The organism is Agrobacterium sp. MS2, assembly GCF_003261015.1.
Taxonomy (GTDB): Bacteria; Pseudomonadota; Alphaproteobacteria; order Rhizobiales; family Rhizobiaceae; genus Agrobacterium; species Agrobacterium pusense.
Window position 1 is genome coordinate 624,723 of sequence record NZ_QLNF01000086.1, and the last position, 56,572, is coordinate 681,294.

Here is a 56,572-nt window from a genome sequence, read left to right on the forward strand (position 1 = left end):
GATAACGCGGCGGAAGCGTTGGAAAGGGCTTGCGCCAAGATCGGCAGCGGCATGCACCAGCTGTACCGGGATCTTTTCTATGGCTGAATAAAGTGGGAGCAGCATATAGAGCGCCAGGAGGTAGATAACGCCGAAGCTCAGCGAGAAGGACGTGTAGAGCATCGGGATGGGCCGATCGATGATGCCGATCTCGCGCAACAGGACGTTGACGGCTCCCCGATTGGCCAGAAGCATGATGACCGAGAAGGTCCGGATCAGTTCTCCGGCCCAGAATGGGATGAGCAGGAGCAGCAGCGCCCGCATACGCTGCTTCGGCTGAAGCACCTTCGCCACGTAATAGGCAACCGGATAAACGATAACTAGGGTCGACACGGTAACAACGGCGGCAAATACGAGGCTGCGTATGAAGGGCAGCACGTAAATCGAATCCGAGAAGAACAGGGCATAGTTGGCGAGCGTATAGCGCGTGGCCTCGTTCGGTTGAGGCGGATAGTTGTCCGTGAAGCTGATATTGGCCATTTGCAGGATCGGCCCGACATGCAGGACGAAAAGCCATATCACGGGTATCCCGGCAAGGAGTGCGAGGCGCGCATGGCGACTGTCTGCCAGCCGGCCTATGGTGGTTCGGTAAAGGGCTGAGCCTGTCACCTTGCCAATCCATCCGGAATAATGCGCCGGGGCTGGCGCGCCTTCCTCTCGCAGTTCAGTCATTGTCGTGTTCACCATGATCGTTCCCAGCTCTGGACAAGCTTTTTATTGGGGTCCTGCGAACCCGGCCGAGGTCGGGTTCGCATCGCAGCCGTAACTCAGGCAGCCTTGATTTCGGCAGCTGCCTTGTCGATCATCGCGTTCTTCATGGCCCGGTTGACCGAGCTGAAGAACTTGATGCGCTCCATCTGGTCCTGTGGAAGCGCCATGGCGGCCCGTTCGCGGTCGTTGAGCAGCTTGTCGACGCCATCAAAGGCCGAGGCGAAGCCCGACTGCCGAACCATGGCAGCCCCGATTTCCGGCGAGGCGAGGATAGCGTCCAGGAAGGTATAGGCAGCGTCCGCATTCGGACCGTTCTTCACCACGTTGAAGGAGTAGAGGAACCCGTAGGTGCCTTCCTTCGGAACGGACAGCTCGATGGGGTGACCGTCCATGATCAGCTTGGACGTCGGACCGGACCAGGCCTGCGCGACATAGATGTCCTCGTTCAGGAACATCTGCTGCACCTCGGAGCCCGCATCGTAGTATTTGCGAACCTTGTCCTTTTGGCTGATCAGGAAGTCGCGCGCCTTGTTGGTGGCTTCCTGGGCAACGGCTTCCTTGCCTTCATAGGTGACATAATCGCCGTCATTGCCCTGATAGAGCATGGTCAGCGAAAGGAAGTCCGAAATGATGTAGGATGTCAGGCCCTTGTATTCATCGTCGAACATCATGCCCCAGCTATCGGAAGGCTTGGTGTACTCCGTGTTACGGGCCAGACCTTCAAAGCCCGCCAAAAGCGGAACGCCGTAGGTGGAGCCGTTGATGGTGAGCTGCGGCGCACCCTTGTAAGCCGCCGCCAGCTTGTCCCAGTTTTTCAGTCGGCTGGTATCAAGCGGCGAAAGGAGGTTGGAACCGATGAACTGGGAGAGCCGGTGGCCGGTCACCGTCACGATATCGGTCGATGGTGTGGCGCCTTCGGCCGTCAGAATGTTATATTGCTTGCCCTGATCGTCCGTCAGACGGATGCGGATCTCGATCCCCGTGTCCTTCTGAAACTGGTCGATGAAAGACTGCGGCACGAACTTGTCATATGTCGTGATATTGACGACCTTGCCCTGCGCGTGGGCGGAGCGCATCAGGCTGGGCGCCGCCAGGATGCCAGAGCCGGCAGCGAGCAGCTTGAGGGTGGAACGACGGGTCGCTTTAAACTCTTTCATGGCAATCTCCTTGTTTTTGTTTGACCGGTTTGATGGGCAGAGCACTTGCATTTTTAGGGAACGTCTCCTTCGACGGTTCCCCCATAGGTGACATCCGCAACACGTCCTGATGCGCCAGGATCGTGAGCGGTGAAATCGGGCATGCGTGCGGAAGCAACACGGATGATGAGCTGGATCAGCTCCTGGGCAGTGGCCGACAGCGGGCGCGCTGTTGCCGAGAAGATTCCCCAGAGGAACGGGATGTCGACGTCGAGCGGTCGCACAGTCACGCCCGCGGTCAGGGGACCGTAAGCGGTTGCCGGTTCGACAATCGCAATCCCCATCCCGGTCGACGCGATCTGCACCGCACTCATCGCCGCGCTCGTCGCTATGATCCGTCGTGCGCGAACATTTGCCTCCTGCAGAGCCTTGTCCACCCGGCGACGCAGACGGAACGGATTAGCAAGCGTAATGACTGTCTGGCCGGCCAGGTCGGCCACGGAAATGACATCCTTGGCGGCCAGCGGATCGTGAACGGACAGAACGGCTGCACAGCGGCCCTGAAAATATCCGTGCGCTTCGAGGCCGGGCTGTTCGGCCGGGAGCGACGTCACACAGAAATCGGCGGTACGCCCCAGCACCGCCTGAACGGCGGCTTCGGCAGGCATGCTTCTTAAAAAGACCGTATGCGGAAGAAGGGCTTCCGGTAGTTCGGCGAGAGCAAGCGGCACCATACCCGTGGCAAAAGCAGGCGTAGCGGCGATCTCGACCGGTTCGGGCTCCTTGAGACTGATCCTTTGCGCTCGATTGCGCAGATGCTCGATGCCGCTGATGAAGCGTTCCGCTTCAGAATGAAAAGCAATCCCCTTGTCACTCGGCATTATGCGCGGGCCATTGCGACCAAACAGCGGAAATCCAAGCGACGTTTCAAGGTCCTGAATAAGACGTGTGACCTGGGATTGCGAACGGTCAAGCAGGCGCGCAGCACCGGTGATGCTGCCTGCGGACATAACCGCAAGAAATGCCTCCAGTTCGCGTATCTCCATCGCTATCATGCATCCTTTGCATTATGACAAATTTAATGTGCATTAAACGCATGATGTCTGCTAGTGACAAAAGAGAATTTTTCGTTTGGGACGCGGAAGATGAAAAAGATGGCTTGCTGACTTCGAACTGTGCAGAAAATTAAGCCTCGGGACGTGGCTTTTGGTCGTGCAGCACATGCATTTACTGGAAGGAGCCAGAATTTGCTGAGGGCGTAGGCAGGCGCGCAGATAAATGAGGCAGGGGAACCGCAAACACAGCTCTGGCGCGCCAGAAAAAATGATGCATTTGCGCAACGATCGGCAGGCAATGTACAGAACCGGTTTGTGTTCTACGCGAAAGATAGAGACCAGAGGGTGGCGCCATGTCCACTCCTACAACCGAAAGGACAGATGACATGCGGATAGCCATTCTCGGTGCGGGTTCGATTGCTTATGGCATGGCGGCTTTCCTCGCCAATGCGGGGCATCATCCGTGCCTATCGTCGCCCTCCGGCCGCAGTGCCAAGCCGTTGTCGGAAGGCGAACCGCTCATCGCTACCGGTGCGTTGGACTTCGTCGGTCCGGTCGAGGTCGCGGCAACCTGCGAGACCGCCATTGCGGATGCAGATGCGGTCATCATCGCAATGCCCGCAAACGGTCATCGTGCCGCCATCGACGCGGCGCTGCCGCATTTGCGGTCGGGACTGACCGTCATCATCAGCTCCCATAGCTCCTTTGGAGCGCTCTATCTGTCGAAGCGGCTTTCCGAACGACAACTCCGTCTGCCGATCATTGCTTGGGGGACCACGCTTCTGACGGCCCGCCGCCAAACCGACGGGCGCAGCGTCGTCGTCAACACCATCCGCCAGAAGGTGGACTTTGCCACCCTGCCGAAGTCGGCAGCCGCTGAGGGTCGGAGCCTGTGCACTGAACTCTTCGGTGATCGCTTCGTCGAACGTGACGGTTTGCTTGCCATCGCGCTCTCAAACCTCAATCCTCAAAATCATCTCGGGATCGCATTGCTCAATCTAACAAGGATGGAAAAGGCGGAGAGTTGGGGACAGGGCGAACATGTCACACCGGCGGTCGGTCAGTTGATTGAGGCGCTCGACGCCGAGCGACTGTCAATTGCCGAGAGCTTCGGCCTGGAGGTCAAAACAGTTCGCGAACACTTTTCTCTCTCCTTCCACGTGCCCCTCGCCTCTGTTTCCGAAATGAACCAGCAGATGCATCGTGAAGGACGAGGCGGAATGGGCCCTTCCTCCATCGAAAGCCGCTACATTTTCGAAGATGTGCCGTTCGGTCTACTCCCAACCGTGCTTCTCGGCCGCATAGTCAACCGGCCTGCGATCCTGCACGAGGCAGGCGTTCGCATCTTTACCGCATCGGTCGCACACAATCTGGAGGCAGACAATGACCTGCTGCCGGAGCTTTCACTTGATCATCTCGGTCCGAGCGAGCTGCGGGAGCTTTGCGAGAGCGGATTTTAACGGAGCAGAGGAGCCGCCCGTGATCCCGAGCGGCAGGAGCCGAGGGCCTTTCAGCGAGCCTTTGGCAATCCGCAGATCCTGAGAGAGATCGGCTTCCTGCAACGGCGGGCTGGCACGCGAGCCGCAGTCCTGGATCGATTACATGAGCAGCTGGGCAGGCTCAGTCATCGTTACGGCATAGCTAAGTGAGCGCTTTCCGTCATGGCTGTAATTGGCCCGACGCGGATGTTGCCGGTTATTCACGAGGCCACAACTCTATTGCGTCCTTGTGCCTTGGCGAGCAGAAGGGCCGCATCCGCCCGTGCCAGCAGCGTGTCCAGCGGCCCGGCCTCGGGCGAGGTTGCCACACCCACGGAAATTGTTACGGTTCCAAGAAGTTTCCCGGCATGGGAGATGGCTGTAGCACTTACTGCTGTTCTGACTTTTTCGGCCAAGCCAGCAGCGTCGCCCTTGAGCATCCCCGGCAAGAGCGCGGTAAATTCCTCTCCCCCATAACGGTAAGCCTCACCGTGATCGCCCAGCGTGTCACGAAGCGTTCGGCCCACATACTGCATGACCTTGTCGCCGGCATCATGACCATATTCGTCATTAAAACGCTTGAAGTGGTCGATATCGATCATCAGGCAGGCAAGTGGTGTCTTTAATTCGTCGCTTGCGAAACGTTGCACCCTTTCATCCAGATGCCGGCGATTGAACAACCCGGTCAGAGGGTCTTCGATAGCCATCAGCGTCAACTTCTCACGCAGCTGCAGATTGGCGATGGCAAGCCCGACATTTTCGGCAATCAGTTCGAGATAAAGCCGTGACGCATCGAGGTGCAGCGCCTGCCCTTCTTTTTCTTCCAGGTAAAAAAGCCCGATCATGTCGCCTTGCGCGGTCAACGGGACGCAAAGAGCGATAGCATCCGGATCATCCAGATGCTGACACGGCACATCGGTGTCGGAGAACCCGTTGGCGTGCGCCCGCCCGCGGCGCATCCCCCAGCACGCAGACGCAGGAAAACTGTCTCCGGCATTGTCAGGCGCTAGCCACTCCGAACTGCGGTTGAGGATATTCTTGCTTTCGTTCAGGATATAAAGGCCGCCGGCAATGCCGGGAAAGATTTGCGGCGCAAAGCGCGCGACGATGCTGGCGAGCTCGCCCTGGTTCTGGCAGGCCTGCAGGCGGTGCATCATCTGCAGGATGAGGTCCTTGGTCTGTTGGTCTGCCCGTCGTTCCGCGTCGAGCCGATCGCGCTCGATGCCGCTCGCCCGGAAGATTTCAATCGCGGTGTTCATCTCGCCGATCTCGTCCCGGCGACTGTCGGGCAGCACCTCGACGGAATAATCCTGCTTTGCAAGCCGGTCGATGATCCCGCTCATTCGCACCAACGGCATGGCGATCCGGCGTCTCAGGATGAAATAGAGCACCGCCAGGAATAGCCCCCCCGTCAGCCCCAGCATGATCTTGGCGATGACGCTCCACCAGTCGCTACGCGCTCGCGCCGCGGCCAACTGCGATCCGGTTCTTGCGGCTGTCAAATCCCGAAAATGCGCGACAGTCGCCAGAAGATCCTCTTGCAGTCTTTCATGCTCGGGGCCGAACAACGTGGACTGGGCAGCGCTCTTCTCACCGCGCTGAAATGCTTCGACCGCCGCGATCTCGAACTTGTCGAGTGCGTCCGCATCCGTTTCGATCTTTCGCAGCGCATCGACCTCGGCCTTCGGCAGCACTTTCGACAAGAGCTGGTCAACTGCGGCTTCCCGGCTTCGCTCGCTTCCATCTTCGGCCCGGAACGCGTTGAGATGACGTTCTTCGCCACGCATAACAAACAGCCTGGCCTCGTCGGACCGGACCTCTGCGCCAAGTGCGAGGTCTTCCGCCAGACTATCCAGCGTCAGATGCTCTTCCACCGCGACACGCTCTTCGACGGCGCTGCGAGACGACATGATGAAGGCCGCACCAGACAAAGCCGTCAAGACGACTGTCACTCCGTAAGCCCAGTTGGTGATCGCGCTTATTCTCATTCTCTAATACTACACACTGCTGCTTGCGGGAGGATTAAGACGCCGGTTGCGATTGCATGGTGCCTGCTCGACATTGCCGGCGCCGGCAGGCCCAGAGTTCAGCAAGCTGGCCGAAGTTGACTGGACAGTCAACGAGGGCAGCGCATGAATAGTTTGAACCTTTACAGGAGCGCCCACGGAGATCACTCATTCCGTCCGTGCGGAGATCGAGGTTCCAAATGATGCCTGGCATTTGCCGAAGCATTAGTCACACTGAACAATTGCGGCTATGTTATTGTGGCAGATCACGGGAGGCGGCCTTCGAGGGCCGGTGATTGATGGGTTTTACGGACCACGTTAAGGAAATCGAGCGGGTCGGACAGGGAACCAACACGGGCCGCGACGCCGTTGTCCTGGAGTCCTGGCGGCGCTGTCTGGACGCCTACCAGCTCGATCCGGCGCAGGCGCGCGAGGCAGTGATCGTTTCGGAAACACGGCTGCGGGAACACCGTCAGCAGGCGGAAGATCTGGTACACATCGCCCGCTCCGGCCTGGAGCGGCTCTATCGGCAGGTTGCCGAACAGAATTACGTGTTGCTGTTGTCGGATCGGCTTGGTGTCACCGTTGAATTCCTGGGTGACCCCTCCTTCAACAACAATCTGCGCAAAGCGGGGCTCTATCTCGGTTCCGAGTGGTCCGAGCCCCGGGCCGGCACCTGCGCGGTGGGCGCCTGCATTGCCACGGGCGAGGCCCTGACGATCCACCAGACCGACCATTTTGACATCACCCACACACCCCTGTCCTGCACGGCAGCCCCAATCTATGATACGCAAGGATCATTAGCGGCCGTTCTCGACATTTCACTCCTCAGTTCGCCAATCCTGAAAGCCAGCCAGAACATGGCGCGTCATCTCGTCTCGTCGACGGTGCGGCGGATTGAGCTTGCCAATCTCATGGCAAACAGCCGTCACGATCTGGTCCTGCGCTTTGCGGGAGCGCCGGAGTTTCTCGACGTCGATCCGGAAGCGGCGATATCCGTAGACGGTGCGGGGCGCATCACCGGCATGACCCACGGCGGCGCCCGGCTTCTTGCCGCGTCGCGCGGTCTCGACTGGCGCACGCCCGGGCTTCTGATCGGCCAGCCTGTTACGGACTTCTTTCATGCGGGGCTCGACGAGTTAGCCTCGCTGACCCGCGCCAGCCTGCCCCAGGAACGGCGGATCGCCGTTCGAGACGGCTCGCTGCTCTTTGCCCATGCCATAGAACCGCAGCAACGCACAGGCAACGTGCCCTCTGCCCGCACTTCCGGCCGATCGCCGGCGATCAACAGGCTCGGCGGCAATGTGCCGGCGATCGACGACCTCAGGCGCAAGGTAGTCAAACTTGCACCCAGCAGACTGCCGATATTGCTGCAGGGAGAGACCGGGACGGGCAAGGAATATCTCGCCCGCATCATTCATGAGATGAGCGGGCTTTCTGGCCGCTTCGTGGCAGTCAATTGCGCCGCCATTCCGGAGCAGCTGATCGAGAGTGAACTTTTCGGTTACGTCCCGGGGGCTTTTACCGGGGCACTGGCCAAGGGGAAAAAGGGGTTGATCGAGGAGGCCGAGGGCGGAACGCTCTTCCTCGACGAGATCGGCGACATGTCCTATGCCGCCCAGAGCCGGTTGCTCAGGGTTCTCGCCGAGGGCGAGGTGCTCCCCGTCGGCGGCTCGGTCGCGCGCAAGGTGGGTTTCCGTGTCGTCTCCGCTTCGCATCGATCGCTGGCCAACATGGTCGCGGCAGGCGGGTTCCGCGAAGACCTCTATTATCGGCTCAACGCCGCCGTCCTGTCGCTACAGCCGCTCCATGAACGCGAGGATCTGCCTTGGCTCCTCGAGCAGCTGCTCCATAAACACAATACGAAGGACGGCCGCCTGACGTTATCGGGCGCAGCGAGGCTGCTGCTTCTCAACCATCGCTGGCCAGGCAATATCCGCGAACTCGACAATGCCATCGCCTTTGCCGCAGCACTGTGCGACGATGGTGTGATCGAGATCACGGACCTGCCGGATCATTTGTCGCAGCCTGCCAGCGTGCGCGTCGGCGAAAGCGTCGAAGCAGACCTGCGTGCCGTCCTCACGAGTTGCAAGGGCAACGTCTCCGAAGCCGCCCGCCGTCTTGGTATCGATCGCACAACGCTCCATCGCCGGATGAGACGGTTCGGTATAGAGCGTCCGCACTGAGCCATTCATTGCGGCATCCGCCACACCTGTTGCGCCACAGCTGTGGCGCAATCGTCATCACCCTCCTTGAAAACGCTGTGATTTCCAGCCCTCTCGACGGTCGGCTCGGCTGGCACGGCGGTTGCTCCTCCTGATGGCATGAAAAGCAGCCTTAAGGAGGAAACATGCGCGCCCTCAGATTTCACGCCGCAAAGGACTTGCGGCTCGAGGACATCCCCGAGCCGAGACAGGCGGGACCGGGCCAGGTCATCGTCCGCAACCGCTTCGTCGGAATTTGCGGAACGGATCTTCACGAATACAGCTATGGCCCGATCTTCATCCCGACCGAGCCGCATCCGTTTACCGGCGCCCACGGCCCGCAGGTCCTCGGCCACGAGTTCGGCGGCGTTGTCGAAGCCATCGGTGAAGGCGTGACCTCGGTCGCCATCGGCGACCGCGTCTCGATCCAGCCTCTCGTCATGCCGCGCTCCGGCGACTACTTCGCCGACCGCGGCCTTTTCCATCTCAGCCCGCAACTCGCACTCGTGGGTCTCAGCTGGAATGGCGGAGGCATGGCTGAAGCCGCGCTGGTTCACGAATATAATGTCCAGAAGATCCCAGACGAGATGACCGATGAAGAGGCCGCACTCGTCGAGCCGACGGCGGTTGCCGTCTATGCCTGCGACCGTGGCGGCGTCACCGCCGGTAACAGCGTTCTCGTTACGGGTGCCGGCCCGATCGGCATGCTGACGCTGCTGGCGGCCCGAGCGGCCGGTGCCACCAAGCTGTTCGTCTCGGACCTGAACGATGCCCGCCTCGAGCTTGCCAAGAAAGTCCTGCCCGACCTTGTCGCCATCAATCCGAAGCGCGAAAAGGTTGGCGACGTCGTCCGCGCCCAGACCGAGGGCCAGGTGGGATGCGACGTTGCGATCGAATGCGTCGGCAACGAACACGCCCTGAAGGCATGCGTGGATGCTGTGCGCAAGCAGGGCGTCGTCGTTCAGACAGGCCTGCATCCGCATGAGAATCCGATCGACTGGTTTCAGGTCACGTTCCGCGATCTCGAGGTCAAAGGCTCGTGGGCCTATCCGACCCATTACTGGCCGCGTGTCATCAGCCTGATCTCATCCGGCCTCCTGCCGGCGACGAAGATTGTCACCAAGCGCGTCACGCTTGAAACGGCCGTGAAAGAGGGCTTCGACGCCCTCCTCGATCCGGCTGGCACCCACCTGAAGATCCTGATCGATCTCTCAAAATAAGCGTCTCGGCCAAGGCCTGAAGGGAGAGGAGCCCTGAAGGCGGCGGTTTGGAGGCTTTGACGGAACGCCCGGCAGCGGCGTTCCGTGACCCTCACCAAGCAATCATGGAGGAGAATAAATGCTCGATATCAGCCCCGGAACCAAGATCGACACGGCCCTTGCGAAGCTCGAAGGAGCGCTGGCGAAAGGCGACGTGGACGCCGCCGCCAACCTGTTTCAGGCGGATTGCTACTGGCGAGATCTGGTGACCTTTACCTGGAACCTGAAGACCCTCGAAGGCCGCGAGCAGGTCCGCGACATGCTTTCCAGCCAGCTTGCCGCAACCAAACCGTCCAACTTTGTGCAGGACACCAGGGAGGCCGCCTCCGAAGCGGGCGGCGTTACCGAAGGCTGGTTCGAATTCGAAACGGGGGTTGCCCGCGGCTATGGCCATATCCGTTTGAAGGATGGTCTGATCTGGACCCTCTTGACCACCATGACCGAACTGAAGGGCCATGAGGAGCCGAAGGGCTTCCGCCGCCCGATGGGGGCGGAGCACGGCCATGACAGAAACCGCACGACCTGGAAGGAAAAGCGCGAAAGCGAGGCGGTGGAACTCGGTTACACGTCCCAGCCCTATGTCGTCATCATCGGTGGCGGCCAAGGCGGCATCGCGCTCGGCGCACGCCTTCGCCAGCTCGGCGTTCCGACGATCATCATAGAGAAGAACGAGCGGCCCGGTGACAGCTGGCGCAAGCGCTACAAGTCACTCTGCCTGCACGACCCTGTGTGGTACGATCACCTTCCTTACATTCCCTTCCCGGAAAACTGGCCGGTATTCACCCCAAAAGACAAGGTGGGCGACTGGCTGGAAATGTACACCAAGGTGATGGAACTGAATTACTGGGGCTCCACGACCTGCAAATCCGCCCAATACGACGAGAAGACCGGCGAATGGACCGTCGTCGTCGATCGCGACGGCAGAGAGGTCGTCCTCAAGCCGAAGCAGCTCGTGCTGGCAACCGGCATGTCGGGCAAGGCCAATGTGCCGAAATTCCCCGGTCAGGACATCTTCAAGGGCGAGCAGCAGCATTCTTCCCAGCATCCGGGTCCGGATGCCTATGCCGGAAAGAAGGTGGTCGTCATCGGCTCCAACAACTCGGCCCACGATATCTGCGCAGCGCTCTGGGAAGCCGGCGCCGATGTCACCATGCTGCAGCGCTCGTCGACCCATATCGTCAAGTCGGACTCGCTGATGGAGATCGGCCTTGGCGATCTTTATTCCGAGCGGGCGGTTCAGGGCGGCATGACGACGCGCAAGGCCGATCTGATCTTTGCGTCGCTGCCCTACCGGATCATGCATGAGTTCCAGATCCCGATCTACAACAGGATTCGGGAAAGGGATGCCGAGTTCTACCAGGCGCTCGAAAAGGCCGGTTTCATGCTCGACTTCGGCGACGACGATTCGGGCCTGTTCATGAAATACCTGCGGAGGGGATCAGGATATTACATCGACGTGGGGGCCTGCGATCTGGTCATCGACGGTTCGATCAAACTGAAGTCTGGCGTCGACGTCTCACATCTGACAGAGAACGCAGTCGTCCTGAAGGATGGGACGGAGCTGCCGGCTGACCTCGTGGTCTACGCCACCGGCTACGGTTCAATGAACGGCTGGGCCGCCGATCTCATCTCGCGCGACGTGGCGGACAAGGTCGGAAAATGCTGGGGCCTCGGCTCCAACACCACCAAGGATCCAGGCCCCTGGGAAGGCGAGCAGCGCAACATGTGGAAACCGACACAGCAGGAAGCCCTGTGGTTTCACGGCGGCAACCTGCATCAGTCACGCCATTATTCCCAATATCTGTCACTGCAGTTGAAAGCCCGCCAGGTGGGCATCAAGACACCCATATACGGAATGACCAAGCCGCATCACCTGGCCTAAGCACAAAAAGAGCGTCGGCTTTACCGGCGCTCTTTCTGTAAGCATCCTCCGTTGTTGAGTTAAAATGGCCGGCCCCATCCTTCACGCTTGAAGAAATTGCCCGCCATGCAAACGTATCAAGGGCGACAATCTATTCGCGCGTCGCAAACAAGGAAGAACTCATCGAAGCGGTAATCCGGCCTCACGATCACCGGCGGGCAGTTTCGAGCGTCCGAGTCACTGTCGATCAAGGAAGCTTTGATCGCTTTCGGCACGCGCCTGGTTGCGGTTTATGGATACTGCAGAAGCCATTCCCGAAGTCGAGTGAGCAGCTCAGCCGGACACGTGTGGTGCGTAAGGCCGACGTTGCACAAACGAAATGAGCGACAGTCGCCTCATCGATCCGGAAAAGCCTTTGCACTCCTCGCCGGGCCGGCTGGACGTCAGGTTTCCCTGAGGTCGCCAATCAGTGTCGGCACCAGCTCTCCGACCGTTGGATGGATTGGCACCGCCCAGCGCAGTTCTTCAGTTGTGGCACCCAGGTTGATGGCGTCGAGCACGCCATAGACCGCCTCGTCACCTCCGACCCCCAGGAAAGCGGCACCGAGTATCCGGTCGGTTTCGGCGTCGGCGACGAGTTTCATGAGGCCAAGCGTTTCACCTTTCTCAACGGCCCGGCCGACGCGGCTCATCGGTCGGGTCGAGACCTTGATCCGGTGACCGGCCTCCTTCGCCTGACGCTCCGTCATACCAACACGTCCGAGCGGCGGATCAATGTAGAGGCCGTAACCGAGGGTACGGTCTGACACTTTTCGGTTGCCGCCATCAAGGAGGTTTGCCGCGACGATCTCGAAATCATTGTAGGACGTATGCGTGAATGCGCCTCGTCCGTTGCAGTCACCAAGGGCCCAAATGCCTTCTGCGGTGGTCTGCAAGCGCTCATCCACCGTGATGAAGCCGCGTTGATCAGTCTCGATGCCAGCAAGATCGAGACCGAGATCATCGGTGTTCGGCCGCCGTCCGAGGGCGACCAGGACATGGCTCCCACTGACTTCGCCCTGATCGGTCCGCACGACGACGCCCACATCTTCCTTGGTGAAGGACAGGAGTTTGCGGTTCAAAAGAACCTTGATGCCATCCCTACTCAGAATCTCCGCAATGGCTTGCGAGATATCGGTATCCTCCCTGGGCGCCAGTTGCTGCCCACGCTCAATGACCGTCACCTCGGCGCCGAAGCGCCGATACATCTGGGCGAATTCCAGTCCGATGTAACTGCCGCCAAGAACAATCAGATGTTTCGGCAATTTCTCGAGCGCGATCACCGACGTGCTCGAGAGGTATGGCACGTCCTCAAGGCCAGGAATGTCTGGGATGTGTGGCCGCGCGCCGACGTTTATAAAGATCTGCGGCGCGGTATAGTCTGTCCCGTCCACGGACACGGCCCTCGCACCGACGAATTTGGCCTGGCCGTGGATCACATCCATCGTCTCGAGACTGTCAAACCAGGATGCCAAACCGTTTCTCGCATCAAGGGTCACCTTCCTGGCGCGGGCCGCTACGGCCGGCATGTTCACTATCGGCTCACCGCTGATGGTGACGCCGAATTCGGATGCGCGCCGCGCAACCTCCGCGGTCTTGGCGCTGGCGACCAATGCCTTGGTCGGCATGCACCCGGCGTTGACACAGGTGCCGCCAAGATATTTGCGTTCGATCAGGACCACCTTGCGGCCCATCGCCGCCATGCGGGCGGCAAGGAATGGTCCGGCCTGACCGGCCCCGATGAAGATCGCGTCATACTCCCTCATGACACGGACACCACGACGATCAGTGCGAGCAGGATGGCGACCGCATCCTCGATCAGGGCGGCGGGAAGGTCGCGGCCGAAATGCCTGGCGAGATAAGCGCGGCCGGTTGCACCGCCGAAGGTTCCGACGACAGCGCCGATGACCCCCGCGAGAAGCCCGGGAACCACCATTCCTGCAGTTGCGGCGACCGTCGCACCGCTGAGAGCGCCCATTATAACCCTTGCTCCGAATTGAACGGGTACCTTGCGTGAGGGCGTGCCGGGAAGCTGGTCGGCAATCAGTTCCACGATGGCAAGCACAGTCAAAATCGCCGCAGCCCAGAGCGAGCCCATGAAGGAGAGAACGCTTGGAGAAATATCGAACCACCCGAGATAAGCGCCCCAGGAGACTGCGGCCGGGGCAGTCATGGTGCGCAGACCGGCGACAAGCCCTATCAGCATTGCGAGAAGAATGAGCATTCAGATCCCCCTAAGCTAAGTCGGCATGCCGCGGCGCCCGGCTGATGCGCAGTTGACAGTTCCCTTGCCCGTCCGAGCCGTCCTCGGTCGACACCTCCGAAGGAAAGCCGGAAGATCGGCCGCGACGGCGTCCCGGATTGATCCTCAACTTGCCGTTACCTACCGGACAGATCGCAACCGTACCATGGCGCGCCAGTTTGGTCGACAGGGCCGCTGCGTGGTGCCGTGAGCCAGCGCCCCGTCGTTTCCGTTGTTTGAGGTCCTGCAAATTTGTTGAAAGGGGGCACGCTATCTGCTTTCGGCAGGCCCTTAATTTTTTCCCGAAGAACAGTGCCGCCCCGGGCACGGGCACGTCTTACAGTAATCCAGTCCGTCGATCAGATATCGGATACAACAGACGCGGCGGAGCCGCTCCGGCTGGCCATCGCTTCCAGGGTAAAGGATAGGTCTGAAAAGCGGGTTACGTGAGCCATCTGCCATCTGAGGCAGTTCAAGCAATGCCAGTGCATCCGCGACGCCTGCACCAGGGCAATCATTAACCACGGCGTAACCGCGGGCGATACCTTCGAACAGGTTGCCCGCATTTGACCAAAGGACGTTGCGAGACAGCCCGCTCACCTCGGACACAGCTCGGATAATTGCTTCGATATTGCCCCTGATCAGAAAATCGAAACGGTCCTCTGCGGACTTCGCTCGGACCGGGTGGCCGAAATCAGTCAGGCCGAGCGAAACGACCTCCCCTTCACCGCTTATTTCGATGCTCAAGTCCGCCGGCGTCAGAGTTACCCGCCAATCCAGTAACATGGCTGCGGTGGCAATCGGTCTCATCACCCTCGCGAAGTACCGCTTTGACCACTCCCCGGCAACAGCGGCAATGGGCGCGTTCGCCCCGTGGCGGCGACCGTAACTGTTGAGGACAGCCAAAAGACAATCGGGCTCCAGCAATTCAGTGAAAGCCAGATCAGTGGGCCGCCTGCGCCGGAAGCAATCCCGCCACTGCGAATGTGCCGACTGCCGCAGCAATTCGCCAAGAACCTCCGACCTTCGCATACGCTCCTGCAGCCTAAACGAGCCGGGTGACAATCTGGCGAGCCAGATGCTGCAGTGAGGCCGTGGAGCCGAATGGCCAGGATGGCATGCCGGTCAAACGGACATTTCCTTGCGCTACGACCGGCAACATGGGCCAGAGCGAAGCATTGAGAAGATCAGCCGGAACGGTCTCGCCAAGGATGAACAAGGTGCTGTCGCTCCCAAGGGAGGCAAGTCCTTCAAGATCGATTGTCGTAAAACCGAAAGGTTGCGCTGACATTTCAATGCCATCGGCAAAGCCGATCTTCCTGAGAAGGCCGGAAATTGCGGCGTTGGGCGCAAAGACGCGCAACCGCGGGACGCCAGGCAACGGTTGCGCCACGACCAGCTTGCGGCCTGCCACCTGCCCGGCATGGCGCGATTTCAGGTTTTCGATCTCATCATCAAAACGTCCGAGGAGCCTTGCGACGTCATCCGATCGCGAAAGCGCTGCGCCCGCCTGACGGGCGCTCTGACAGACGCTCGCCAGCATGTCACCTCCATTTTCCTGATCATCGATCAGATGAACCGGAGCGATCTCACCGAGCGCATGAGCAATGGACGCGTGCCGATACCGCGACGTCAAGATGAGGTCAGGCAGCAGTTTGCGGACCGCCTCAAGGCTGGGCTGCTGTCGTCGTCCGACGTCGACGGCATCGGAGAGGCCTTCATTTGCGACATCGACCCATGTTCTGTACCCGGAGATTTCCGCGCATCCAGCCGGCGATATTCCAAGGGAAAGCGCAATCTCGGTAGCAGTCCAATCGAGCGTGACCAGGCGTGAGGGTCCTGAAGCGGCAAGCGACCCTGGCGCCGCGATCAAAGCCACCGCGCCACTCAAGAACGATCGTCTGCCTATACCCGCTACCACTTCACGCTCACTGTTCCGACAACGGTCAAACCCTGCCCGTAATAGCACTGCGTGGTGGTGTTGCAACCGGCGACGTAGGTCTTGTCTCCGAGATTGTAGCCGTTGAGCTGGAACGAATAGCGATCATGTTCGTAACGGGCAAAGGCATCGACCAGCGTATAACCGGGAACGAAGAATGAGTTCGCGGTATCCCCGGCAGTCTTGCCGATGCGTCGGACACCACCACCGACTGTCAGCTTGCCGTTCCAGCTGTCCGGCATCGGCAGATCATAACTCACGAACAGCGACTGCTGCTGCTTTGGAACGGTATACGGCATTTTCCCGATCTGGGTGGGCGTCTGGCTCTCGGTTACCACAGGATCCTGCCAGCTCGCCGCCGCAGTAACATTGAGACTGTCCCAAAGGGTGGCGTTGGCCTCCAGTTCGATCCCGCGGACGCGCACCTCGTCAGTCTGGTAATAAACGCCTGCAACACGGTTGACGACATTCTGCTGCGTCGCCTCGAAGCCGGAAAGAGTAAGGCTGAAGTCCTCGCCCTGTGGCGCAAATTTCACGCCGATTTCCTTCAGCTCGCCCTTGGTTGGCTTCAGCGGCGTTGGCGCCAATGTCAGCACCGGAGAGAAGGACGTGGAATAAAGCGCGTAGGGCACAAGGCCGTTATCAAGGACATAAGCGGCACCGACCCTGCCGGTGAAGGCTCTATCGTCCTGCCGGTATCGGGTGGTAAGACCGCTGGCAAGCGTGGTGCTGTCGGAATCGTTGCTGACATGGTCCTGGCGGCCGCCAACCGTCAGTCGAAGCCCGCCGAGTTCCATTTGATCCTGGAGATAAAAACCGACCTGACGCTGCGTCTGATCAAGACGTGTCGTCAGTGCTGCCGGCTGTACGCCAATGCCGTAGACCGGATTGAACAGGTCGAGTGTGGGGCCACTGCGTGATCCTGTCCTGTTCACAAGGTTTTGCCACTGCACGTCGATACCGCCGAGAAGCGTATGGCTGATTGGCCCACTGTCGAACTTGTACTCAAGATTGGTATCCAGCGCCACGGCGTTGAGCGTTGGCTGCGCATTGTAAACGAGGCGTGAAAGCGTGCGCTGGTTGGCGGAAAGGCCGTTGCCGAAAAGGTTTTGATAATTGACGTCCAGATATGAGTACCGGAAATTCTGGCGTAGAACGAGATCGTCGTTAATTGCGTGTTCGAGACTATATCCAATATAGGCCGTTTCCTTGTCGTAAATCGCCAACGAGGGATCGCCGTCCGAAAAGCTGCGCGGTATCGTCAAACCGAGACTATTGGGATAGATGCTCCCGAGTGCTGGAATAAGCGAGGGCACCTGGCCGGCGTCATCCTTCATATAGGCGCCATAGACCGTGAGACTGGTATCTTCATCCGGCGACCACCTGACTGTCGGGCTGATGGCGAAACGGTCGTTCTTGCCGAAATCGTTCATTGTTTCGCTGTCGCGGATAATGCCTTCCAGGCGATAGGTAAGATTTGAATCCGCACCGACAGGGCCCGTGACGTCAAACCCTGCTTCCTTCTGATTATAACTTCCGAAGCGCGCGTAGACTTCTCCGCCAGCGGTCTCTGACGGATCCTTGCTGATCATGTTGACGACGCCGCCGACATTCGTTTGTCCAAAAAGCGCCGAACTTGGTCCGCGCAGCACTTCCACGCGATTAAGGAAGTAGGGTTCCACTCGAAAGCCGGCATAGCCACCGGTCTGGTTTGCAATCTGCGGCACGCGCAAGCCGTCGAGATAGAGATCCGCGCTAAAGCCGCGGATGCTGAAGTAATCCGAACGGGGGTCGTTACCGTAGCGTTGGCCGTTGACGTTCGCGCTATAGAGCAGGCTGTCCGCCACCGTCTGCACGGCTCGATCCGTCATCGCGCCACGGGTAATCACGGAGACGGATTGCGGCGTCTCGGCAATCGCCGTCGTCGTCTTGGTGGCCGAAGCCGATTGCGTCGCAACGTAGCCACGCTGTTCGACACGCGCCCCTTTGGCCGCCGTCTTTCCCTGTACGACGATTGGCTCGAGCACGGTGGACCCATTTGCCTCCTGCGCCTCAACCCTTCCCGGCTGGAGGACAAGCGCTCCCAACGCAACGCCTGACACGAGAAACAGGAGCTGCTGTCTGGTGACGTGGCAGGTTGATGTGCGAAGGCGAAGGTGGGTGTTCTGCATTCGAGGACCTGTGATAGGAATACTGCGTAAAGGCTACTCCGGACTGTCCGCAGTGATTTTCTTTTCCCGCACGCTTGGCCGTTTAACTAGACTTTTTTTATCAGCATTGTCAGGTCAAAATCGAGCTCTTGCGGGCCATTTTGTGGCCCGATACTGTTAAATGATATTATTCTGCTCCATCGGGCCAATTTTTCCTTTTGAAATACGGACGCGACGCGACTATGGCTCTTCCCGTTGGATGCGGCGGCAAGGCCCCGTGAGGAATCCCATTGCCTGGAAACACGATGAAACAGCCGCAAAGGGCAGCCGATCTTCAAAATGTGCCGCGGCCTGTCGCTGCCATGGCGCGGACCTACGAGCAAAGCGTCGATTTTGGCTGGCACAGCCATCGCCGAGGGCAATTGCTCCAGATCATCGACGGCTTCATGACCGCCCGCACCCCCGACACCTCATTCATCATCCCCTGTGGTTACGGTTTGCTGATAACGCCCGAGATACCACATGCCGTCCATTCACACGGGCGGGTTTCCATGCAGTCGGTCTATATCGAGCCGGACCCGGGGATCGCCATGCCGTGGGAGCCGCCACGTGTCATCTCGACCTCGACGCTCCTTTCGGCCACGGTTGGCGCGTTCCTGAAGGAACCAACCCTTTATGACGAAAATGGGCGCGGCGGACATCTGGCAGCTCTGATACTCGAAGAAATTGCCAATGCGGAGGAAGGCCCGTTTGCGCTTCCAATGCCAAGTGACAAGCGATTGCAGCGGCTGTGTCGGGATCTTTCCGAAACCCCATCGCTCGATCTTGATATTGACCGCTGGGCAGACAATCTCGGCATGAGCCGGCGCACCATGACCCGGAAATTCCGAATCCAGACGGGCATGAGTTTCGCCGAATGGCGGCGTCGCTTGCGCATGGCGCATGTCATGCGCCGGCAGGCGGAGGGAGCGCGCCTGGAAGAGGCGGCCGCAGACGTCGGTTATCGCAGCCTGTCCTCTCTGCGCAAAGCCATGCGCGAGGCTGCAGGATGACGGGGCTCGCAAGCAAACAGAAGACGCAGACAATCGCCGCTCAGGCGATTGGTCTCAGCGTCATCTATGATCAGGCTCAAGCGCTTCGGCAGGTCGATTCAATCGCATTCGAAGGCCGTATTACCGTCATATGCGGCGCGAACGGTTCCGGGAAAAGCACGCTGCTCAAATGCCTCGCCGGGCTCGAACAACCGACGGAGGGAGAGGTCCACCTGGCCGGGCAGCAACTCAACGCTTTGTCACGGCGCACCGTCGCCCGTCAGGTTGCCGTCATGAGCCAGACGCCGGAGGTTCCGATCGGTCTGAGCGTCGAGGAACTCGTTGAACAAGGCCGTTATCCTCATCGCCCCTGGCTGGGACGCCTGTCGACACGGGACCGCAGAATTATCGAAAGCGCCATCTTTCGCGTCGGCCTCCAGGACTTACGTGCGCGTCAACTCACGACCCTCTCCGGCGGTGAAAGGCAGCGCGCCTGGCTGGCCATGGCTCTGGCGCAGGAACCGCGTGTCCTCTTTCTTGATGAACCCACGAGCTTTCTCGACATCAGACATCAGGCCGAGCTGCTGACACTCCTGCGCAAACTCAACTCGGTGGAAGGGCTCACGATCATCGCGGTGCTTCACGATCTCAATCAGGTTATGGATGTCGCCGATCACGTCGTCCTGATGCAGAAGGGTCAGGTTCTCGCGGCTGGGCCGACACACCAGGTGCTTCGGGCTGACCTGCTGCGGCAGGCCTTTGAGTGTGACGTCGATCTCGTTCCACATCCCGACGGAAGCGGGCGAACCTATTGCATGGTCGACTGGGTCGGCACCGGCAATCGGCAAAACCGCCCGGCTTCGGCTCAACCATGACTTTGTCTCGCCTCGCCCTTCATCGATTGGCTCCATCCCTTGTCTGGCCCGTTGGCGTGATTCTTTTGCTGCTCCTGGCGGCGCTGGAACTCAGAGTGGGGAGCAGTCTGGTCGGCTGGAGGGACGTGTTTCTTTTTCCGACAGCCCCGGAAACACTCGCGCAGGCAATTCTGGAAACGACCCGGGCGCCCCGTATGGTCGCAGCAATATCAACTGGCGCCGCCCTCGCGCTGGCAGGTTCGGTTCTCCAGACCGTCTTGCGAAACCCTTTGGCGGCTCCGGATATACTGTCCGTTACCAGCGGCGCGCAGCTTTTCCTCGTCGTCTCGACCTTGTTGCTTCCCTTGGCTCTGCCACCCATCATCGCAACAAGCGCAGGCGGTCTGGCCGGCGCAGCTGCATGTCTCGCGCTGGCAGGCGGCTTTCAAGCCGCGCCCGGCCGGCTGGCTCTTTCGGGTATCGCCGTATCACTTTGTTTTTCCGCCATATCATCGGCCATCGTGCTTCTCGCCGACGAACGGGCGTCCGGTCTGTTGCTCTGGTCCTCCGGTATCCTGGACCAGACCGGATGGGCCAGGGTCACCACGGCGATCCCCTTGGTGTTACTTTCTTTCCTGATGCTGATGGTGATGGCGCGCGCCCTTGACTTGCTGGGACTGGGAGATCAGGCCTCGGCCAGTCTCGGGGTGACGCGGGCCGTCACACTTTTCGGTCTGCTCGTCGGCGTTCTTCTCTGCGGCGCCGCCGTTACCCTCGCAGGGCCGATTGGCTTCATCGGCCTTGCAGTCCCGAATGTTTTGCGCGCATTGGGTATAATGCGGCATCATCGCCATCTGCCGCTTTCGATGGTTTGGGGAGCAAACACCCTGCTCGTCGCAGATATCGTCACGCAGTCCCTCGCGCGCAATGGCACGAGCATACCCACAGGCGTTACGGTTGCCTGCCTTGGTGGACCGGCCATGCTGCTCCTGCTCCGGAAGGCAAAGATCGGGGGAGAGCGCCGAATCGGCTTGCCCGTAGGGATAGCGCCCCCGCCCCTGCCCCTTGCCGCGGCAGCGCTTGCCGCCTTGGGCCTGATAGTCATCGCGGCAAGTCTCGCGACAGGCGACGGGCTGTCACTGACGATTGCCGAGGTGACGGGAAACCTCGACCTGCGCGCGCCTCGCCTTCTTGTGGCACTTGGCTGTGGTGCATTGCTGGCTGCTGCCGGCACCGTCCTTCAGGCGGTGACACGCAATCCGCTGTGCGGGCCGGAGACGCTGGGCCTTACACAGGGAGCAGCGCTGTTTAGCCTCGTCGCGCTCCTGTTGGGATTTGCACCCGCAACGCCAACTTTCCAGGCGGTCGCTCTGGCCGGGGCCATTACCGTGCTCTTGCTGCTCCGGTTGCTGGCGCCGAAATATTCTCCCGAGAAATTCGTTCTGGCCGGTGTCGCAATCGCAGCAAGCCTGGGCGCGGCCGCAACGATCATCGTCGTGGAGGCTCGCCTGCAAACGGCGCAGGCACTTTCATGGCTCATCGGCTCGACGCACGCCCGTGGCTACGCCGACGCAGTCGTATTGATGCCATGGGTCTTCGCCCTGTCGGCCACCGGCCTGTTGTTCAGCCGTCATCTTGATGCGTTTTTGCTTGGGGACGAAAAAGCCCGCTCACTGGGCCTCGCGACGGGAAATGCGAGCAAATACGCGATGCTCTATGCCGCCGTCGCGGTGGCAATCGCCGTTTCTTCCATCGGAGCCGTCAGTTTCGTTGGCTTGCTCGCGCCCCACGCGGCTCGGCTCCTTGCCGGAGCGCGCCATGCCAAAAGCCTTCCTGTCGCGATGGCGCTCGGCGCTGTGATGCTCGCTTTCGCCGACACGATCGGTCGCAGCATTATCGCGCCACTTGAACTTCCGGCGGGCATCATCACCGCTATTATCGGTGCGCCCGCCTTTATGCTGCTGCTCCGTTCCGGATTGAGGTCGCGGTCCTGATCGAATGGAAGAGGGCAACTCTATGGTCTCGGGTGTTCGACTGCGGGGCGGTAAAATCCGGCGGCAATGCCCATCGCCTACACAGCAAGGGGCGGACGAAATCGATAGCCTCATGCGGTGAAAAACGAGATGAGCTCATGCGCCAGTTCCGCTGGAGCCTCTTCTGCCATGTGATGTCCGCTGTCTATTCCCAGACCCGAAACGGGAAGGGTTGACCAGGGCTGCCATACCGACAGGACATCTCCGTACAACATTTCCAGATCGTCCTGCAGCGACCGAAGGACATGGAGTGGGCATGTCAGCTTTCTTCCGCAACTTCGATCATCAAGATCGTGGAGATGGTCTATGTGCATACCCGCGCGATAATCACCCAGCATGCCCTGAACAGTCCTGGGGTCTTCGACGGACGAGCGGAAGTCCGCGAAGTTTTCTTTTCCCATCGAAGCCTCGCTCCCGCCATACCATGCCAAGGGATCGGCAAGGATGGCCCGCTCGGGTTTGTCGTGTTGAGCAAAAAAGAACCAGTGCCACCATTGCTGTGCAAAGCGAAGATTGCATCGCTCCAGCGCTTCGAGGATCGGAACACCGTCGAGGATCGCGAGCTTCTCAACTCTTGCCGGGTGGTCCATCGCGGTGCGAAATGCCGTGTAACTTCCACGGTCGTGGCCGGCCAGAAAGAACCGGTCGAAACCGAGATGTTCCATGAGCGCAACACAGTCACGAGCCTTGGCCCGCTTTGACGATGCTTCATGATCATAGGGGTCAGACGGCTTGCCAGACTTGCCAAAACCTCGCAGATCGGGGCAAACAACCGTGAACTTGTCGGCCAGAATGGGAACCACCTTGTACCAGGTTGTATGTGTTCTCGGATGTCCGTGAAGCAGAAGAAGCGGCGGGCCCTTGCCGCCATGGCGAACCCGGAGTGTCGTTTCCGGGACATTGATCATTTCCAGCCTGAAATTTTCAAACATCGCGCTCCCCTTGGATCATGGAACGAACGCTCTCTGCCACCAGCGGTTCCATCTCGGCCTGCCGTGGCTTGGAACCGCGGGTCCCCTCAAAACTCTGCTTCGGTAGCGATCAGGGTGTGATGGCGGAGGGTAACGGATGACGACGTGCCACCCGGTTACTCCTCTGCTCGATCGAAACGGTTGCGGTCCTTCCCGCAACGAGCCGAACCGTCTTTGGGGCGTCATCGATCTCGATCCGCACCGGGATTCTCTGGGCAAGTCGGACCCATGAGAATGTCGGGGCGACGCTTGCCAGAGAACCCGCATTATCGCTTCGCTCCCGATCCTCAATGCCCGCGGCAATGCCCGCAACACGTCCGGTAACCGACTGGGCTTCGCCCATGATACTGATCGTTACCGGATCGCCAATGTGGATCCGGGGGAGCTTCGTTTCTTCAAAATATCCTGCGACATAGACGGATTCTTCTTCCACAAGGGCTCCCACGGCGTTGCCGGAAACGACATAGTTACCCCTGCGCAGGGAAAAGTTGGTGATTGCACCGGATGCCGGTGCCCTGACCGTTGTGCGCTCCAGGTTGAGCCTTGCCAGATCCCGGGCAACCAGCGCAGATTGATAGGCGGCCTCTGCCTGATACATCCGGCTTTCCGCGTACTGACGCTCCTTGAGGCTTGCCGCCTCCTTTGATGCAAGCAGTTGATACCGTTCGAAATCGGTTTTCGCCAGCTCCGCCGCCGCCCTTGTCGCTGTTACCTGCGCTTCTGCCTCGCGCAGCGCGAGCTCGAAGCGATCTGTTTCGATGCGAAACAGCGGCGTACCTTTCTCCACCTGTGCATTGTCCGACACCAGAACCTCGGCGACAGCCCCGGAAACATCTGGTGCCAATCGCATGATATCCGCCCGGACATGGGCATCACGCGTCCATGGTGCCTCCATGTAGAAAGACCATAGGTGCCAGCCCAGCACCGCAGCGCATCCCGTCATGGAGAGGGTGAGAAGCATTCGACCCGCGGTAAACGTCAGATTTTTCATGATCATGGAAACCAGTCGATAGCGGCAGAAAATCCGCCGACAAGGGTAATGTAAAGCGCAAGGTTGAACAGGGAGCGGTGCCATACCATCCGGTAAAATCCCATCTTTTCGAGAAGTGATGTGAGAAGACGAAATCCTGCATACGCAAACAATGCGAGCGCTGCGAACGAGGGCAGAAAAATGCCATAGAGATCGAGCTGTTCCTTCAAGCGGCTTTCCTCCAAGACCCGGGTATCTGGGGAACGGGCGCGTCAGCGTCCGGTGCAATGCACAGGCGAAGAGCAGCGGCGCGCAGCAGAAGTTCGTTATCCATCACGGTGATGGCCGCAGGAGAAAGGATCATATCATCCAGCGCCCGGACGGCGCTTTCCAGGATTTTTCCACCTTTACCGGCACGGCCGCGGTATAGAATTGTGACCGCCCGAAAGACCGGTTGTGCAGCAAGGTGAATACCGTTAGAAACCTTGGGTAAAAGCTCCTGCATTGCAATCAGATGCAGCCCTGCCCGGATATCCCTTAACGGGTCATAGCCGCCGACCTCCGACACCGGAGGCAGTTTCGCCAGTCTTGAGGCGAACAGGCCGGCAACGTCAATCATGCGATAATGGGCGGCGAGAATGTCGGTTTGTTTACCAACGGCGATGTTCGCGACATGTTTCCGGACAACAGAAAGAAGCCTTCTCGCATTTGTCTCAACTCGCACGGATCGAAAGAGGCCGCAAACCGCGATCGTCCAGACCATTGCGAGTATGGTCGCCCCCGCGGCATTCACGAATGTGCCGAAGTCTGTCGCGGGATATGCCTGAAGGGTGAGAAGAAGGGGAAAGTTTATGCAAAGCCCCATGCCGACAATGGCGAGTGAAGGCACTGCAAGACATATGCCCGCCGGTATCAGAAACAGCCCCAACGCAGCAGAGAGCGATGCAAACCCGTCGATTACCGGAAGGACTGCAAAGCCGTAGACGAATGCCGCAATGGCTGCACCGATCGTCACATTAACAAACTTGCGCATGGCAGGAACCGGGTCGTCCATGGTGGCAAGGAGGCAGCAAAGGACACCGGATATCTGGGCGAAGGTAACTCCGTCGGACCAGCCGGTGGCGATCCAGAAGAAGAGCGATGTTACGAGGCATACTGCAACCGCCACCGACGACAGCCACGCCATTCCGATATCGCGATGCGGTGCGGGCGTTCTATCAGGCGCGCGGGCGCCTCTTTCTCCGTTTTCATCTTCAATGGATTTTCGAAGAGTAAGGCACTCGTCAGAGAGCCGGGAAAAAGTCCGCAAGTCTCGGGCGAAATTGACAAGGAGGAGTTTTTCCCATGTCGGCAGCGAGGCGGGGAAGGCCAGCGCACCGATCGTGGAGAAGGAGCCTCCCGGACGCGAATCCGCCTCCGCGACTATCGCCAATGCCTTGTACCGGCCGGCAGGGTCCAACCTCCCCAGCGATCGTCGCAAATCCTCAAGTTCGCTCAGTAGGGGCAGGAAGGAAACCATCCGGTGCTGCAGCGACTTCACCAGCGCCACTCTGCTTCGGTATCTGGATCCGTCATACTGAAGATGCACCGCGAACGACCGCAGATCGGCCGCCTCCCCCGCCAGGGCGTGGCGTTCCATCCGATTTTGGGTTTCGTCCATTTTGCCGGTTGCTGTGACTTCGAAAAGCTTCTGCGCCCTGGCCATCCATCCATCGATCCGGTTGAGAAGCGCTGTCCCCACGTGAACCGGAAAAACAACGTGACTGACAATCGACGCGCATATGATCGCGAGCCCGATCTCTTCGGTGCGGGAAACGACAATATCGAAGGTGTTTGCCGGGGCGTTGACGAGCGGCAGTCCTGCGAGAAGAACGGTATAGCCGGCTAACAGAAAAACATAACTGCGTGGTGTGCGATCGAGAAGACTGACAAAGGTGCACCCGGAGACCCATACGATGATCGCGCCGGAAAGCAATATCGGTTCGTTCACAAGGTTCGGGACCATGAGGATCGTCGCACCGCCGCCGATGACCGTGCCCAGAAGCCGATATACCGATTTCGACGATATCGCACCGGAGAGGGGATGAGCGACAATATAGACGGTTGCAACTGCCCAGGACGGTCGGTTCAAATCGAAGCTGATGGCAACAAGATATGCCAGCATGGCCGCAAGGAATGATTTCAGCGAAAAGACGACGTTCCCGCTGGTGACAACTGGCCGGCTGCTCACACCGCATCCTCCGGCGCGGGGGCGCTGCGCTCAATGCCTTGTTTATTGCTGGTGATCTCGTCTGCGAGGCCATAAGTCGCTGGCGACACATAACAAAAGAAGGGTACGGCGAGGCAGGCGTGCAGATAGGCTTCGGCCGGGTCGGCGGACTCACCGGGCGACATGGCCGGTGGATGGCGGGCAACGAGCGCTCGGGCTTTCGAAACGAGCCCGTCTGTCATCTTTTTCAGCACCGTAGCGCGGGCCAACCTTGCTCCCGGTCGTAACGGGAGAAGGACGCAGAACCCGCGAGGTCCTTTCAGGGGAAGACGAAGTTCAGTCCGGATAATATCCGACCACCAGCGGTCGTCGTATTTTTGAAGTGCCATAATCTTCTTCTCCAGCATCTTTCCGGATGACCCTATCGACAAAACCGGAAGAAGAATTTAGATATTCTCTCTAATGATCACTAAATACCACCAGGCGCCGATATCCCTGTCCGGCGCCCTCGCCGACCATGATCTCGAAAGCTCCTCGTCGCGCGTTCGCGCTGTGAGGATCGACGTGTCGCAGAACGAACGCGAGGCTCCGGAACACCAGCACCGCAAGGGCCAGCTTGTCATGCCTCTGCGGGGAGGCGTGACATGCCGCGTCCCAAGCGGCATGTGGATGGTTCCGCCTCATTGTGGCGTCTGGGTTCCAGGAGGCATGCGTCACAGCAACGTCGCGACCGCCAACGCGCGTTTGTTCTTCCTGTTCATCGAGCCGGGGGCCGCCGATCTGCCGAACCGGTGTTGCACGCTTTCCCTGTCCCCGCTCGTCAGGGAGTTGATCATCGAGATGGCCGACCAGTCCGCAGTGGCGACTGCTGACTCGGAAGTCATGGCAACGCTGCTTCTGTCGGCCTTGTCGCGGATGCCGGTTGAGCATCTTCATCTGCCGGTGACGGATGAGCCCCGGCTTGCACGCATTGCATCGGAACTGGCGGAAGATCCATCCGACCGTAGTACGATAGCACAATGGGCAAAACGAATGGCGATGAGCGAGAATTCGCTTGCCCGCCTCGTCCAAAACGAGACGGGCCTGACCTTCGGCCGCTGGCGACAACAATTGCAGGTGATTGTCGCGATCCGAAGCCTTGCCGCGGGGGCAACGGTGCAGCAGGTTTCGGGCGATCTAGGATATCAATCCGTGTCTGCGTTCATAACCATGTTCAAGAAGGCGCTTGGCACATCACCTGCCCGATATCTGGGAAATTTCGACCGCTGAACGTCAAAAAACACCGCAACACCTGAGAGGAGATAAAACATGTTCACCCACATCATGATCGGCAGTAACGACCTGGAGCGGGCCAGGAAATTCTACGATGCCGTCTTTGTCGCACTGGGCGGCAAGCCCGGCGAAATGGATGCAAGAGGCCGACTGATTTACGCCCATGAGGGTGGGCGGCTCATGATCACGAAACCGATCGATGGCAAGCCGGCGACTGCTGCCAACGGCGGAACGATCGGTATTGCGGCGGCGACCCCCGATCATGTTCTAGCCTGGCATGCCGCCGGCGTCGCGCATGGCGGCACGGCAATCGAGAGCCCGCCGACGGCGCGTCCGAACGGCGCGTTCGTCGCATATCTTCGCGATCCCGATGGAAATAAACTGACTGCGCGGACCCCTCCGACGACATGAGGCAGCCAACCTTGCGCTCGGTCGGCTATAGAAATGAAGCAAATCGGCCGTGGGTCCGGAGCGGAACTCATTGAGCCATCCGCTCGCGCAGGCGGGGTGTGAGCCAGTCGAGAAAGCACCGCACTTTCATCGACAAGGGCTCGGCCGGCCCATGAATGACATTAACAGGCAGCGGTTCAGGTGCGAACTCGGTCAAAATTTCCTGTAAGGCGCCGGAACGCAGTTGATCGGCGACCTGGTAGGAGAGCACCCGGATGATGCCAATACCGGACATGGCTGCCTGAATTGCGGCCTCTGTCGTGTTGACCGCAAGCCTGGGGCGGGGTTCGACATTGAAGGTCGTCCCGTCGCGGCGGTAACGAACTTCGGGCGCGGTCGCGAAGCCCTGGAAGCTTATACCGTCGTGCCGGGCGAGGTCATCGGGATCAAGCGGAACACCTCGCCGGGCGATATAGTCAGGACTGGCGCAGACGACCCGACGGACCGAACCGACACGGGTTGCGATCAGCGCGCTATCGGCCAGATGGCCGATACGCAGCGCTACGTCAACGGGTTCATCCGCCAGACTTATCTGACGGTCCGTCAGCGTCAGCCGCATGTCGATTTCGGGTTGTTCCCTCAGGAATTCGAGCACTATGGGCAGAACGTGGCGCTCCCCGAACGCGATCGGAGCCGTCATATGCAGCCCTCCGCGCAGCGCGCCGTAATCGCCGCTTGCCTGCCGCTCAGCCGCGTCCAGTTCCCCCAGAATACGCCGGGAAGCGGCGACGTAATTTCGCCCTTCCTCCGTCAAGGTCAGCCCGCGGCGGGTACGCAGCACCAGACGGGCACCAAGATGCTTTTCGAGGTCGGCGACCTTGCGGCTGACCGTGGCGAGCGGCGCCTGCAATCGCCGTGCGCCGGCCGAGAGGCTGCCGGCATCGACCACCGCCAGCAGCACTGACATCGCTTCGAACCGATCCATTCCATCCTTCTATAAATTGAGAGGTAATCTCCTGAAATCGCAGGATACCCTATTGGTTTTGGATATCCTAGCTTTCATGACGTCGGGGATCTTCCCCCATTGCCACAATAAGGAGAAAGACATCATGCCCGATCTTTCGCGTCGTGCCTTTGCCAGCGCCCTTCCTTTTGGCCTCCTCGGGGGAGGACTGATCCATAGTGCGCAGGCGATCGCCGCAACGCCGGAACCGGTCGCGGCGCCGGCCAGCGTAACCCCGCTGGCGCAGATCCGCATCGGCCGCTTTACGGTGACGGCGCTGACGGATGGTTATGCGGATATGCCTTACAACTTCTTCCCGGGGCGGGATCCGGCCGAGGTGGAACAGGCGGCTGCCGCCCAGTTCACCGCCAGGCCAAGCGGAGTGCGATTTCTGTTCAATCAGTGTCTCGTCGATGATGGCCAACGCCGCATCCTGATTGATGCCGGCGCAGCGGGCTCCATCGGGCAAACCGGCAACCTGCCGCAGGCCCTCGCCAGGCTCGGTCTGCGGCTTGATCAGATTGACGCGGTGATCGTGACGCATATGCATCAGGACCACATGGGCGGCCTGATCGCCGGCGGCAGGAACAACTATCCGCACGCGGAAGTCTATATCGATCGACGCGACGTCAAGCATTGGACCGACCCGGCCAAGCGTAGTGGCGCACCGGATTACCTTCAGACCAGCTTTCAGATGGCGGAAGAGGTCGTGCGTCTCTACCCCAGACTTCAGGCGATCGACGGGGAGCGCGAAATCGTGCGGGGCGTCTCGATTGTCGACCTGACCGGCCATACACCCGGCCATATCGGTGTTCGCGTGGAAGATGAGGGAAAGAGCCTTATCATGGTTTCAGACATGATCTTTCCGGTCGTACATCCGGCAGCGACTGACGTGTTCTTTCTGTTCGAACAGGACCGGGCAGCGGCCAAGGCAATGCGCGACCGCTTCTTTCCCCGCGCTGCTTCGGAAGGCACACTCATAGCAGCGACGCACATGCCGTTCCCGGGGCTGGGCCACGTCGTTGCCGATCGGGGACAAATCCGCTGGCAGGTTGCGGACTGGGCTTTGCAAGACTGAGGCCGGTTCAGGCCTCTGGAAAGGCAGATGGAAAATGAGCAGATATCTCGATATTGCCACGACTCCTTCCGTCGCGGCCGCGCAGGATAAGTATGGAAGCGCGGAGCAATGGGCGCGGATTGCCGCGCGCGGTGGCGTGGATGAAACGACCCCGGGCCAGCGCCTTGGCCCCGCAGAGGCAGGCTTCATTGGGGAGCGTGACGGTTTTTATCTTGCCAGTGTCTCGGAAACGGGCTGGCCTTACGTCCAGTACAGGGGCGGACCAGCCGGTTTTCTCACCGTTCTCGAGCCGGCACTCCTGGGCTTTGGAGATTTTCGCGGCAACCGGCAATACATTACGACAGGTAATGTGACGGCAAATGACCGTGTGTCACTGTTCCTGATGGACTACGCACACCGGCAACGCCTGAAAATTTTTGGACGCATCCGGATCATCGACGCAGCAGATGATCCGTCGCTGGCGGAGAGGCTGACCATGCCAGACTATTCCGCTCGGGTGGAACGTCTTGTCCTCATCGGCGTGGAAGCTTTCGACTGGAACTGCCCCCAGCACATAACGCCGCGCTTTACACTTGCTGAGCTGCAACGATGGCGACAGACACCAGGCGCGGCGCCTTGAAGTTGGTCCGAGGCGCCCGCGATGACGGCTTTTAGGAACGACGTGAGCCGTTTGCGGAAATCATGTCCGCATTCGGCTCACGTCTGTCATCAAGTAGATTGCTTCGACGGAAATGCCCTCTCCTTTTCCAGGTAAGCAATAACAAAAGCGAGAGACAGTAGCGCCAAAACCGACCAGGCGAGCCAGTTGATGCCGGAGTGTTCGAGCAACAGGCCACCAATGATGCCGCCGCCCGCAATCGCAAGGTTCCAGGCGGTCACGATCATGGCTTGCGCTACCTCCGACGCCTTTCCCGAGGTTTTGGCGGCAGCGGTCTGAAACAGTGTGGCTGCGCCACCGAAAGCCAATCCCCATACACCGGTTGCCAGCCAGAAGAGTTCAGGCACGTTTCCTCCGAGGCCGAAGGTCAAGGCGGCGCCAGCGAAGAGCATGATGCTTGCCAGCACAAGTTCGCGCAGCCAGCGCCCGATCAGATAGCCGACAATACCAATCCCTGCGATGGCCGTTACCCCGAACAACAGCAGAACAACGTCGAGCTTCTGAGTTAATTCCGCGGGAGCCACGAGCGGGGCGATGTAGGTATAGAGGATGTTGTGCGCCAGGACGAACAGCAACGTCACCATCAAGACAGACTTGATCCCACCTGCTGCCAACGCTCCGCCGATCGTGATCCGTTCGTTGATCGTGGTGCCCGGATAATCGGGCACCTTCACCAACACCCAGCCGATCAAAACCACGGTGAGCGCGGTCATGGCCGAAAATGTACTTCGCCAACCGATCTCGGACCCTATCAGCGTCCCGGCGGGAATACCCAATGACAGGGCCAGCGGCGTACCGACCATCGCGACAGCGATGGCGCGCCCCTTCAGCTCATCCGGAACCATGCGCGCCGCGTAACCGGCAACCATCGCCCAAAGCAGGCCTGCGGATACGCCGGCAAAAAATCGCGCCATCAGCAGGATGCCAAAACTGTCCGTGACGGATGTTATCGTATTGGCCACGGCAAAACCGGCAATGGCGCAGAGGAGAAGTGGTTTGCGGCGAAACCGCTGAGTGGCTGCGGTGAGCGGAATGGCCGCCACCAGAGACCCTATGGCGTAAACCGTGACGAGTTGGCCGACAACAGCGGGGCTGACGCCAAGGTCCGTGCTCATTTGTGGAAGAAGCCCTGCTGGCAGGGCCTCCGTCAAAATGGTTATGAAGCCAGCCGTGGCAAGGGCAAGCAGCGCCGCCATCGGCAATCGATTGCCATCTGATCCTGCGGCCGTTTTGCGGTTGTCCGGGAACGAATGTGACATGGTGTCAGCCCGTCTTGCCCAATTTGGGCAAAACGAGATCACCGACAGTATATGTATGGAATTCGCTGGTGGAGACGGTGTCGAGCTTACGGAATTTTTCAACGAAAACCGGATCTGAAAAGAATTCGTCTACGTTGCCCGCCCCCTGAATTGCTTCGATATTGACCACGGTCAGCCCGTCAGTGCTCTTCGCAAGATTGCTCCACAGAAATCCGGGCTTTCGTTCTGCCACGTAGTGGACCACGTCCTGAATGATTTGAAACGCTTCATCCTGCTTGCCCGGATGGGCATGAATGACATTGACGATGAAAGTTGTCGGCTCCGGGGCGATGGCAAATCCGGCGGTGAATGTCCTGTCCATATGCTTTCCTTTCGTGAAAATCGGTACCCATTGTCGGGTCCCACTGGATATCGGCCGAGCGATAAGCGATAAACAGTCGCGTATTCCAATCAGAGCGGAAGAATATTCCTTAATGGGAGCGATATGGATAAGCTTGGTACGCTGAGTATTTTCGTTCAGGCGGCGGAAGGCGGCAGCTTCGTTGCAGCCTCTCAAAGGCTGGGGCTCTCCAGCTCCGCCGTTGGCAAGGCCATTGCGCGGCTTGAGCAGGAGATGGGAGTACGGCTTTTCCATCGCTCGACCCGCAGCATGACGCTGACGGAGGAAGGGAGCTTTTTTCTCGATACCTGTCGGCGCGTTCTGTCTGAGCTGGACAGGGCGCAGGCGCAGCTTTCAAGGTCCCACAGCGAACCTCATGGCCTGTTGCGCGTGAGTTTTCCGCTGACGGGAATGCTGCTTATGCCGGCAATATCCGCGTTCATGAAAGCATATCCCGACATCACGCTGGATCTCGATTTTACCGACCGACTGGTTGACGTGATAGAAGAAGGTTTCGATGCCGTCGTCCGCACTGGCGAGGTGCGCGACACGCGGCTGATGAGCCGCAAACTTGGTTCTTTCCGACACCGGATAGTCGCCTCGCCTGCCTATCTGGAGAGAGAAGGCATCCCGCTCGTTCCCGAGGACCTGTCAAGTCATCGCTGCATGCATCACCGATTTGCCAACTCGGGCAAACTGGAGCCATGGCCGCTGGCCAGAAGCGGCAAAGATCTGCGCATCGCGCTGCCGACGACGACGGTGGCCAGCACGCTTGAACCGCTTATCCACCTCGCAGAAAACGGCTTTGGCATAACCTGCCTGCCACACTTCGCCGTGGCTCAACAGATCGAACAAGGCACGCTGGTCTCGATACTCCAAGACTTCACAGCAGAAGCGGGTGTTTTCCGCGTCCTTTGGCCGACAAGCCGTTATCTATCGCCAAAAATCCGCGTATTCGTTGACTTCATGGCTGATAATCTTTTCGTGCCGGAAAGGACTGCAGCTCATGTCAACGGGCAGAAAGCTGGCTAGAGGTTTCCTCCACCCCGCTGTTTCCGCCGGGCATGAACCGAGCGGGGCAGGCTCCAGCGATGCCTGCGCCGGTTAGCGGGCCATAAATGTCGGCCTTGTCAGATGCTGGACAACGGAACGCGTAACCCCGCCGAACACCCATTCCCGAAGTCTTGCGTGGCCATAGGCTCCCATCACCACAAGATTCGCACCTACTCTCTCGGCGTGATCATCTAAAACGTGAGACACCAGACGATCATTGCGCGGCACGACTTCTGCTGACAGGTTTTCGACGCCGCGAGAAGAAAGATAGGATAATAAGCCTGCCGCCGGATCGCGTAGATCGCGGTTATCGTCAACGATGACAATGTGGACCGACCCGGCGAGTTTCAGAAGGGGCACGCTGGCCCTCACCGCAGAAGACGCCTCCGCGGTTTCCTGCCAGGCAATCATTACAGTCGGATTGTCGAAAACCAGCGATGCTGCGGGGTCGAACAGCACAGGCACGTCGGCATGAAACCAGGCACCGTCAAGAACGGCCTCCAAGGTGTTTTGATCGCCGAGAAGATCGGCACCGATCATGACAAGATCGGCTAGTCTCGCCCTCCGATCAACCTCGTTATCAACGCTGAACACTTCCGTATAGGCACTTTCCACATTGTAGGGGATACCCGTGCCAGCCAGGAAACCTTCGAGTTCCCGCACCGTCTTATCAATCTGCGCTTGGTCCCTTTGCCTTTCCTTCATCCAGGGAACAGAGACATTGCTGACGTGTGCACCGATGGGAGGAACGGCGGATGTGCCAATAACAAAAACGGAAAGATATCCGCAGAGGGCCTTCGTGGCGTTTACCACGGACAATATTTGGGCTTCGCCAATATTGGGACTGCATACGTGTAAAATAGCTAGGTCTGTCACTGCCGCCCTCCGCCCCTGGCATCCTGCTCAACCGCTCTTTCGACAACTCCTACATATCAAGTCTTAAGGTGGATATCTTTTTCGAATGCAATTTTTAATATATGTAAAATACCTGTTCAATGTCGAGCAATCGTCAGAAGGTCGCACATGCTTCCGTATGAAACGACAAGAATAATCCGGATGCTATTGCCAATCTTCCCAATCCTCGGGCTCGCGGTAGGCGTCGGGGCACAATACGGCAATCTTATCGGACTTTCAAAATTCGCGCTGATCGCCGGGACAATTCCGGTTCTCGTCACTCTGGTTTTTCAAATCCTGAAAAGTCTCCGCGCGGGTGAACTCGGGCTCGACCTGATCGCCATGATATCGATGACCGGCGCGCTTGTTTTTGGCGAATACATGGCGGGGGCCGTCGTGGCGCTCATGTATTCCGGCGGGCAATATCTTGAGCATGCAGCTGAAGGACGCGCCAGACGCGAGATGACCGCCCTCCTGTCGCGAGCCCCCAGGAAAGCCAACCGGCGAAACGGCAATCACATCGAGGAAGTGTCAATTGAGGAAATCGACATGGGCGATGTCCTCGTCGTACGCCGTGGCGACCTTGTCCCCGTCGATGGGATAATTGGCGATGACATCGCAACGCTCGATGAATCTGCCCTGACGGGCGAACCGCTGCCAGTCAAGCGGAACAGGGGCGAAACAGTTCTGAGTGGCGCTGCCAACGTCGGCGACCTCTTCGAAATGACCGCGACGACACGCGCCGCGGACAGCACATATGCCGGAATTTTGCGCCTGGTGGAAACCGCTCAACGCAGCAAGGCACCCATGGCGCGAATGGCTGACCGTTACGCACTTTTATTCCTGGTGGTGACGATTGGGCTTGCCTCGCTAGCGTGGATGCTGTCCGGAGATCCCGTTCGCGCGGTTGCAGTTCTCGTCATCGCTACCCCATGCCCGCTGATATTGGCCGTTCCAATCGCCTGGACGGCCGGCGTATCTAGGGTGGCGCGTCTGGGGCTTCTCGTAAAAGGCGCCCGTGTGCTGGAAGGCCTTGGAACGATCCGTATCCTCGTTATCGACAAGACTGGAACACTGACGGAAGGTTCACCAACACTTTCGGGGATCGATGCAGCAATCCCTGAGGCAGAGCTTCTGAGATTATCCGCATCCCTGGATCAGGCATCGAACCATGTGGCGGCAAAAGCCCTGGTGCAGGCAGCCCAGGCCCGCACCATGGAACTCTCACAACCGATGAACGTCGCCGAAAATCCTGGCGAAGGTGTCTCCGGCATCGTCGACGGTCGAAACGTGGCGATCGGGGGAATAGCCTATATCGCCGATAAGCTTGGCATCGACATACCCCACGCCGATCGCCCCGGAACCATGGCAGCTGCGGTCGCAATCGATGGCAACTTCGGTGGCATTCTGCTCTTTTCGGACAGGCTCCGAGACGGAAGCGATGCCGTTCTCAGAAACTTCAAGGAGATTGGCGTAAACCGCATTATCCTTGCGACCGGCGACCGGAAGGATGTCGCAAAAATGATCAGTGCGGATCTGCCTCTGGACGAGGTCCGTGCGGAACTTTCTCCGGCACAAAAGATCGAGATCGTAAACGCAGAAAAAAGGAAACAGCCCGTTCTGATGATTGGCGACGGCGTCAATGACGCGCCAGCCCTGGCCGCAGCGGATATCGGTCTTGCAATGGGGGTCCATGGCTCAGCCGCAGCAACCGAGGCCGCGGATGCCGTCCTCCTTGTGGACCGCCTTGACCTGGTGGTTCAAGGCATCAGAATTTCGAGACGGTGTCGGCAGATTGCGACACAGAGCGTCGTCGCCGGCATGGGATTGTCGACGCTCGGCATGCTTGCTGCTGCATTTGGTTACCTCACAGCCGTTGAAGGCGCATTATTGCAGCAGGTCATTGACGTGGTCGTCATTCTCAATGCCCTTCGTGTACTCAACATCAGGACGGGTTGATCGACCCGTCACGCCTCCCGGACGGGTAACCAGACATGGCAACCGGTTCCCGACGACTATTTCGACGAGGGTGACCCTCTGAGACGGACCGCGATTCCCAGCATTCGCAGCGTAAACAGAGCCCTGTTTACTGTTGCGTACTTATCCTTCCTTTTCATCTCAAGCAGGATGTAAGCGTCAACGGGGGTCAAGTAGTGCACGCAGGTCTGTCCTTGCTTTTCCTTTTGAGTGCCATGTCAGGGGTAGGCGCCGGTGCCTTAGTGGTGATTAGGACCGCAAGATTTCCATCGGTTTCGACGCTTGCGACATTTCTGATGAAACCGCCGAACCCGCCGGGGCTATTTGGAACATTTCCAGCGCGGCTGAGCGTGAAAACAACGTCATCGGCGGTGAAGGGTTTTCCGTCATGCCATTTTACTCCCTCACGAAGGGTAAAACGCCATTTGGTTTCGGAAACGGCCTCCCATTTCGTCGCAAGGCCCTCGACAAGCTGCCCTTCGGCTGTCCGCTCGGTCAGCCTGTCGAATATCTGCATGGCGATACTGTTGTTTGGAGAGGCATTATAAAAATGCGGATCAACCGATGTCACGGTGCCGCTCAATCCTACCTTAATATCCTTCGCAATAGCCGGAGAAACCGCAAAGCTGGCGCAGGCCGCCAAGCATAGAAAAACCGCACTTTTCCTCATTTCGTTCCCTTTTTTATTGATTTCTTTGAGCGATGAACCGCCTTGGCCACGTTGGCTCGTAAAGTATTATTCCGGCCTCCGCCTGATTTATCAAATGAATGTTTTTTCCATTCATCATTCGCCAGGCGAATATACGGCCGCGCCAAAGTCGGTTCAGGTGATCGAGAGCAACGTGCAAGGGAACTGGCCGGTCGCCTATAATTCGATTGTGTCAAGGACAGCCGTTTATAGACGGCGCTTCCGAGTACTCGTGAAAAGAGCAGGTTGGCGGCCGCCGAGAAATAACGCGCTGAAACCGCTTAGCGAAAATCTGTCTGCGTATAGAAAACCGGCAATATGGGTATCATTCCCAACTCTTCGCCGGCAATGCTGTCGCTAATTCGTACTGAAGCAACCGCGGCGAAAGGCGGATGTAATCCCGAGGTGTTTTCGGATTGCGCGGCTCTTCACGTTTTGAAATGAGCAGTCACCGAAAATGAGTTCCCATCGGCGAACTATGCGGTCATGTCTTGCTCAGATCGTATGGGCACCTGCTCGACGAAACGCGAAGCAAAGAGTTGACAGTATGGAAAATCCGGTTGCGTTGAATCGTCTTTCCGAAAACACGATCTTCCGTAAGGGCGATGTTTTCGTACTCTTCGGCGAATTGTTCGGTCGCGGGTATGCCACCGGCCTGCTAGACGAAGCCAGACGGGCTGGAATGGAGATCGTGGGGATCACCGTCGGACGGCGCGACGAGAATAACGCCCTGCGGCCGCTCGACGCCGAGGAACTGTCTTCTGCGGAGGCCCAGTTGGGCGGTAGGATCATCAACATACCGCTTATGGCGGGTTTCGATCTCGATGCGCCGGCAGACGGCCCGACTCCAACCGATCTTCTGGCAAAGATGACGCTTGAGAGCTGGGAACACGACAGGCTCGACTGGGACTATCTGGAGCAATGTCGAGACATTGCCACTGCGCGTTTCAAGGCATCGCTGTCAAAGGTCATGACCGCTCTGGACGGAATGATCGCTAATGGCCGCAATGTTTTCTTCGCCCACACAATGGCCGGGGGCATTCCGAAGGCGAAGACATTCCTGGTCGTCGCCAATCGAATCTACAAGGGAACTGGCCCCCGCCACATGTCTTCTCAGACGCTGCTCGACAGCGATATGGGAAAGCTCATTCTGCAGAATTTTGACGATGTTTCTGCGAACACCTTTCGCCATCTCATCGACTTCAGCACAGCGATCCGCGAGCGCATCGAAGCCTCGGGCGGACAAGTGCGATATACGGCCTATGGCTATCACGGATCGGCGGTCTTGATCGATGGGAGCTATCGTTGGCAAACCTATACCAACTACACCCAGGGATATGCGAAGATGCGTCTCGAAGGCATCGCCGAGGATGCCTGGGCGAAAGGCATTAAGGCAACCGTCTACAACTGCCCTGAAATCCGGACCAATTCGTCCGACGTGTTCACCGGTATCGAGCTGCCCCTGATACCACTGCTGCTTGCGTTGAAGAAGGAAAACGGGAGCGAATGGGCCGACGAACAATGGCAGGCCTGCGAGCAGTTACTCATGGACGGCTTAACCATGAACGATGTTTTCCGGAAGATCACCGACATGCAGGCCAGCGAGGTCATGCGTCCATTCTATGATTTTTCGGCATGGCCCATGGCAAACAGCCAGGCACAGGCCGATTTGACCATCGGCACGTCAAACGAGATCACCCGGATGCATCGGGATGGCAAGACGATGATTAGTGATCTCCTGAGCAGTCTCGTTGTGACTGCAACAGGGCAACTGATCTTTGGCGAATCGTCTGAACCCGCGGGTCCCGTCCTTTGGCTCAACCACGATATTGTTGCCCGGCGACTTAACGCTTCCCACCCGGATTCTAAGTCTTCTGCGCCGCTCGTCGCTCAGGGGACGGCATCCCCGCATCCTGAGATGGCGTGACGGCGTCCCCAACCTGGTTTGGAAACCAGGTGTCTTGGCCTGGAGCGACGAATCCCGCCACGGGAACGCCCCTCCAATTGGTCCCGTGTACTGGCAGCTTGTCGCAGGCGTCATAAGAAGCGAGTCCGTTGGAGCATCGGAGAAGGGCTCTTTTTTCCGCGACATTGGAACAAAATCGGAAGTGGCCCATTTCATCGGCGTACAATTCTCAGGGCGCTGAATGATCGATAACCAGAACTCCCGGCAGGACGCCAAAGACGCCGGTGAGCGTCTTGTGTCAGCGCATGCATCAGAAGATCCGTTTGCGGCCGCATTCAAGGCCACCCGCATGCCGATGCTGATTACGGACCCACGGCAGCCGGACAATCCCATCATTTTCTGCAACAAGGCGTTCTGCACCCTCACCGGCTACGAGGTTGGCGAGCTAATTGGACGCAACTGCCGACTTCTGCAGGGACCACAGACCAATCCGGACGCCGTCACCAAACTTCGTGACGCCGTTGCATCGCAAAAAGACATTGCCGTCGATATCCTCAACTACAGGAAAGATGGATCCAAATTTTGGAATGCACTTTTCGTAAGCCCGGTGCGCGACGTGTCCGGAGCCGTGATCTACTTTTTCGCCTCGCAGCTCGACTTCACCAATATCAAGAGTAAGGAAGCCGAACTCGCCCGCGCCCGGCACATTGCCGAGGAAGAAGTGGCGCTCAGAACGGCCGATCTGACCGAGGCCTTGCGCGCAAAAACCGCGCTCGTGCATGAGGTCGACCACCGCGTGAAAAACAATCTTCTGACGATCGCTTCCATCGTCAAGCTCCAGGCGCGAATGACAGACAACGAGGTCGTCGAGCGGACACTGATGTCCGTGCTGAACCGCGTCGAAGCACTGAGCACCGTTCAACGCAAACTTCTGAACGATGAGGATGTTGGCCATTTCGACGTGGCGGATTTCGCCAACACCCTGATGCTGGACAAAATCGGTGCCTTGAAACGGACCGATATCAGTCTCACGACAGACCTTCACGAGGTCGTGGTTCCAGCAACCAAGGCATCTCCTCTGGCCTTGATCATCAACGAACTCATTGGAGACGCGATTGGCCGGGGACTGAAAGAAGGCGGTGGTGAACTGCATCTGGAAGTGAAGCGACTCAACGGTCACTTCCTCATTCGGGTCGTTGACACCGTTGTCCCGGTGGAAGTGGATAGCGAACAAGCCGCCTTCAGCAAGAAGATGCTGGAAGCGTCACTAAAGCAGTTGCGTGCAACGATCGTAAGGACCGTCGATGGTCGCCGTACTGACGTGCGGGTCACGCTCTCTGTAAAAGACTGAAAGGATATCGCGTGAAAATCTTGATTGTTGAAGACGAGGCTTTGCTGGCTATGGAGCTTGAGAGCGAGGTCGAAGAGGCCGGACACGAGATCGTCGGCGTCGCCGCCGAAAGCAAGCAGGCTCTATCCTTGATCGAAAAGTCCTCGCCACAGTTCGCCTTTGTGGATATTCAGTTGCTGGACGGTCCCACGGGTATCGACGTCGGCCGTCATCTTGCGTCCCGTTCAATTCCCTATGTCTTCGTTTCCGGAAATCTGAAGCGGATTCCTGAGGATTTTGCGGGCGCCCTTGGTGCGATCGAAAAACCTTACACCATGAACGGACTGCAAAATGCGCTGGAATTCATCGACACCATTGTGAACGGTGAGCACCAGTCCGTCACCGCGCCTCCAAGCCTCGTTTTATCACCCCGTTTGCTCGCTGCTCTGTCGGCGTGAAACGCATCCGTGATTAGGGATTGACCTTGAACTCACCATCTGAACGCATTGAAGCCGTTCGCAATTCTGGTTTGCTTGATGTTCAGGGCCAATCCGAATTCCAGGATATTATCGAGGTTGTCAAAGCCGGGCTGAAATCTCCGGTGGCACTGATTTCCATTCTTGATGAGCACCGGCAGGTCTTCATCGCCCATCTCGGCCTTCCGGAAAAATGGGCCGAGGCGGCAGAAACGCCGCTGACGCATTCCTTCTGCCAGCACGTGGTTCGCGACAAGATACCTCTCATCATCGGGGATGCGACGCTCCACGACCTCGTCAGGGACAATCTGGCCATCACCGATCTCGGCGTGATTTCATACATGGGTGTCCCGGTCACGATGCCGGATGGCCTGGTAATCGGTGCGCTCGCGGCAATCGACGGAGAGCCGCGAAACTGGACCGAAAGCGAGCTGGAGTTGCTGAGCCGGATCGGGCGCGTCGTCTCCAATCAGATTGCGACCTTCCTCTCCGAGCGTCGATGGGGAACACTCTTTCAACAGCTGGAAGAAGGCATCGTCGTTGGCTCCGTGATCCGCGATCTTGAAGGAACGATCATCGACTGGCGGTTTGATAAATCAACCCGGCCTGGAGTGTTCTCCTTGGCTTGCCCGGAGATGGCGTCCCGGGCCGAACAATGCGGGATGTCTTCCCCGACTTCGAGGAAGAATGGATTTCCGATGTCGCCGAAGCGATGGAGACCAGGCAAAGCAAGCGTTTCACTCGCAAGATTCGCTCCCTGGATCGCTGGTTCGACGGCTATGTCCAGGCGACTGGCAACGATAAATTCGTCATCATCTTCGTTGACGTCACCGATCGGATGCGGGCGGTGGAGGCGCTACGCAACAGCGAGACGAAGCTGCGACTGATCGTCGAAGGCGCCAAGGATTACATCATCCTGACGCTTGATGAAAACCAACGCATCACCAGCTGGTTCGGCGGCGCGGAGGAGACTTTCGGCTGGTCGGAAGCGCAGATGCTCGGCAGACCGTTCGAAGAAATTTTTACACAGGAAGATCGGGCGGCGAATATTCCGCAGTTTGAGATCGAAACGGCGGGCCGCGACGGTGTTGCACCTGATCGCCGATGGCATCTTGCCGCCGATGGTACGCGGGTGTTTCTTGACGGCACCATACGCCCGATGCCCAATCACTCCTCATCCCATCTTTCCGGCTTCATCAAGGTGGCGAGAAACGCGACAGCCCAAAAGCTGTCGGAAGACCGGGAGCTGGCTTTTCTGGAGCTGGGCGAAAAGATCCGCGAACTCGACTCGGTCGCCGAGGTCGCTTTCGCAGCAGCGGAAATCATGGCTCGAAACCTGCAAGGGGCAACGCGAGCCGGTTATGGCATCGTCGATCCGATCGCCGAGACCGTGGAGATGCTGCCTGACTGGCGCGCGCCCGGAATGTTCACCGTTGCCGGCCAGCATCAATTTCGCGATTACGGTTCCTATATTGAAGACCTCAAGCGTGGCTAACTGGTCATCATAGCTGACGTTGCGGCCGATCCAAGAACCTCGGCGTCAGCGGAGCTTTTGAACTCGCTGGGCATCTCCGTCCTCGTCAACGTCCCTATTCTTGAGCGGGGCGCTTTCGTCGGCGTCATGTTTTTGCATTACGAAAAGCCGCACGAATTTTCTTCAGAAGAACGGGATTTCGTGCGGACGATTGCCGATCGCACCCGCGAAGCAATATCGCGGATACGTGCGGAACAGGAACAGCAGGTTCTCAACCATGAGATAAGCCATCGGCTGAAGAACACGATGGCGATGGTTCAGGCAATTGCGACCCAGACCCTTCGGCCCGTCACCGACAGAGCGCCCGTCGAAGCGTTTGTCAGCAGGCTGCACGCACTTTCAAAGGCGCATGAAGTACTGCTCACTCACGACTGGTCATCGGCGCGTATGATGACCGTGATCGATACCGCGCTTCGACAACTCTCTCTTCCGGATCGTTACCGTCTGTCAGGTTCCGACCTTGAAATCGGGCCGCGGACTGCGCTCAGCCTTGGCCTTCTCATGCACGAACTCGGCACCAACGCCCTGAAATATGGCGCGTGGTCGAGCGACGGCGGAAAGGTCATCGTGACCTGGAGGGTTGAGCCCGTCGGTGGGGATGGCATGGTTGTTGTCGAGTGGAACGAACAGGACGGCCCGCCGGTGGAACTGCCGTCGGCAAAAGGGTTTGGATCGAAGCTGATCCGCATGGGCCTCCTGGGAACCGGGGGCGTCGAGATCAATTACGATCCTGACGGACTGCGTGTGACCATGCAGGCGCTGGTTTCACAGCTCGAGCAATGACATCGAGCCGAAGCCATAATGAGGGGCAACCATGATCGGCAAACCAGTTTTCGACCGACCGTCCATGGCTGCCGACTGCAACTGTCAGCACCAGGGCTCACCGGTGAAATACCTGCTAGTGTAGCGCTGAACCTGCGGTTAAGGATGTAGCCGAACAGCTCCGATAGGGCTCAGCAAGCACTTTGAACGTGGCCTTCGCCCGGCGCATCGGCATTCCCTCTTCCTCTATACGCCCTCGTGACAGCACGCAACGGCGAGGGGAAGGAGACAACCAGTGGAATCAGACAATGATGTTGGAGTATTGGCAATTTCTTGGCTGGCTGGCCTACTGAAAGAGCCGCCATCGAGGACGGCAGAGGTCGTCTGTCTAATTGGGAACCTGTTGGGCGAGTAGAGTTGTCCGGTAGCGCTGATCTGGCGTTTCTAGACCAGATTGGCACTTTCTCCTCGGACCTGAAAACGGCTGATAAGAATTGTCCTCAGGCTGGTAAGACCGATACCGGCTCATACACCAGGCAACATGGTCGTCGTTCAGCGAGGCGATTTGCGGTCGCTTCTCCGTCTCGACCAGATCTATCGGTGGGACGCAGCGCCTGCGTGGCCCGCCACTGAAGGGTTGGTAACTTTTATCGGCCTTCACATACGACCGGTATTTGCGGGAGCACCATTCATCTGATTTGTGCTCCGCGACATCAATCCCAGTCGCTTTTCCAAGCGGTAGACCGCTATCTTCTATGGATGGCTTGCTTCGCGGGACATCATTGGAAGCGAGGAGCGCGTCATCAACGTCGGACGGCAAACGCTCATAGGCTTGCTCATTTGGATCAACACGCTTGACCTGCGTGGTCCACAAGGGCTCCTCATTTACATCAAGAATGACAGGTGGCTGGGACTGCGACCTGAGATCGGACGCAATCCTCATTCCACCGCCAACAACGGGTAATGAGCAGAGAAACAGTAGGGAGCCGACGATAACGTTTTGCATGGCGCATCACTAAAAAGCATCGAAATATCGCCAGAGCAGCAGGACGGAAAATTTCGTGCCGCTCGGCACACGGGTAGCCGATCAAATTGTTGGTCGCGCCACCGCGACCAACGCTGAGTGGCCGGGAAAGCTGTCAGATCGTAAAAACGTAGATGATCTTACAGCCTGCAGGATCGATGAACGACGACGTGACATCTCGCCTCCATCGATCGCCCGGGTTACCGGCTTAGTTCATGATCCTGATGACCTTGCGGGTGCCGGGATCGACGATCGCGGTCTTTCCGTTAACGACGACGTAGCTGTAGGTCACATCCGGTGCATCAATCCTGTGCAGCTCCACCGTTTCCGGAAGGGCAGTGCCAACCACGACATCGACATTTGGCACATCCACTGAGGTGACCGTGTGCGCAGTCACGTATTTCTGGATCACAACTTCCTGTTCCGGGCTGATCACGACGGTCTGCGCGTGCAGAACGCTCGACGTGCCCATAACGATCATTGCAGCCGTCATTGCGAGGACTCGGGTTTTCATATCATTCCACCTTGGCAAGTGTTGCTTTTTGCCTGCGGTTGCAGGTGGGATTTCAAGCAAATTGGGCGGAAAGTGTTCCAGACAGGGCACAAAGTCCTATGCCCGGAACTGATGCAGATCGAAAAATATTGTTTGGCTGTAGAAATTCTGCCCGAAGGAGGAACACCCATGCAGATGAAACAGCTTTCTTTCCTGACGTTCGCAATACTGGTCGCCGGCGGAGCTCAGGCTCAGGAATCGACTGTGACCGGCGCCGCTGGCGGCGCGATTACCGGGGCAATCGTAGGCGGCCCGGTCGGCGCAGCCGTTGGTGGCGTCGTGGGCGCCGTCGCAGGCACAGCTATCGATCCGCCGCCCCCGCGCGTCGTTACCTATGTTCGGGAGGCTCCGATGCCGGCCGAGACAGTTGTCGTGAAGGAAAAGGTCGTTGTGGGCGAGCCGCTTCCTTCGACTGTGGTCATTCATCAGGTTCCGGACGAACCGAAATATTCTTATGCCATCGTCAACAAGCAGCGAGTAATCGTTGAACCGACCACGCGCAAAGTCGTGCAGGTTATCAACTGATGGCATTGCCTGCCGGGTTTTCTTCCCGGCAGGCCTTTTCCTGGGGGAATAAATTAGTATTTTCAGAAATAAAAATCTTCATGCCTTCAGGCTTCTCTTTCCGTCCTCGGGATCATAATTTACTGTTGTCTGAAGTTCGCTGGGCTGACCCTCGGCGGCAAAGTCACAGGCACGCGTGTCACTATGTCAGGTCGCACAATCACTCGTCTTTCATCGAAGACCTTGGGCTCATTGTCACTCGCCCAACAGTTTTTCCTCGCCGGCGGTCTTGTTACGTTGGGTGCGACGGTTTTGATTGGATTGCTGGTGACAGATCAGATTGTTGAGACTGTAACAAGGAATGCAGGCTCGACAACCGCGCTTTACGTCGACAGCATCATTGCACCTATCCTGCCGGATCTTACCCGCGCGACAAAACTCGACGATTCCATCGAACGAACGCTGGATGAAACTCTGGGACAGGGTGCACTGGGCAGACGACTGGTTTCCTTCCGGCTGTGGACAAAAGACGGAACCATTATCTACTCGAACGACAAGCGGCTGATGAACATGGTCGTGCCGCCTGGCGAAAACAGGACAAAAGCGTTCGCTGGCGAGCTCGTCGCAAATTTCGAAGAGGCAGGAGACCCAGAGAGCGACGCGGAGCGAGCGCTCGGGGAACCCCTCCTGGAGATATATAATCCCGTCTTGCAGCCATGGTCGGGAGAGGTGGTTGCCGTCGCAGAGTTTTATGAGCGGGCAACGGATCTTGAGAAAAGCCTGGCGCGAGCGCGCTGGAAGAGCTGGATCGTCGTCATCGCGGTTGCCTCTGCATTTTTCGCCGTTCTTTCCACAATTGTGCTCAAGGGCAGCAGGATGATCCGGCATCAACTGCGTGAGATCGAGGACCTGGCGCGTCGCGTGCAGAAAGGATCGCAGCGCACGGTGGCCTTGAACGAGCGGCTGTTGCGCAAGATCGGTGCCGATCTGCACGATGGGCCTGCACAGCTCATCGCCTACGCAGCACTGCGGGTGGACAGCGAGAAGCTCGTCAGCGACCAGACTAGTCGGAATGAACGAGAATCCGAGACGACATCAATCAAGGCCAGTCTGGATGAAGCTATCCGGGATATCCGCAACATCTGCCGCGGCCTTGTTTTGCCAGATATAGAAAATCTGCCCATCGAAGACGTTGTTGGTCGGGCAGTTGAACATCATCAGTCCCGTGCTGGTACGCGAATAACGACCTCAATTGAGGATGTGAACGCGCAAGTCGGCGTTCCCGTTAAAATCTGCGTTTATCGGTTCGTCCAGGAGGGTCTGAACAACGGTTGGCGCCACGCAGCATCAACAAATCAATGCGTGTCACTCCGACAGGAAGGCACAGAGATCGTCGCTACTGTTTCAGACGGCGGCAGTGGTTTTTCGTTCGACGAGATTGGACCCGATTGCATCGGGTTGTCAGGCCTTAAAGAAAGAATTGAAAGTCTGGGAGGCCGTTTCGAAGTGCAGACATCGGCACGCGGAACGCACCTCACCATGAGACTGAACACCGTCGATGTGAGCGATCCATGACAGAAAATATAAAGGTCGTCATCGTTGATGATCACCCGATGTTTCGCTCGGGTGTATCGCAGAGCCTAAAAGAGTGTGGTTTCGACGTCCTGGGCGAAGGAGAAAACGCCGACGACGCACTAGCCCTTGCAACCAGATTAGCGCCGGACATCATCCTTCTGGATATCTCGATGCCCGGCAACGGCCTAGCGGCGATCAAATCCATATTGAGCCTGTCTCCGTCCATTCGAATTCTCATTCTCACAGCATCTGAGAGCGTGGATGATCTTCAGACAGCAATCCAGTCAGGCGCGGCGGGATATGCCTTGAAAGGTGTCGGCTCTCGTGAGCTGGTACAGATGCTGCGGACCATCGCAGACGGCGGGCGTTACATTCCACCCGAACTGGGCGCCAAGTTGCTGGCTGAAAGAAAGGCCGCATCGGAACTGATCGAGCAGCGTCAGGATCTGAGCAGAAGAGAGCGGCAAGTCATGGACCTCATCGCCATCGGAATGAGCAACAAGCTTGTCGCCCGCAAACTGGGTCTCCACGAGAAAACGGTGAAGCATCACGTGACAAGGATTTTTGCCAAGTTAAAGGTCAGCAATCGCACGGAGGCGGCACTTCTTTGGAGAGATCGTATCTCTGCTCAGCGTGAGCCCTGAAACCTTAAACGATCCTTGACCGTCGCAAGCCGATCAACGATGACACGGCCCTTATTGTCGCGCATCGAATACCGGCCTTTTCGTAAAGTCTCGGTGATGCCATTGGCGTGGCGCACTTCGAGAGCCTGGCCAGACTGCTGAACGCCAGCCCGGTTCTGACCGGAATTTCCGGCTGCTCCAGGATCTGGTGCTTTCCCGCTTCCGCTCTCTTTTCCGTTCCCTTTGCCACCTCCATTTCCATGTCCGCCATCATTGCTGCCGCCGTTGCCGTTGCCGCCACCGTTTGCGCTTCCGTTACCGCCATTTCCGTTTCCATTGCCGCCGCCGTTGTTTCCTCCGCCATTACCGCCGTTATTCCCGTTACCGTTGCCGCCGCCGTTGTTCCCTCCGCCATTACCGCCGTCATTCCCGTTACCATTGCCGCCGCCATTGCCTTGAGCGACAGCAACCCGAACACCAGCGGCCTGCAAGAATTGGACAGCGATCAACGCAACCACGGGCCGTCCGACCATGGGAAAGGTGAAGAGGTACTTAAGCATGTTTCTTCTTGTACGCACTCCGTTCTCCATATCTGCCGTCCTGCTGGAATGGACGCGAACCAATTATCTCTGCGCAGGCTGCCAGAGTTTGGCTCGGTTGAGAACTGACCTGGGGTAGTCTTGAACCCGCTTGTTCTGAAATAATCGCCGTCTGAAAGCGACTGACGTGATGGTTGCACAAGAGCCGCGCGTAAAACAAAGTGAAGAAACCCTGCACTTTCCCGCTGGCTCAGCGCGACCAAAAAAGCAACGTCGTCTCAAAAGTAAGCGTCAGCAGCTCCCGTCCGTATCGCTTTTCGGATGAGCATCGAGCTGCTTCTGGTGGCATCTCTTCAACATTTTGTCGATCAGGGCCCTGTCTCCGTTACAGTGATCCAGAATGTCGACTGCCTTCGAAATGCTCAGAGAGTATTTTTGTTGAAGTTGCTCAACGGTGTAAGGCTCAGGTCGTAAGCTCTGGTCCATCTTATCCTCTTTACGTTCTGCAATCAGATGCTGTGCGATCGATTGCGTATCCGAGACGCCGGGCGCGAAATGCGCCCATGATTGGCTTGTGTCGAGTTCTCCGGATCGTTTCCGGCTGGAGTTCCTCGAGCGACAACTTCCAAACAATCAACACGCATTATGCGGAGGGGTTCATCGATTGGGACTTAGTGCCCAAATTTGGGTGGGACTTATTCGACTGGAACGGAAGGAGGCCTTTTTCCTCAAAGCCGATCCTCGCACGGTGCGGGTGACATTCGCACCACCCCCAAACCCAAAGCTTCCAGATCGGCAGGAAGCCCGCGCGGCGGAGATATCGCTCCGCGGTAAGCGAGCCTGGCACCAGTGAGGTCTTGACCCATGCCGCAGGTCGAATGCCAAGCTCCGTCGCTTTCCAGGCGCGCAAGCCGGCGGCAATTAGCAAACGGGGGATACGAAGTATTTGTACAGCTGGTAATTGCGGCGATCGCAACGGCGCCATGATTCGGGCTACTCTCGACAAAAATGGCCAGCACTTCTCGCATGTTGAGGATTGCATCGCGAGTGCCGCAGACCTGGATCTTGTCCTGAGGTCGGCAAAAACCTGCAAGGCTCGGCTCGACCGTTGACAGGTCGAGCTCGCAAGGACAATTGAGGCCTGATTACTCGAAGAGTAAATCGGACGGAGGCAGATTGCTGGTCATCGGCCTCCGCCCGTCTTCCTGTGTCACATTTCGGGAAGAACAGCGATGTCGCGGACTTCTTTGTCCGTGCCGGTGATAGCGCCTACTTCGGTAGCGTTGCCGGTGTCGAGATTAACGGTGTAAAGCATTTTGTTTGCAGCGAGATAGGCAGTGTTCTTTCCGGCTTCCGTGCCCTGAATGTCAAAAGCATAGGTGGCTGGCTTGTCTTTGAAACCCAGCTTGCCAATTGCTTTCAAAGTGCCGTCATTCGGCTTGGTCTGCTGGATCAAGGCGCCAATCGTCGCATCGATATTGTACATTGCGGTCTTTTCAGGCTTGCCGATGGAGTTGGTATAGGCGGCTGCGACAATGTTCGGCGTCTCGCCCTTGTGCATGTCACCATCTTCGAAGGCCAGGACCCCGTCGACCGTCTCTGCACCGGTGTCAGGATGGACACGGTGGTTGGTGGTGCCAGTCATGAAACGAAGACGATCAGCCACCGGATTGAAATCGACGACGATCGGAGCCTGTGTCACCGTCAGCGTCTTGTCCATTTTTGCGAGATCAGTGGCAGCACCGCTTTCAAGGTTGATGGTAACGATACGATGGTCCGCAGTAACACCGATCACCGTCTTGTTGGCGGGGCGGTAATCAATGCCGACGAGCTTATCGACGCCGGTTACTTCCATGGTCTTTGTAACGGCGGGCTTCGCGGTATCGAACATGACAAGTGTTTTGTCACTCGTCAGCCCGAGAACGGGTGCCGAAAAGGCTGTCGATGCCATGGCAGCAAAGGCGGCGGATGCGGTCAGTGCGAAAAGGATGGTCTTCATGTCTTTCTCCCGTGCGTTTAACATTCGAGAAGGCGTCAGGCACTCGGCGCTTGACCCTTCATCATTGAAGACACCGCAAGGGAGACGAATGGATGCAGGTCGTAAAAATAATTCTCAGGATGCATCCATTTGATCGCCGGATGGGTATAGTTCGTGAAAGCTGACGATTTTCACCGCTGGATCATGGAAGGATATTAATGGGTTCCGGGCCGGACGATCTGGATAAGGCGCTTGCTGCCTGCGCTAAGGGTGACCGTTCGGCATTACGCCGAATTTTCGATCAGGAGGCTGGGCGGTTGGTCGCCGTGGCGCAACGCATCGTTGGACGTCGCGAACTTGCCGAAGAGGTCGTGCAGGAAGCCTTTATCCGAATATGGACCCACGCTTATCAATACAGTGCGGACCGTGGCTCCGCGCGCGGATGGATTTATGCCATTGTTCGAAACAGAGCGCTCAATCTCCTGCGGGATGGCAAACTTGAACATTCGGTCGAAGAGGTAGAAGCACTTCAGGAAGCCGAACAGGCAGACGCGATCATGGGTGCGTGGCACCGCATGGACACACAATCGCGCCTGCGCGAATGCCTGGGATCGCTCGATGATACAAAGCGGCGCGGTATTCTGATGGCCTATGTTGGAGGCTATTCTCACGGCGAGATCGCCGGAAGGTTGCGCGTTCCACTTGGCACAGCGAAATCCTGGATCAGGCGCGGGCTTCTGACGCTTCGGGAGTGCATGGGATGATCTACGACCGCAAGGATATACCGAACCTCGCTGACGAGTATGTGTTGGGCTTGACCGAAGGCACCGCCGCCGCGGAAATCGAGGACGCCATGGAACGAGATACCGAACTCAAGGCCGCGATTGCTGCAAGCCGTGAGCGTTTCCTGCCGCTCGACACCGCTATCACACCGGCAACCGTCAACGAGAGCCTGTGGCATCGCATTGAATCTGGGCTGACTTCGCAGCCTGCGACCCGCTACATGTCTGTTTCCACGCTTGCGAATGACAATAACAGCAAAGGCTGGAAGATCGCTGCGCTTTCGTCAATTGCCGCCGCATTGTTGCTTGCCATCGGTCTTGGATACAGCCTCATTCACAAGGCGGAGCCGCTTGTCGTCGCCGTTTTGATCAATGAGGCTGGAGATATTCAGGCGGTTGTCGAGGACTTTGGCGATGAACGGGCGATGATCCGTATACTGGCCGACTTTGCGGTGCCGAACGATAAGACGATAGAGGTATGGACGCTTCCGTCTCGAGAAATTGGGCCTGTTTCGCTCGGATTGCTGAAAGGCGTTCGCTCGGCTCGCCTTGATGGACCCGCATTGCCCACCCCGCGTGACAACCAGCTATACGAGATCACGCTCGAACAAGCGGGAGGATCGCCGACAGGCAGACCGACCGGACCGATCTTGGCCAAAGGGCTGGCGAAATTTCCGCGATGAAATCCACCGTCTGAGCGTTGCTTCAGCGCCTCATCCGACGGGCGATTTTTGTCCCATCTGCTTGCTTTCCAAATTTCCAGGAACATTGGCCCTGGTCTGTGGTTCGTCGTGGCACCAACCTCATGAACTGACAGGACGGATTATGGCGGATGTATTTTGGCTGGTTGTTGTCGCTGGAGGCCCATTGCTGCTGGGTGCCGTGGTCGTTTATGTCCTGCTGCGTCAGCGCAGGTTATCCGCCAAGGAGCAACAAGAACAAGCTCGCAAGGTTCATAAGCTTTACGACGGACAGTAACCGGAAGCGGAGACTGATATGAACTATAGAACCATATGGCCCTTGGTAGGGGCCGCGGCTGTGGCTCTCGCGCTGATCGTGGCCGTCTACTTCGTCAGGACGACTCCGGATACAGCACCGTCAAATTCACCAGACAGGGGGCAGACGGAAGACCAAGCACCTACGGGGCCTGCTGACAGGAATGCGCTGCCGGGCAGCCAGAACACAACGCCCTGACCACAATAGTCATTGAGGGAGAGTTTAACATGAAGCCATTCCATGCCTGCTGCGCCGCTCTATGTCTTTCGATGTTAATGCCCGCTTTCTCGAACGCGCAATCACCCGCGGACTTCACTGCCGAGGCGGCTTCCTTCAATCAGTTTGAAGTGGAGGCGAGCAGGCTGGCGCTTAGAAGCGCGCAGGATGACGCGACGAAAATGTTCGCTAATGACATCATGCGCGACCATCAGAAAGCGCTCGTCGATCTCGCCGATGCTGCGAAAAAGGATGGTACCTCGGTCCCGACGGACCTGAGCGCCGAATATGCCGAGAAGATGAGAGCTTTAGAAACCGCTTCACAAAGTGAGTTCGACCAGGCTTACCTATCGACGCAGGTTTCGGTCCTTGAAGATGCGAAGACGATGTTCGAAGCCTTCATCAAAACCGGAATTGCAGGCTCGCTACGTGCATACGCTGAAAATCAGCGCGGCACCGTACGAACCTATAATGTGCGTGTTCAGGGCCTGACAAATCCGTGAAAGCGACCGGATCCACTCCAGCTCAACATTCGGAATTTGAATCACCATCGACAATTCAGCGGCGAGCTGTATTGACCCAGCTTGTCTGCGCCCGGCCGGCAAACGTACTTACGTTAAACCGGCCGATCGATGAAGATACTTGATCTAATCCACCCTATGCCACCGCGACGATCAATACGTAACTTTTCATCGGGTTAGTATATATATAACTCTCTGACGAGGCGCAGGCGCGCGGGGCCGTTATGATGCGTCCCTTAACCCACGCCATCCTCCCAGTAGGGCGGGTCCCCGAACGACGCTTTCAAGTGAGCCGCCAGTGCGCGCAGTTTTGCCGAAGGACGGCGACCCTCGGGGTGCGCAAGAAAGACGAATTCCGCGTCCGGCCGAACGCCGACATCGACGATCTTGAGCTTCCCATCGCGAATGTCCGGTCCTGCGATGAAGAGCGGAAGGAGTGCAATACCGAGACCGGCGATCGCCGCATCTCGCAGCATGTCGCCGTTGTTCACTCTGAATCCAATGCGTGCACGAACGATTTCAATGCCTCCAGGCGTAAGGAAACTCCAACGGCTTGCAACAATCGTCCGGACGCCTCCAGATTTGCCCCGTCCAGAACCGGATGAGAGGCCTCGACGACCTCTATCCGACCGCAGGATGCCCCTGTGCCGCGCTTCGTCACCACGACACCCTCGAGCGAGCCCTCCAAAGAGTATCAAATGCCCGTGCCATCGCCAGCGATGCCTTGCCTGCTCCCACGACGACAGTGCGACCTTTCGGCTGCTGCGGAAGGTTTGCCTTGATCGCTTCGTCAGGATCGGCCGCAGCAACCGCAGCGCGGAACAATTCAGACAGGAACGCTCCGGTGTCCGCGACTGCCGCCATGATCAAGCGGCCAAGCGGTCGCTCAATTTAAGATCAGCCTCAGGCTTCTTCTTCCTGAAACGCTTCTTCGCGTGTTTTGCGGAATGACGGCAGGATCATCAGCAGAAGCACGCCGGCTGTCGCGATCAGCAGGACCAGACTGATCGGCCGCTCCACGAAGACACTGGGGTTTCCGTGCGAAATTGTCAGGGCGCGACGGATGTTGGTTTCCAACAACGGTCCCAGGACGAACCCCAGAAGTAGCGGACCCGGCTCGCACTTGGCCTTGCGGAAGGCATAGCCCAGCAGGCCGAACCCGGCAGCCAGTACCACGTCGAATATGCGGTTGTTGATGCTGTAGACACCGACGCAGCAAAAGAGAAGGATTGCCGGATACAGCAGACGATACGGAACCGTCAGGAGCTTCACCCACACGCCGATCAGTGGCAGGTTAATCACGACGAGCATCAGGTTGCCGATCCACATGCTGGCAACGAGTCCCCAGAAGATTTCCGGCTGGGTTGCCAGTACCGTCGGTCCCGGGGTGATGCCGTGTATGATGAACGCACTCAGCATCATCGCCATCATGTTGTTCGATGGGATGCCCAGGGTCAGAAGCGGGATAAACGAGGACTGTGCGCCGGCATTGTTGGCAGCCTCCGGTCCGGCGACACCCTCAACGGCACCCTCGCCGAACTCCTGGGGACGCTTGGATACTTTTTTCTCGACCGAATAGGCGCAAAAGGAGGCAAGAGTGGCTCTGCCGCCCGGAAGTACGCCGAGAAACGTCCCGACACCCGTGCCGCGAAGGACAGCCGGCCAGGCCCGTTTGAAGTCCTCTCGCCTGCGAGATGAACACCGGGCTGAGCGCGGCACCGGTGGGTTTGGCAGCCGCCGTGGCATGAACCTGCCCTGGCTTGGAAGCTATTCCCGCAAGGTCGGCATTGTCGGTGCCTCCCGCATCGGGCGACTGGTCATCGATATGCTGACACGGGGCCGTTTCGAAATCGGCGTTTATGACCCATTCCTGTCCGCGGTTGAGGCAACGGAACTTGGCTCGACAAAAATGGAACTGCATACGCTTCTCGCATGGTCCGACATCGTCTCGCTGCATGCACCGATCCTGCCGCAAACCCGTCACATGATTGGTGCGCAAGAGCTTGCGTTGATGGCCGACCATACGGTGTTCATCAATACGGCGCGTGGCTGGCTGGTCGATCACGAAGCACTGTTATCAGAGGCGCGATCCGGTCGCCTGCGGATCCTGATCGATACGCCGGAACCCGAACCGCTACCGGTCGACAGCCCGTTTTACGACTTGCCGAATGTCGTGCTGACCCCACACATCGCCGGTGCGTTGGGCAATGAATTGCGCGCGCTTTCTGATGTCGCAATCACTGAAATCGAGCGCTTTGTTGCGGGTCTTCCACCGCTCTACCCCGTTCGCAAACATGACATGGAGCGCATGGCATGAGGGCTTTCAACTATTGTTTTTCCACGCTTGGCTGCTCTGAACTCAACCTGCATGAAACCGCTGACCTGGCGAAACGGCACGGTATTTCGTCCGTGGAATTGCGCACGCTTTGCGGTTCCGTCGACCTGATTTCGGCACTGGAGGGTGAGTTTGGCAGCCCTTCAATCTTTGCTGCGTTTCTGGCGCAACGTGACCTCAAGGTCACGGCCCTCAATACATCGATCCGGTTGTTTGATAGCGACGATATGTCTGCCGTTGAGCCCTTCATTGCGTGGGCGGAAGCGGCAGGCATTGCACATCTCAGGATATTTGACGGCGGAAATCGGTTAACGACCGGCGAGATGACACGTGCAGGTGCAGTGCTCGATCAATGGCAAGTCGACCGGCAATCACGGGGGCTGAATGTCGATCTGATGATCGAAACCCATGATGCTCTAGCGGATGCAACGCAACTCTCTACCTTCATCAGGCTTGTGCCAAATGCCCTGATATTATGGGACACCCATCACACCTGGGCCAAGGGTTCCGATATCAAGCGCCTTTGGCCTGATATTGTCGACAATGTCGTTCATTTACATGTCAAGGACAGCAAGATGGGAGACGACGGCCGACGCCATTACGTGCTTCCAGGCCAGGGTAACTTCCCCATGGCGGATCTTCTGTCGCTTGTCGGATCGAATGACCGACACCTCCCTCTCAGTCTCGAATGGGAGCGCCACTGGCATCCCGAACTGCCACGTCTGGATGACGCGTTGATCGCAGCGCGCGCCTGGTGGCGATAGGAGTACTTATGCGTATTGCCGACATTCAACTAACGCCGGTTGCCATTCCCGACAAACCATTGCTGAACTGCAAGGGTGTTCACCAGCCTCACGCCCTGAGAACCATCATTGAAGTCACCTGTGATGACGGCACCGTTGGTTTGGGAGAGAGCTACGGGAGTATCAAAGCACTGGACGGTCTAAGACGTGCGGCTCCATCATTGATCGGTCTCGATCCGTTTCACCTTCACGAATTGAAGGCACGGGTCCTTGCCGCTTTGCCAGGTGGTGGTGGCATCAATGCAAAAAGCGCCGTTGCCGACCACAAACTGACGGACGTTGTCGCCTCGGCGTTTGAAGTTCCATGCCTCGATATTCAGGGCAAGCTGCTCGGGCGACCGGTGTGTGACCTGCTTGGTGGTGCGGTTCGCGACAGGGTTCCCTTCAGCGCCTATCTGTTTTTCAAATTCGCCGCTCATATTGGAGAAGAACCGGACGAATGGGGGGAAGTGCTGACGCCAGACCAGATGGTCGGGGAAGCCCGACGGATGGTGGATAAATACGGTTTCCAGTCACTGAAGCTCAAAGGGGGTGTTTTGCATCCCGATCTCGAAATCGAGACGATGCTGAAACTGCGCGAAGCCTTTCCAGATCACCCTTTGCGGATCGACCCCAATGGGGGGTGGACCATCGACACCGCTATCTACATAGCGCGCAAATTGGAAGGCGTTCTGGAGTATCTCGAAGATCCTGTCATCGGTATGGACCAGATGGCACAGGTCGCAGCGGCCACGTCAATTCCGCTCGCCACCAACATGATCGTCCTTGAGTTTGACCAGATTGCTCGAGCCTTCCGAAAGAACGCCGTTCAAATCGTCTTGTCCGATCATCACTATTGGGGCGGTCTTCGTGCTTCAACGCATCTCGGCAAAATCTGCGAGACATTGGGGCTCGGAGTGTCGATGCACTCCAACTCGCATCTTGGGATCACGCTCGCTGCTATGACCCATGTCGCTGCGGCGACACCCAATCTAAGCTACGAGTGCGATACGCATTTTCCCTGGACTGGTGTTGATGTGACTGAAGGAGTCCCTTTTGTCTTCGAACGCGGCAGCCTGGAGGTGCCAAAGAATCCAGGATTGGGGATATCGTTAGATCGACACAAACTGTCAGTATTCGCTGGTTTGTACGAACAGACGGCCATGAAAGAGCGGGATGACACGGCCTACATGAAGCTCTTTGAACCAGATTACGAACGTCGCGTGCCGCGGTGGTGACTGCCCAAATGTTGAGCGACATCTGATCCGCATGGCGGTTTCCGGACTGTGGCTTTGCAC

Annotated in this window: 51 protein-coding genes and 6 pseudogenes (1 of these 57 running past the window's edge); 30 read left to right on the top strand and 27 right to left on the bottom strand. The window is 58.1% G+C overall.

Features of this window, described 5'->3' with window-relative positions; translation table 11 throughout:
- The 3 genes from DOU54_RS25815 to DOU54_RS25825 form a co-directional block, all read right to left on the bottom strand.
- A protein-coding gene (locus DOU54_RS25815) for an ABC transporter permease (protein ID WP_080823312.1) crosses the window boundary here: on the bottom strand, nt 1-726 show its 5' portion. Its footprint begins 258 nt before the window's first position; 726 of the gene's 984 nt are visible here — the first part of the coding sequence; the start codon lies at nt 724-726; its stop codon lies beyond the left edge, outside the window.
- An 80-nt stretch (nt 727-806) separates the two neighbouring features.
- Complete coding sequence (locus DOU54_RS25820) at nt 807-1,907, bottom strand: extracellular solute-binding protein (protein ID WP_052808808.1); 1,101 nt, start codon at nt 1,905-1,907, stop codon at nt 807-809.
- Nucleotides 1,908-1,960: 53 nt separating this feature from the next.
- Entirely contained in the window at nt 1,961-2,941 is a 981-nt protein-coding gene (locus tag DOU54_RS25825) for a LysR family transcriptional regulator (protein ID WP_113732053.1), read from the bottom strand.
- 386 nt (nt 2,942-3,327) lie between these two features.
- On the opposite strand from DOU54_RS25825, the gene DOU54_RS25830 reads away from it, so the two are divergent.
- On the top strand, nt 3,328-4,401 hold the full coding sequence (locus tag DOU54_RS25830; protein WP_113732054.1) for an NAD/NADP octopine/nopaline dehydrogenase family protein: 1,074 nt from the start codon (nt 3,328-3,330) through the stop codon (nt 4,399-4,401).
- A gap of 239 nt (nt 4,402-4,640) precedes the next feature.
- Here DOU54_RS25830 and DOU54_RS25835 read toward each other — a convergent pair whose 3' ends face one another.
- A complete protein-coding gene (locus DOU54_RS25835; RefSeq protein WP_113732055.1) occupies nt 4,641-6,407 on the bottom strand; it encodes a diguanylate cyclase in 1,767 nt (588 codons plus the stop codon).
- A 317-nt stretch (nt 6,408-6,724) separates the two neighbouring features.
- Here DOU54_RS25835 and DOU54_RS25840 point away from each other — a divergent pair, with 317 nt between their 5' ends.
- The 4 genes and pseudogenes from DOU54_RS25840 to DOU54_RS28510 all read left to right on the top strand — a co-directional run.
- Nucleotides 6,725-8,611 carry a sigma-54-dependent Fis family transcriptional regulator gene (locus DOU54_RS25840; protein WP_113732056.1) on the top strand — a complete coding sequence of 629 codons (1,887 nt, stop codon included), beginning with the start codon at nt 6,725-6,727 and terminating at the stop codon, nt 8,609-8,611.
- A gap of 164 nt (nt 8,612-8,775) precedes the next feature.
- The gene (locus DOU54_RS25845; RefSeq protein WP_072493375.1) at nt 8,776-9,849 is read left to right on the top strand and encodes a 2,3-butanediol dehydrogenase; all 1,074 of its coding nucleotides are present in this window, start codon (nt 8,776-8,778) and stop codon (nt 9,847-9,849) included.
- Between the two features lie 118 nt (nt 9,850-9,967).
- Nucleotides 9,968-11,770, top strand: a complete 1,803-nt coding sequence (locus tag DOU54_RS25850) for an NAD(P)/FAD-dependent oxidoreductase (protein ID WP_113732057.1) — start codon at nt 9,968-9,970, stop codon at nt 11,768-11,770.
- 92 nt (nt 11,771-11,862) lie between these two features.
- A pseudogene (locus DOU54_RS28510) lies at nt 11,863-12,132 on the top strand (helix-turn-helix domain-containing protein); the annotation flags it as partial.
- 60 nt (nt 12,133-12,192) lie between these two features.
- Here DOU54_RS28510 and DOU54_RS25860 read toward each other — a convergent pair.
- From DOU54_RS25860 to DOU54_RS25880, 5 genes are all read right to left on the bottom strand, one after another.
- Nucleotides 12,193-13,554 (bottom strand): FAD-containing oxidoreductase, encoded by a 1,362-nt coding sequence (locus DOU54_RS25860; protein WP_113732058.1) that lies wholly within the window; start codon nt 13,552-13,554, stop codon nt 12,193-12,195.
- On the bottom strand, nt 13,551-14,012 hold the full coding sequence (locus DOU54_RS25865; RefSeq protein ID WP_113732059.1) for a DUF4126 family protein: 462 nt from the start codon (nt 14,010-14,012) through the stop codon (nt 13,551-13,553). The genes DOU54_RS25860 and DOU54_RS25865 overlap by 4 nt, the downstream gene beginning before the upstream one ends.
- 309 nt (nt 14,013-14,321) lie before the next feature.
- Nucleotides 14,322-14,840 carry a siderophore-iron reductase FhuF gene (gene fhuF / locus DOU54_RS25870; RefSeq protein ID WP_286079959.1) on the bottom strand — a complete coding sequence of 173 codons (519 nt, stop codon included), beginning with the start codon at nt 14,838-14,840 and terminating at the stop codon, nt 14,322-14,324.
- 235 nt (nt 14,841-15,075) lie between these two features.
- Nucleotides 15,076-15,909, bottom strand: coding sequence for an ABC transporter substrate-binding protein (locus DOU54_RS25875; RefSeq protein WP_286079960.1), 834 nt, complete (start codon nt 15,907-15,909; stop codon nt 15,076-15,078).
- A gap of 35 nt (nt 15,910-15,944) precedes the next feature.
- Nucleotides 15,945-18,140 carry a TonB-dependent siderophore receptor gene (locus DOU54_RS25880; RefSeq protein WP_113732062.1) on the bottom strand — a complete coding sequence of 732 codons (2,196 nt, stop codon included), beginning with the start codon at nt 18,138-18,140 and terminating at the stop codon, nt 15,945-15,947.
- A gap of 284 nt (nt 18,141-18,424) precedes the next feature.
- Here DOU54_RS25880 and DOU54_RS25885 point away from each other — a divergent pair, with 284 nt between their 5' ends.
- Genes DOU54_RS25885 through DOU54_RS25895 form a run of 3 tightly spaced genes read left to right on the top strand, consistent with a single transcriptional unit; the run spans nt 18,425 to nt 21,998 of the window.
- Nucleotides 18,425-19,171, top strand: coding sequence for an AraC family transcriptional regulator (locus DOU54_RS25885; RefSeq protein ID WP_035208712.1), 747 nt, complete (start codon nt 18,425-18,427; stop codon nt 19,169-19,171).
- The gene (locus DOU54_RS25890; protein ID WP_113732063.1) at nt 19,168-20,025 is read left to right on the top strand and encodes an ABC transporter ATP-binding protein; all 858 of its coding nucleotides are present in this window, start codon (nt 19,168-19,170) and stop codon (nt 20,023-20,025) included. Before DOU54_RS25885 ends, DOU54_RS25890 begins: the two co-directional genes overlap by 4 nt.
- The gene (locus DOU54_RS25895) at nt 20,022-21,998 is read left to right on the top strand and encodes an iron ABC transporter permease (RefSeq protein ID WP_113732064.1); all 1,977 of its coding nucleotides are present in this window, start codon (nt 20,022-20,024) and stop codon (nt 21,996-21,998) included. Before DOU54_RS25890 ends, DOU54_RS25895 begins: the two co-directional genes overlap by 4 nt.
- 110 nt (nt 21,999-22,108) lie before the next feature.
- Here DOU54_RS25895 and DOU54_RS25900 read toward each other — a convergent pair whose 3' ends face one another.
- The 5 genes from DOU54_RS25900 to DOU54_RS25920 form a co-directional block, all read right to left on the bottom strand.
- Entirely contained in the window at nt 22,109-22,969 is an 861-nt protein-coding gene (locus tag DOU54_RS25900; RefSeq protein WP_113732065.1) for an alpha/beta hydrolase, read from the bottom strand.
- A 109-nt stretch (nt 22,970-23,078) separates the two neighbouring features.
- Nucleotides 23,079-23,999, bottom strand: a complete 921-nt coding sequence (locus DOU54_RS25905) for an efflux RND transporter periplasmic adaptor subunit (protein ID WP_113732110.1) — start codon at nt 23,997-23,999, stop codon at nt 23,079-23,081.
- A 2-nt stretch (nt 24,000-24,001) separates the two neighbouring features.
- Nucleotides 24,002-24,208 (bottom strand): DUF1656 domain-containing protein, encoded by a 207-nt coding sequence (locus DOU54_RS25910; protein WP_022563183.1) that lies wholly within the window; start codon nt 24,206-24,208, stop codon nt 24,002-24,004.
- Entirely contained in the window at nt 24,205-26,208 is a 2,004-nt protein-coding gene (locus DOU54_RS25915; protein WP_113732066.1) for an FUSC family protein, read from the bottom strand. Before DOU54_RS25915 ends, DOU54_RS25910 begins: the two co-directional genes overlap by 4 nt.
- Nucleotides 26,205-26,594: a hypothetical protein gene (locus DOU54_RS25920; protein WP_223215497.1), complete on the bottom strand. Its 390-nt coding sequence runs from the start codon at nt 26,592-26,594 to the stop codon at nt 26,205-26,207. Before DOU54_RS25920 ends, DOU54_RS25915 begins: the two co-directional genes overlap by 4 nt.
- A gap of 55 nt (nt 26,595-26,649) precedes the next feature.
- On the opposite strand from DOU54_RS25920, the gene DOU54_RS25925 reads away from it, so the two are divergent.
- Nucleotides 26,650-27,456 (top strand): AraC family transcriptional regulator, encoded by an 807-nt coding sequence (locus tag DOU54_RS25925; RefSeq protein WP_193603461.1) that lies wholly within the window; start codon nt 26,650-26,652, stop codon nt 27,454-27,456.
- 39 nt (nt 27,457-27,495) lie between these two features.
- Nucleotides 27,496-27,870, top strand: coding sequence for a VOC family protein (locus DOU54_RS25930; protein ID WP_045531285.1), 375 nt, complete (start codon nt 27,496-27,498; stop codon nt 27,868-27,870).
- 67 nt (nt 27,871-27,937) lie between these two features.
- On the opposite strand, the gene DOU54_RS25935 is transcribed toward DOU54_RS25930, so the two are convergent.
- On the bottom strand, nt 27,938-28,834 hold the full coding sequence (locus DOU54_RS25935) for a LysR family transcriptional regulator (RefSeq protein WP_113732067.1): 897 nt from the start codon (nt 28,832-28,834) through the stop codon (nt 27,938-27,940).
- Between the two features lie 124 nt (nt 28,835-28,958).
- Between DOU54_RS25935 and DOU54_RS25940 the strand changes: the two genes are divergently transcribed.
- Nucleotides 28,959-29,930, top strand: coding sequence for an MBL fold metallo-hydrolase (locus DOU54_RS25940; protein WP_113732068.1), 972 nt, complete (start codon nt 28,959-28,961; stop codon nt 29,928-29,930).
- A gap of 34 nt (nt 29,931-29,964) precedes the next feature.
- The gene (locus DOU54_RS25945; RefSeq protein ID WP_113732069.1) at nt 29,965-30,549 is read left to right on the top strand and encodes a pyridoxamine 5'-phosphate oxidase family protein; all 585 of its coding nucleotides are present in this window, start codon (nt 29,965-29,967) and stop codon (nt 30,547-30,549) included.
- 89 nt (nt 30,550-30,638) lie between these two features.
- On the opposite strand, the gene DOU54_RS25950 is transcribed toward DOU54_RS25945, so the two are convergent.
- Together DOU54_RS25950 and DOU54_RS25955 are read right to left on the bottom strand one after the other, a co-directional pair.
- Nucleotides 30,639-31,784, bottom strand: coding sequence for an MFS transporter (locus DOU54_RS25950; RefSeq protein WP_193603462.1), 1,146 nt, complete (start codon nt 31,782-31,784; stop codon nt 30,639-30,641).
- A gap of 67 nt (nt 31,785-31,851) precedes the next feature.
- On the bottom strand, nt 31,852-32,208 hold the full coding sequence (locus DOU54_RS25955) for an antibiotic biosynthesis monooxygenase (protein ID WP_113732071.1): 357 nt from the start codon (nt 32,206-32,208) through the stop codon (nt 31,852-31,854).
- A gap of 123 nt (nt 32,209-32,331) precedes the next feature.
- On the opposite strand from DOU54_RS25955, the gene DOU54_RS25960 reads away from it, so the two are divergent.
- Nucleotides 32,332-33,258, top strand: coding sequence for a LysR family transcriptional regulator (locus DOU54_RS25960; RefSeq protein ID WP_044459044.1), 927 nt, complete (start codon nt 32,332-32,334; stop codon nt 33,256-33,258).
- A 72-nt stretch (nt 33,259-33,330) separates the two neighbouring features.
- On the opposite strand, the gene DOU54_RS25965 is transcribed toward DOU54_RS25960, so the two are convergent.
- Nucleotides 33,331-34,155: a universal stress protein gene (locus DOU54_RS25965; protein ID WP_146617402.1), complete on the bottom strand. Its 825-nt coding sequence runs from the start codon at nt 34,153-34,155 to the stop codon at nt 33,331-33,333.
- A gap of 180 nt (nt 34,156-34,335) precedes the next feature.
- Here DOU54_RS25965 and DOU54_RS25970 point away from each other — a divergent pair, with 180 nt between their 5' ends.
- Nucleotides 34,336-36,132 (top strand): heavy metal translocating P-type ATPase, encoded by a 1,797-nt coding sequence (locus DOU54_RS25970; RefSeq protein WP_113732073.1) that lies wholly within the window; start codon nt 34,336-34,338, stop codon nt 36,130-36,132.
- 187 nt (nt 36,133-36,319) lie between these two features.
- Here DOU54_RS25970 and DOU54_RS27620 read toward each other — a convergent pair whose 3' ends face one another.
- Entirely contained in the window at nt 36,320-36,820 is a 501-nt protein-coding gene (locus DOU54_RS27620) for an ABC transporter substrate-binding protein (RefSeq protein ID WP_146617403.1), read from the bottom strand.
- A 565-nt stretch (nt 36,821-37,385) separates the two neighbouring features.
- On the opposite strand from DOU54_RS27620, the gene DOU54_RS25980 reads away from it, so the two are divergent.
- The 6 genes and pseudogenes from DOU54_RS25980 (at nt 37,386) to DOU54_RS28315 (ending at nt 42,867) form a co-directional block, all read left to right on the top strand.
- Nucleotides 37,386-38,765, top strand: a complete 1,380-nt coding sequence (locus tag DOU54_RS25980) for an enoyl ACP reductase FabMG family protein (RefSeq protein WP_113732074.1) — start codon at nt 37,386-37,388, stop codon at nt 38,763-38,765.
- A 220-nt stretch (nt 38,766-38,985) separates the two neighbouring features.
- A complete protein-coding gene (locus tag DOU54_RS25985) occupies nt 38,986-40,095 on the top strand; it encodes a PAS domain-containing protein (RefSeq protein ID WP_113732075.1) in 1,110 nt (369 codons plus the stop codon).
- Nucleotides 40,096-40,106: 11 nt separating this feature from the next.
- On the top strand, nt 40,107-40,532 hold the full coding sequence (locus tag DOU54_RS25990) for a response regulator (protein WP_004446066.1): 426 nt from the start codon (nt 40,107-40,109) through the stop codon (nt 40,530-40,532).
- Between the two features lie 143 nt (nt 40,533-40,675).
- A pseudogene (locus DOU54_RS28305) lies at nt 40,676-40,966 on the top strand (GAF domain-containing protein); the annotation flags it as partial.
- Between the two features lie 239 nt (nt 40,967-41,205).
- Nucleotides 41,206-42,045, top strand: a complete 840-nt coding sequence (locus DOU54_RS28310; protein WP_286079961.1) for a PAS domain-containing protein — start codon at nt 41,206-41,208, stop codon at nt 42,043-42,045.
- Between the two features lie 57 nt (nt 42,046-42,102).
- Entirely contained in the window at nt 42,103-42,867 is a 765-nt protein-coding gene (locus DOU54_RS28315; RefSeq protein ID WP_286079962.1) for a sensor histidine kinase, read from the top strand.
- A 367-nt stretch (nt 42,868-43,234) separates the two neighbouring features.
- On the opposite strand, the gene DOU54_RS28515 is transcribed toward DOU54_RS28315, so the two are convergent.
- Together DOU54_RS28515 and DOU54_RS26005 are read right to left on the bottom strand one after the other, a co-directional pair.
- The gene (locus tag DOU54_RS28515; RefSeq protein ID WP_113732076.1) at nt 43,235-43,852 is read right to left on the bottom strand and encodes a BA14K family protein; all 618 of its coding nucleotides are present in this window, start codon (nt 43,850-43,852) and stop codon (nt 43,235-43,237) included.
- Nucleotides 43,853-44,078: 226 nt separating this feature from the next.
- The gene (locus DOU54_RS26005) at nt 44,079-44,384 is read right to left on the bottom strand and encodes a DUF1236 domain-containing protein (RefSeq protein WP_034497513.1); all 306 of its coding nucleotides are present in this window, start codon (nt 44,382-44,384) and stop codon (nt 44,079-44,081) included.
- Nucleotides 44,385-44,552: 168 nt separating this feature from the next.
- Between DOU54_RS26005 and DOU54_RS26010 the strand changes: the two genes are divergently transcribed.
- The 3 genes from DOU54_RS26010 (at nt 44,553) to DOU54_RS26020 (ending at nt 47,146) form a co-directional block, all read left to right on the top strand.
- Nucleotides 44,553-44,948: a DUF1236 domain-containing protein gene (locus DOU54_RS26010; RefSeq protein WP_004446075.1), complete on the top strand. Its 396-nt coding sequence runs from the start codon at nt 44,553-44,555 to the stop codon at nt 44,946-44,948.
- Between the two features lie 183 nt (nt 44,949-45,131).
- Complete coding sequence (locus DOU54_RS26015; RefSeq protein WP_113732077.1) at nt 45,132-46,502, top strand: sensor histidine kinase; 1,371 nt, start codon at nt 45,132-45,134, stop codon at nt 46,500-46,502.
- Entirely contained in the window at nt 46,499-47,146 is a 648-nt protein-coding gene (locus tag DOU54_RS26020) for a response regulator (protein ID WP_004446078.1), read from the top strand. The genes DOU54_RS26015 and DOU54_RS26020 overlap by 4 nt, the downstream gene beginning before the upstream one ends.
- Here DOU54_RS26020 and DOU54_RS28580 read toward each other — a convergent pair.
- The 3 genes from DOU54_RS28580 to DOU54_RS26040 all read right to left on the bottom strand — a co-directional run bounded on the left by DOU54_RS28580 (nt 47,131) and on the right by DOU54_RS26040 (nt 49,663).
- Nucleotides 47,131-47,658, bottom strand: a complete 528-nt coding sequence (locus tag DOU54_RS28580) for a hypothetical protein (protein ID WP_502695987.1) — start codon at nt 47,656-47,658, stop codon at nt 47,131-47,133. The two genes, DOU54_RS26020 and DOU54_RS28580, sit on opposite strands and share 16 nt — an antisense overlap.
- A gap of 734 nt (nt 47,659-48,392) precedes the next feature.
- Nucleotides 48,393-48,779, bottom strand: coding sequence for an aconitase family protein (locus tag DOU54_RS26035; RefSeq protein ID WP_353505554.1), 387 nt, complete (start codon nt 48,777-48,779; stop codon nt 48,393-48,395).
- A gap of 95 nt (nt 48,780-48,874) precedes the next feature.
- Nucleotides 48,875-49,663, bottom strand: coding sequence for a DUF4394 domain-containing protein (locus tag DOU54_RS26040; protein WP_107327393.1), 789 nt, complete (start codon nt 49,661-49,663; stop codon nt 48,875-48,877).
- 197 nt (nt 49,664-49,860) lie between these two features.
- On the opposite strand from DOU54_RS26040, the gene DOU54_RS26045 reads away from it, so the two are divergent.
- The 4 genes from DOU54_RS26045 to DOU54_RS26055 all read left to right on the top strand — a co-directional run bounded on the left by DOU54_RS26045 (nt 49,861) and on the right by DOU54_RS26055 (nt 52,139).
- Nucleotides 49,861-50,406 (top strand): sigma-70 family RNA polymerase sigma factor, encoded by a 546-nt coding sequence (locus tag DOU54_RS26045; RefSeq protein WP_072493376.1) that lies wholly within the window; start codon nt 49,861-49,863, stop codon nt 50,404-50,406.
- A complete protein-coding gene (locus DOU54_RS26050) occupies nt 50,403-51,107 on the top strand; it encodes an anti-sigma factor (RefSeq protein ID WP_113732078.1) in 705 nt (234 codons plus the stop codon). Before DOU54_RS26045 ends, DOU54_RS26050 begins: the two co-directional genes overlap by 4 nt.
- A gap of 142 nt (nt 51,108-51,249) precedes the next feature.
- Nucleotides 51,250-51,402, top strand: a complete 153-nt coding sequence (locus DOU54_RS27630) for a hypothetical protein (RefSeq protein ID WP_167378232.1) — start codon at nt 51,250-51,252, stop codon at nt 51,400-51,402.
- Between the two features lie 245 nt (nt 51,403-51,647).
- On the top strand, nt 51,648-52,139 hold the full coding sequence (locus tag DOU54_RS26055) for a DUF4142 domain-containing protein (protein WP_072493378.1): 492 nt from the start codon (nt 51,648-51,650) through the stop codon (nt 52,137-52,139).
- Between the two features lie 254 nt (nt 52,140-52,393).
- Here the strand turns inward: DOU54_RS26055 and DOU54_RS26060 are convergent.
- The 3 pseudogenes from DOU54_RS26060 to DOU54_RS26070 all read right to left on the bottom strand — a co-directional run.
- Nucleotides 52,394-52,804 (bottom strand): annotated as a pseudogene (locus tag DOU54_RS26060) (LysR substrate-binding domain-containing protein); the annotation flags it as partial.
- Nucleotides 52,705-53,021 (bottom strand): annotated as a pseudogene (locus tag DOU54_RS26065) (DUF4147 domain-containing protein); the annotation flags it as partial. The pseudogenes DOU54_RS26060 and DOU54_RS26065, both read right to left, overlap by 100 nt.
- 39 nt (nt 53,022-53,060) lie before the next feature.
- Nucleotides 53,061-53,843: pseudogene (locus tag DOU54_RS26070) on the bottom strand (tripartite tricarboxylate transporter permease); the annotation flags it as partial.
- Between DOU54_RS26070 and DOU54_RS26075 the strand changes: the two are divergent.
- The 3 genes and pseudogenes from DOU54_RS26075 to DOU54_RS26085 form a co-directional block, all read left to right on the top strand.
- A pseudogene (locus tag DOU54_RS26075) lies at nt 53,842-54,474 on the top strand (NAD(P)-dependent oxidoreductase); the annotation flags it as partial. The pseudogenes DOU54_RS26070 and DOU54_RS26075 overlap by 2 nt on opposite strands.
- Nucleotides 54,471-55,256 carry a sugar phosphate isomerase/epimerase family protein gene (locus tag DOU54_RS26080; protein ID WP_072493380.1) on the top strand — a complete coding sequence of 262 codons (786 nt, stop codon included), beginning with the start codon at nt 54,471-54,473 and terminating at the stop codon, nt 55,254-55,256. The pseudogene DOU54_RS26075 and the gene DOU54_RS26080, both read left to right, overlap by 4 nt.
- 8 nt (nt 55,257-55,264) lie before the next feature.
- Entirely contained in the window at nt 55,265-56,512 is a 1,248-nt protein-coding gene (locus DOU54_RS26085; protein WP_072493381.1) for a glucarate dehydratase family protein, read from the top strand.
- The last annotated feature ends 60 nt before the right edge of the window (nt 56,513-56,572 follow it).

What these genes read in the sequence shown, in the direction of transcription:
- DOU54_RS25820 (WP_052808808.1), bottom strand. Translation starts at nt 1,907, where the DNA reads ATGAAAGAGTTTAAAGCGACCCGTCGTTCCACCCTCAAGCTGCTCGCT.
- DOU54_RS25825 (WP_113732053.1), bottom strand. Translation starts at nt 2,941, where the DNA reads ATGATAGCGATGGAGATACGCGAACTGGAGGCATTTCTTGCGGTTATG.
- DOU54_RS25830 (WP_113732054.1), top strand. Translation starts at nt 3,328, where the DNA reads ATGCGGATAGCCATTCTCGGTGCGGGTTCGATTGCTTATGGCATGGCG.
- DOU54_RS25835 (WP_113732055.1), bottom strand. Translation starts at nt 6,407, where the DNA reads ATGAGAATAAGCGCGATCACCAACTGGGCTTACGGAGTGACAGTCGTC.
- DOU54_RS25840 (WP_113732056.1), top strand. Translation starts at nt 6,725, where the DNA reads ATGGGTTTTACGGACCACGTTAAGGAAATCGAGCGGGTCGGACAGGGA.
- DOU54_RS25845 (WP_072493375.1), top strand. Translation starts at nt 8,776, where the DNA reads ATGCGCGCCCTCAGATTTCACGCCGCAAAGGACTTGCGGCTCGAGGAC.
- DOU54_RS25850 (WP_113732057.1), top strand. Translation starts at nt 9,968, where the DNA reads ATGCTCGATATCAGCCCCGGAACCAAGATCGACACGGCCCTTGCGAAG.
- DOU54_RS25860 (WP_113732058.1), bottom strand. Translation starts at nt 13,554, where the DNA reads ATGAGGGAGTATGACGCGATCTTCATCGGGGCCGGTCAGGCCGGACCA.
- DOU54_RS25865 (WP_113732059.1), bottom strand. Translation starts at nt 14,012, where the DNA reads ATGCTCATTCTTCTCGCAATGCTGATAGGGCTTGTCGCCGGTCTGCGC.
- fhuF (WP_286079959.1), bottom strand. Translation starts at nt 14,840, where the DNA reads ATGAGACCGATTGCCACCGCAGCCATGTTACTGGATTGGCGGGTAACT.
- DOU54_RS25880 (WP_113732062.1), bottom strand. Translation starts at nt 18,140, where the DNA reads ATGCAGAACACCCACCTTCGCCTTCGCACATCAACCTGCCACGTCACC.
- DOU54_RS25885 (WP_035208712.1), top strand. Translation starts at nt 18,425, where the DNA reads ATGAAACAGCCGCAAAGGGCAGCCGATCTTCAAAATGTGCCGCGGCCT.
- DOU54_RS25890 (WP_113732063.1), top strand. Translation starts at nt 19,168, where the DNA reads ATGACGGGGCTCGCAAGCAAACAGAAGACGCAGACAATCGCCGCTCAG.
- DOU54_RS25895 (WP_113732064.1), top strand. Translation starts at nt 20,022, where the DNA reads ATGACTTTGTCTCGCCTCGCCCTTCATCGATTGGCTCCATCCCTTGTC.
- DOU54_RS25900 (WP_113732065.1), bottom strand. Translation starts at nt 22,969, where the DNA reads ATGTTTGAAAATTTCAGGCTGGAAATGATCAATGTCCCGGAAACGACA.
- DOU54_RS25905 (WP_113732110.1), bottom strand. Translation starts at nt 23,999, where the DNA reads ATGAAAAATCTGACGTTTACCGCGGGTCGAATGCTTCTCACCCTCTCC.
- DOU54_RS25920 (WP_223215497.1), bottom strand. Translation starts at nt 26,594, where the DNA reads ATGCTGGAGAAGAAGATTATGGCACTTCAAAAATACGACGACCGCTGG.
- DOU54_RS25925 (WP_193603461.1), top strand. Translation starts at nt 26,650, where the DNA reads ATGATCACTAAATACCACCAGGCGCCGATATCCCTGTCCGGCGCCCTC.
- DOU54_RS25930 (WP_045531285.1), top strand. Translation starts at nt 27,496, where the DNA reads ATGTTCACCCACATCATGATCGGCAGTAACGACCTGGAGCGGGCCAGG.
- DOU54_RS25935 (WP_113732067.1), bottom strand. Translation starts at nt 28,834, where the DNA reads ATGGATCGGTTCGAAGCGATGTCAGTGCTGCTGGCGGTGGTCGATGCC.
- DOU54_RS25940 (WP_113732068.1), top strand. Translation starts at nt 28,959, where the DNA reads ATGCCCGATCTTTCGCGTCGTGCCTTTGCCAGCGCCCTTCCTTTTGGC.
- DOU54_RS25945 (WP_113732069.1), top strand. Translation starts at nt 29,965, where the DNA reads ATGAGCAGATATCTCGATATTGCCACGACTCCTTCCGTCGCGGCCGCG.
- DOU54_RS25950 (WP_193603462.1), bottom strand. Translation starts at nt 31,784, where the DNA reads ATGGCGGCGCTGCTTGCCCTTGCCACGGCTGGCTTCATAACCATTTTG.
- DOU54_RS25955 (WP_113732071.1), bottom strand. Translation starts at nt 32,208, where the DNA reads ATGGACAGGACATTCACCGCCGGATTTGCCATCGCCCCGGAGCCGACA.
- DOU54_RS25960 (WP_044459044.1), top strand. Translation starts at nt 32,332, where the DNA reads ATGGATAAGCTTGGTACGCTGAGTATTTTCGTTCAGGCGGCGGAAGGC.
- DOU54_RS25970 (WP_113732073.1), top strand. Translation starts at nt 34,336, where the DNA reads ATGCTATTGCCAATCTTCCCAATCCTCGGGCTCGCGGTAGGCGTCGGG.
- DOU54_RS27620 (WP_146617403.1), bottom strand. Translation starts at nt 36,820, where the DNA reads ATGAGGAAAAGTGCGGTTTTTCTATGCTTGGCGGCCTGCGCCAGCTTT.
- DOU54_RS25980 (WP_113732074.1), top strand. Translation starts at nt 37,386, where the DNA reads ATGGAAAATCCGGTTGCGTTGAATCGTCTTTCCGAAAACACGATCTTC.
- DOU54_RS25985 (WP_113732075.1), top strand. Translation starts at nt 38,986, where the DNA reads ATGATCGATAACCAGAACTCCCGGCAGGACGCCAAAGACGCCGGTGAG.
- DOU54_RS28310 (WP_286079961.1), top strand. Translation starts at nt 41,206, where the DNA reads ATGCGGGATGTCTTCCCCGACTTCGAGGAAGAATGGATTTCCGATGTC.
- DOU54_RS28515 (WP_113732076.1), bottom strand. Translation starts at nt 43,852, where the DNA reads ATGCAAAACGTTATCGTCGGCTCCCTACTGTTTCTCTGCTCATTACCC.
- DOU54_RS26005 (WP_034497513.1), bottom strand. Translation starts at nt 44,384, where the DNA reads ATGAAAACCCGAGTCCTCGCAATGACGGCTGCAATGATCGTTATGGGC.
- DOU54_RS26010 (WP_004446075.1), top strand. Translation starts at nt 44,553, where the DNA reads ATGCAGATGAAACAGCTTTCTTTCCTGACGTTCGCAATACTGGTCGCC.
- DOU54_RS26015 (WP_113732077.1), top strand. Translation starts at nt 45,132, where the DNA reads ATGTCAGGTCGCACAATCACTCGTCTTTCATCGAAGACCTTGGGCTCA.
- DOU54_RS26020 (WP_004446078.1), top strand. Translation starts at nt 46,499, where the DNA reads ATGACAGAAAATATAAAGGTCGTCATCGTTGATGATCACCCGATGTTT.
- DOU54_RS28580 (WP_502695987.1), bottom strand. Translation starts at nt 47,658, where the DNA reads ATGGTCGGACGGCCCGTGGTTGCGTTGATCGCTGTCCAATTCTTGCAG.
- DOU54_RS26040 (WP_107327393.1), bottom strand. Translation starts at nt 49,663, where the DNA reads ATGAAGACCATCCTTTTCGCACTGACCGCATCCGCCGCCTTTGCTGCC.
- DOU54_RS26045 (WP_072493376.1), top strand. Translation starts at nt 49,861, where the DNA reads ATGGGTTCCGGGCCGGACGATCTGGATAAGGCGCTTGCTGCCTGCGCT.
- DOU54_RS26050 (WP_113732078.1), top strand. Translation starts at nt 50,403, where the DNA reads ATGATCTACGACCGCAAGGATATACCGAACCTCGCTGACGAGTATGTG.
- DOU54_RS27630 (WP_167378232.1), top strand. Translation starts at nt 51,250, where the DNA reads ATGGCGGATGTATTTTGGCTGGTTGTTGTCGCTGGAGGCCCATTGCTG.
- DOU54_RS26055 (WP_072493378.1), top strand. Translation starts at nt 51,648, where the DNA reads ATGAAGCCATTCCATGCCTGCTGCGCCGCTCTATGTCTTTCGATGTTA.
- DOU54_RS26080 (WP_072493380.1), top strand. Translation starts at nt 54,471, where the DNA reads ATGAGGGCTTTCAACTATTGTTTTTCCACGCTTGGCTGCTCTGAACTC.
- DOU54_RS26085 (WP_072493381.1), top strand. Translation starts at nt 55,265, where the DNA reads ATGCGTATTGCCGACATTCAACTAACGCCGGTTGCCATTCCCGACAAA.